This is a genomic window from Vreelandella rituensis, from assembly GCF_003336665.1.
GTDB lineage: Bacteria > Pseudomonadota > Gammaproteobacteria > Pseudomonadales > Halomonadaceae > Vreelandella > Vreelandella rituensis.
Genome location: NZ_QPIJ01000016.1, coordinates 1 through 57,072, shown reverse-complemented (window position 1 = coordinate 57,072; position 57,072 = coordinate 1). Strand labels below are relative to the sequence as shown.

55 protein-coding genes and 1 pseudogene (1 of these 56 only partly in view) are annotated in these 57,072 nt (G+C 57.6%); 36 read left to right on the top strand and 20 right to left on the bottom strand.

The features are described from left to right. From mutL to DU506_RS08920, 8 genes are all read left to right on the top strand, one after another. On the top strand, positions 1 to 1,910 hold the 3' portion of the coding sequence (gene mutL, locus DU506_RS08955) for a DNA mismatch repair endonuclease MutL (RefSeq protein WP_114486592.1). It extends 61 nt beyond the left edge of the window; 1,910 of the gene's 1,971 nt are visible here — the last part of the coding sequence; its start codon lies beyond the left edge, outside the window; it ends in the stop codon at positions 1,908 to 1,910. 121 nt (positions 1,911 to 2,031) lie between these two features. Further along, positions 2,032 to 2,970, top strand: a complete 939-nt coding sequence (gene miaA, locus DU506_RS08950) for a tRNA (adenosine(37)-N6)-dimethylallyltransferase MiaA (RefSeq protein ID WP_114486591.1) — start codon at positions 2,032 to 2,034, stop codon at positions 2,968 to 2,970. A 121-nt stretch (positions 2,971 to 3,091) separates the two neighbouring features. Beyond that, positions 3,092 to 3,343 (top strand): RNA chaperone Hfq, encoded by a 252-nt coding sequence (gene hfq, locus DU506_RS08945; protein ID WP_114486590.1) that lies wholly within the window; start codon positions 3,092 to 3,094, stop codon positions 3,341 to 3,343. A 40-nt stretch (positions 3,344 to 3,383) separates the two neighbouring features. After that, positions 3,384 to 4,694, top strand: a complete 1,311-nt coding sequence (gene hflX, locus DU506_RS08940) for a ribosome rescue GTPase HflX (protein WP_114486589.1) — start codon at positions 3,384 to 3,386, stop codon at positions 4,692 to 4,694. A gap of 103 nt (positions 4,695 to 4,797) precedes the next feature. Further along, complete coding sequence (gene hflK, locus DU506_RS08935; RefSeq protein ID WP_114486588.1) at positions 4,798 to 6,042, top strand: FtsH protease activity modulator HflK; 1,245 nt, start codon at positions 4,798 to 4,800, stop codon at positions 6,040 to 6,042. Continuing rightward, on the top strand, positions 6,043 to 6,939 hold the full coding sequence (hflC, locus tag DU506_RS08930; RefSeq protein WP_114486587.1) for a protease modulator HflC: 897 nt from the start codon (positions 6,043 to 6,045) through the stop codon (positions 6,937 to 6,939). Positions 6,940 to 7,077: 138 nt separating this feature from the next. Then, on the top strand, positions 7,078 to 8,271 hold the full coding sequence (locus tag DU506_RS08925) for an ATP phosphoribosyltransferase regulatory subunit (RefSeq protein ID WP_114486586.1): 1,194 nt from the start codon (positions 7,078 to 7,080) through the stop codon (positions 8,269 to 8,271). Then, the gene (locus DU506_RS08920; RefSeq protein WP_114486585.1) at positions 8,271 to 9,566 is read left to right on the top strand and encodes an adenylosuccinate synthase; all 1,296 of its coding nucleotides are present in this window, start codon (positions 8,271 to 8,273) and stop codon (positions 9,564 to 9,566) included. The genes DU506_RS08925 and DU506_RS08920 overlap by 1 nt, the downstream gene beginning before the upstream one ends. Before the next feature lie 77 nt (positions 9,567 to 9,643). On the opposite strand, the gene cobO is transcribed toward DU506_RS08920, so the two are convergent. After that, positions 9,644 to 10,243: a cob(I)yrinic acid a,c-diamide adenosyltransferase gene (gene cobO / locus DU506_RS08915; RefSeq protein WP_114486584.1), complete on the bottom strand. Its 600-nt coding sequence runs from the start codon at positions 10,241 to 10,243 to the stop codon at positions 9,644 to 9,646. A 229-nt stretch (positions 10,244 to 10,472) separates the two neighbouring features. Between cobO and DU506_RS08910 the strand changes: the two genes are divergently transcribed. The 4 genes from DU506_RS08910 to DU506_RS08895 all read left to right on the top strand — a co-directional run bounded on the left by DU506_RS08910 (position 10,473) and on the right by DU506_RS08895 (position 15,416). Beyond that, positions 10,473 to 10,958, top strand: coding sequence for a YajQ family cyclic di-GMP-binding protein (locus DU506_RS08910; protein ID WP_114486583.1), 486 nt, complete (start codon positions 10,473 to 10,475; stop codon positions 10,956 to 10,958). 69 nt (positions 10,959 to 11,027) lie between these two features. Continuing rightward, complete coding sequence (gene pepN, locus DU506_RS08905) at positions 11,028 to 13,661, top strand: aminopeptidase N (protein WP_114486582.1); 2,634 nt, start codon at positions 11,028 to 11,030, stop codon at positions 13,659 to 13,661. A gap of 19 nt (positions 13,662 to 13,680) precedes the next feature. After that, complete coding sequence (gene yegS / locus DU506_RS08900; protein WP_114486581.1) at positions 13,681 to 14,637, top strand: lipid kinase YegS; 957 nt, start codon at positions 13,681 to 13,683, stop codon at positions 14,635 to 14,637. A 71-nt stretch (positions 14,638 to 14,708) separates the two neighbouring features. Beyond that, complete coding sequence (locus DU506_RS08895; protein WP_181870723.1) at positions 14,709 to 15,416, top strand: prolipoprotein diacylglyceryl transferase; 708 nt, start codon at positions 14,709 to 14,711, stop codon at positions 15,414 to 15,416. A 92-nt stretch (positions 15,417 to 15,508) separates the two neighbouring features. Here DU506_RS08895 and DU506_RS08890 read toward each other — a convergent pair whose 3' ends face one another. Next, on the bottom strand, positions 15,509 to 15,712 hold the full coding sequence (locus DU506_RS08890) for a cold-shock protein (RefSeq protein WP_114486580.1): 204 nt from the start codon (positions 15,710 to 15,712) through the stop codon (positions 15,509 to 15,511). Between the two features lie 149 nt (positions 15,713 to 15,861). On the opposite strand from DU506_RS08890, the gene DU506_RS08885 reads away from it, so the two are divergent. Further along, the gene (locus DU506_RS08885) at positions 15,862 to 16,518 is read left to right on the top strand and encodes a LysE family translocator (protein WP_114486579.1); all 657 of its coding nucleotides are present in this window, start codon (positions 15,862 to 15,864) and stop codon (positions 16,516 to 16,518) included. 57 nt (positions 16,519 to 16,575) lie between these two features. Here the strand turns inward: DU506_RS08885 and DU506_RS08880 are convergent, their stop codons facing one another. Continuing rightward, entirely contained in the window at positions 16,576 to 18,525 is a 1,950-nt protein-coding gene (locus DU506_RS08880; protein WP_114486578.1) for a transglycosylase SLT domain-containing protein, read from the bottom strand. Between the two features lie 98 nt (positions 18,526 to 18,623). Between DU506_RS08880 and DU506_RS08875 the strand changes: the two genes are divergently transcribed. The 4 genes from DU506_RS08875 to sixA all read left to right on the top strand — a co-directional run bounded on the left by DU506_RS08875 (position 18,624) and on the right by sixA (position 22,711). Beyond that, a complete protein-coding gene (locus DU506_RS08875; RefSeq protein WP_114486577.1) occupies positions 18,624 to 18,962 on the top strand; it encodes a YkvA family protein in 339 nt (112 codons plus the stop codon). A 151-nt stretch (positions 18,963 to 19,113) separates the two neighbouring features. Beyond that, positions 19,114 to 21,018, top strand: coding sequence for a molecular chaperone HtpG (htpG, locus tag DU506_RS08870; protein WP_114486576.1), 1,905 nt, complete (start codon positions 19,114 to 19,116; stop codon positions 21,016 to 21,018). Positions 21,019 to 21,132: 114 nt separating this feature from the next. Further along, positions 21,133 to 22,203, top strand: a complete 1,071-nt coding sequence (locus DU506_RS08865; protein WP_114486575.1) for an NAD(P)H-dependent glycerol-3-phosphate dehydrogenase — start codon at positions 21,133 to 21,135, stop codon at positions 22,201 to 22,203. Further along, positions 22,196 to 22,711: a phosphohistidine phosphatase SixA gene (gene sixA, locus DU506_RS08860; RefSeq protein WP_235825487.1), complete on the top strand. Its 516-nt coding sequence runs from the start codon at positions 22,196 to 22,198 to the stop codon at positions 22,709 to 22,711. Before DU506_RS08865 ends, sixA begins: the two co-directional genes overlap by 8 nt. A gap of 103 nt (positions 22,712 to 22,814) precedes the next feature. Here sixA and gatB read toward each other — a convergent pair whose 3' ends face one another. From gatB to gatC, 3 genes are all read right to left on the bottom strand, one after another. Beyond that, positions 22,815 to 24,269, bottom strand: coding sequence for an Asp-tRNA(Asn)/Glu-tRNA(Gln) amidotransferase subunit GatB (gatB, locus tag DU506_RS08855; RefSeq protein ID WP_114486609.1), 1,455 nt, complete (start codon positions 24,267 to 24,269; stop codon positions 22,815 to 22,817). Beyond that, a complete protein-coding gene (gene gatA / locus DU506_RS08850) occupies positions 24,269 to 25,729 on the bottom strand; it encodes an Asp-tRNA(Asn)/Glu-tRNA(Gln) amidotransferase subunit GatA (protein ID WP_114486574.1) in 1,461 nt (486 codons plus the stop codon). Before gatA ends, gatB begins: the two co-directional genes overlap by 1 nt. A gap of 63 nt (positions 25,730 to 25,792) precedes the next feature. After that, positions 25,793 to 26,080, bottom strand: coding sequence for an Asp-tRNA(Asn)/Glu-tRNA(Gln) amidotransferase subunit GatC (gene gatC, locus DU506_RS08845; RefSeq protein WP_114486573.1), 288 nt, complete (start codon positions 26,078 to 26,080; stop codon positions 25,793 to 25,795). Positions 26,081 to 26,321: 241 nt separating this feature from the next. Here gatC and DU506_RS08840 point away from each other — a divergent pair, with 241 nt between their 5' ends. The 7 genes from DU506_RS08840 to tldD are packed head-to-tail and all read left to right on the top strand — an operon-like array spanning position 26,322 to position 36,351. Beyond that, entirely contained in the window at positions 26,322 to 27,359 is a 1,038-nt protein-coding gene (locus DU506_RS08840; RefSeq protein WP_114486572.1) for a rod shape-determining protein, read from the top strand. Between the two features lie 44 nt (positions 27,360 to 27,403). Then, complete coding sequence (mreC, locus tag DU506_RS08835) at positions 27,404 to 28,348, top strand: rod shape-determining protein MreC (protein ID WP_114486571.1); 945 nt, start codon at positions 27,404 to 27,406, stop codon at positions 28,346 to 28,348. Further along, the gene (gene mreD, locus DU506_RS08830) at positions 28,348 to 28,839 is read left to right on the top strand and encodes a rod shape-determining protein MreD (RefSeq protein ID WP_114486570.1); all 492 of its coding nucleotides are present in this window, start codon (positions 28,348 to 28,350) and stop codon (positions 28,837 to 28,839) included. The genes mreC and mreD overlap by 1 nt, the downstream gene beginning before the upstream one ends. A gap of 15 nt (positions 28,840 to 28,854) precedes the next feature. Further along, positions 28,855 to 29,472 carry a Maf family protein gene (locus tag DU506_RS08825; protein ID WP_114486569.1) on the top strand — a complete coding sequence of 206 codons (618 nt, stop codon included), beginning with the start codon at positions 28,855 to 28,857 and terminating at the stop codon, positions 29,470 to 29,472. Between the two features lie 58 nt (positions 29,473 to 29,530). Further along, positions 29,531 to 30,994 carry a ribonuclease G gene (gene rng / locus DU506_RS08820; RefSeq protein ID WP_114486568.1) on the top strand — a complete coding sequence of 488 codons (1,464 nt, stop codon included), beginning with the start codon at positions 29,531 to 29,533 and terminating at the stop codon, positions 30,992 to 30,994. Between the two features lie 3 nt (positions 30,995 to 30,997). Then, positions 30,998 to 34,903, top strand: a complete 3,906-nt coding sequence (locus tag DU506_RS08815; protein WP_114486567.1) for a YhdP family phospholipid transporter — start codon at positions 30,998 to 31,000, stop codon at positions 34,901 to 34,903. Beyond that, positions 34,900 to 36,351 carry a metalloprotease TldD gene (tldD, locus tag DU506_RS08810; protein ID WP_114486566.1) on the top strand — a complete coding sequence of 484 codons (1,452 nt, stop codon included), beginning with the start codon at positions 34,900 to 34,902 and terminating at the stop codon, positions 36,349 to 36,351. Before DU506_RS08815 ends, tldD begins: the two co-directional genes overlap by 4 nt. 10 nt (positions 36,352 to 36,361) lie before the next feature. Here the strand turns inward: tldD and yjgA are convergent, their stop codons facing one another. Further along, a complete protein-coding gene (gene yjgA / locus DU506_RS08805) occupies positions 36,362 to 36,880 on the bottom strand; it encodes a ribosome biogenesis factor YjgA (RefSeq protein ID WP_114486565.1) in 519 nt (172 codons plus the stop codon). A 98-nt stretch (positions 36,881 to 36,978) separates the two neighbouring features. On the opposite strand from yjgA, the gene pmbA reads away from it, so the two are divergent. Beyond that, positions 36,979 to 38,331: a metalloprotease PmbA gene (pmbA, locus tag DU506_RS08800; RefSeq protein ID WP_114486564.1), complete on the top strand. Its 1,353-nt coding sequence runs from the start codon at positions 36,979 to 36,981 to the stop codon at positions 38,329 to 38,331. Here pmbA and DU506_RS08795 read toward each other — a convergent pair. From DU506_RS08795 to DU506_RS08745, 11 genes are all read right to left on the bottom strand, one after another. Continuing rightward, positions 38,328 to 38,597, bottom strand: coding sequence for an HPr family phosphocarrier protein (locus DU506_RS08795; protein ID WP_114486563.1), 270 nt, complete (start codon positions 38,595 to 38,597; stop codon positions 38,328 to 38,330). The two genes, pmbA and DU506_RS08795, sit on opposite strands and share 4 nt — an antisense overlap. 63 nt (positions 38,598 to 38,660) lie before the next feature. After that, on the bottom strand, positions 38,661 to 39,566 hold the full coding sequence (gene rapZ, locus DU506_RS08790) for an RNase adapter RapZ (RefSeq protein ID WP_114486562.1): 906 nt from the start codon (positions 39,564 to 39,566) through the stop codon (positions 38,661 to 38,663). 117 nt (positions 39,567 to 39,683) lie between these two features. Beyond that, positions 39,684 to 40,154, bottom strand: a complete 471-nt coding sequence (ptsN, locus tag DU506_RS08785) for a PTS IIA-like nitrogen regulatory protein PtsN (RefSeq protein WP_114486561.1) — start codon at positions 40,152 to 40,154, stop codon at positions 39,684 to 39,686. A gap of 4 nt (positions 40,155 to 40,158) precedes the next feature. Beyond that, complete coding sequence (gene hpf / locus DU506_RS08780; protein WP_114486560.1) at positions 40,159 to 40,470, bottom strand: ribosome hibernation-promoting factor, HPF/YfiA family; 312 nt, start codon at positions 40,468 to 40,470, stop codon at positions 40,159 to 40,161. A 148-nt stretch (positions 40,471 to 40,618) separates the two neighbouring features. Beyond that, the gene (tnpA, locus tag DU506_RS08775) at positions 40,619 to 40,915 is read right to left on the bottom strand and encodes an IS200/IS605 family transposase (RefSeq protein ID WP_114486559.1); all 297 of its coding nucleotides are present in this window, start codon (positions 40,913 to 40,915) and stop codon (positions 40,619 to 40,621) included. Between the two features lie 436 nt (positions 40,916 to 41,351). Continuing rightward, positions 41,352 to 42,770, bottom strand: coding sequence for an RNA polymerase factor sigma-54 (locus DU506_RS08770; RefSeq protein ID WP_114486558.1), 1,419 nt, complete (start codon positions 42,768 to 42,770; stop codon positions 41,352 to 41,354). A gap of 118 nt (positions 42,771 to 42,888) precedes the next feature. After that, positions 42,889 to 43,614 carry an LPS export ABC transporter ATP-binding protein gene (gene lptB, locus DU506_RS08765; RefSeq protein ID WP_114486608.1) on the bottom strand — a complete coding sequence of 242 codons (726 nt, stop codon included), beginning with the start codon at positions 43,612 to 43,614 and terminating at the stop codon, positions 42,889 to 42,891. Between the two features lie 50 nt (positions 43,615 to 43,664). Further along, positions 43,665 to 44,162 (bottom strand): lipopolysaccharide transport periplasmic protein LptA, encoded by a 498-nt coding sequence (gene lptA, locus DU506_RS08760; protein ID WP_114486557.1) that lies wholly within the window; start codon positions 44,160 to 44,162, stop codon positions 43,665 to 43,667. Beyond that, on the bottom strand, positions 44,159 to 44,749 hold the full coding sequence (gene lptC, locus DU506_RS08755) for an LPS export ABC transporter periplasmic protein LptC (protein ID WP_181870722.1): 591 nt from the start codon (positions 44,747 to 44,749) through the stop codon (positions 44,159 to 44,161). The genes lptA and lptC overlap by 4 nt, the downstream gene beginning before the upstream one ends. 1 nt (position 44,750) lies before the next feature. Further along, positions 44,751 to 45,293 (bottom strand): KdsC family phosphatase, encoded by a 543-nt coding sequence (locus DU506_RS08750; RefSeq protein WP_114486556.1) that lies wholly within the window; start codon positions 45,291 to 45,293, stop codon positions 44,751 to 44,753. Positions 45,294 to 45,349: 56 nt separating this feature from the next. Beyond that, positions 45,350 to 46,336: a KpsF/GutQ family sugar-phosphate isomerase gene (locus DU506_RS08745; protein ID WP_114486555.1), complete on the bottom strand. Its 987-nt coding sequence runs from the start codon at positions 46,334 to 46,336 to the stop codon at positions 45,350 to 45,352. Between the two features lie 297 nt (positions 46,337 to 46,633). On the opposite strand from DU506_RS08745, the gene DU506_RS08740 reads away from it, so the two are divergent. The 10 genes from DU506_RS08740 to hisD all read left to right on the top strand — a co-directional run bounded on the left by DU506_RS08740 (position 46,634) and on the right by hisD (position 54,873). Next, entirely contained in the window at positions 46,634 to 47,458 is an 825-nt protein-coding gene (locus DU506_RS08740; RefSeq protein ID WP_114486554.1) for an ABC transporter ATP-binding protein, read from the top strand. Positions 47,459 to 47,469: 11 nt separating this feature from the next. After that, a complete protein-coding gene (mlaE, locus tag DU506_RS08735; protein WP_114486553.1) occupies positions 47,470 to 48,261 on the top strand; it encodes a lipid asymmetry maintenance ABC transporter permease subunit MlaE in 792 nt (263 codons plus the stop codon). Between the two features lie 19 nt (positions 48,262 to 48,280). Further along, positions 48,281 to 48,745, top strand: coding sequence for an outer membrane lipid asymmetry maintenance protein MlaD (gene mlaD / locus DU506_RS08730; protein WP_114486552.1), 465 nt, complete (start codon positions 48,281 to 48,283; stop codon positions 48,743 to 48,745). Positions 48,746 to 48,789: 44 nt separating this feature from the next. Further along, positions 48,790 to 49,434, top strand: a complete 645-nt coding sequence (locus DU506_RS08725; RefSeq protein WP_114486606.1) for an MlaC/ttg2D family ABC transporter substrate-binding protein — start codon at positions 48,790 to 48,792, stop codon at positions 49,432 to 49,434. Next, the gene (locus tag DU506_RS08720; RefSeq protein WP_114486551.1) at positions 49,431 to 49,763 is read left to right on the top strand and encodes an STAS domain-containing protein; all 333 of its coding nucleotides are present in this window, start codon (positions 49,431 to 49,433) and stop codon (positions 49,761 to 49,763) included. Before DU506_RS08725 ends, DU506_RS08720 begins: the two co-directional genes overlap by 4 nt. 195 nt (positions 49,764 to 49,958) lie before the next feature. After that, complete coding sequence (locus DU506_RS08715) at positions 49,959 to 51,071, top strand: RNA-guided endonuclease InsQ/TnpB family protein (RefSeq protein WP_114486550.1); 1,113 nt, start codon at positions 49,959 to 49,961, stop codon at positions 51,069 to 51,071. A 243-nt stretch (positions 51,072 to 51,314) separates the two neighbouring features. Beyond that, positions 51,315 to 51,566: a BolA family protein gene (locus tag DU506_RS08710; RefSeq protein WP_114486549.1), complete on the top strand. Its 252-nt coding sequence runs from the start codon at positions 51,315 to 51,317 to the stop codon at positions 51,564 to 51,566. Positions 51,567 to 51,577: 11 nt separating this feature from the next. Continuing rightward, entirely contained in the window at positions 51,578 to 52,840 is a 1,263-nt protein-coding gene (gene murA / locus DU506_RS08705; RefSeq protein WP_114486548.1) for a UDP-N-acetylglucosamine 1-carboxyvinyltransferase, read from the top strand. 25 nt (positions 52,841 to 52,865) lie between these two features. Next, complete coding sequence (gene hisG, locus DU506_RS08700) at positions 52,866 to 53,528, top strand: ATP phosphoribosyltransferase (RefSeq protein WP_114486605.1); 663 nt, start codon at positions 52,866 to 52,868, stop codon at positions 53,526 to 53,528. Positions 53,529 to 53,553: 25 nt separating this feature from the next. Beyond that, the gene (gene hisD, locus DU506_RS08695) at positions 53,554 to 54,873 is read left to right on the top strand and encodes a histidinol dehydrogenase (protein ID WP_114486547.1); all 1,320 of its coding nucleotides are present in this window, start codon (positions 53,554 to 53,556) and stop codon (positions 54,871 to 54,873) included. A 9-nt stretch (positions 54,874 to 54,882) separates the two neighbouring features. On the opposite strand, the gene DU506_RS08690 is transcribed toward hisD, so the two are convergent. Next, positions 54,883 to 56,133 (bottom strand): Do family serine endopeptidase, encoded by a 1,251-nt coding sequence (locus DU506_RS08690; RefSeq protein WP_114486546.1) that lies wholly within the window; start codon positions 56,131 to 56,133, stop codon positions 54,883 to 54,885. 187 nt (positions 56,134 to 56,320) lie between these two features. Next, positions 56,321 to 56,758, bottom strand: coding sequence for an IS200/IS605 family transposase (gene tnpA / locus DU506_RS08685; protein WP_114486545.1), 438 nt, complete (start codon positions 56,756 to 56,758; stop codon positions 56,321 to 56,323). Between the two features lie 22 nt (positions 56,759 to 56,780). On the opposite strand from tnpA (DU506_RS08685), the pseudogene DU506_RS08680 reads away from it, so the two are divergent. Continuing rightward, positions 56,781 to 57,072: pseudogene (locus DU506_RS08680) on the top strand (IS200/IS605 family accessory protein TnpB-related protein); the annotation flags it as partial.

Here is a 57,072-nt window from a genome sequence, read left to right as displayed (position 1 = left end):
ATGTGCTCGACCCTCGCCTGGCCAACCAGATCGCCGCGGGCGAAGTAGTCGAGCGCCCGGCATCGGTCACCAAGGAGTTGATCGAAAACGCCATCGATGCCGGTAGCCGCCGTATCGAAGTGGATATCGATACGGGCGGGGCGCGTTTGATTCGGGTTCGCGACGATGGCCGCGGGATTGCCGAAGACGACCTGCCCCTGGCCCTGGCTCGCCATGCCACCAGCAAGATAAGTAGCCTGGAAGACCTGGAAGGGGTGCACTCCCTGGGCTTTCGCGGTGAGGCACTGGCCTCGATCAGTTCGGTGTCGCGTCTCGAGCTGGTTTCCAATGCCCATGATGATCCCACTCAAGGGTGGCGTGTGGTTGCCGAAGGGCGAGCCATGGAGTCCCGGGTGTCGCCGGCGCCGCACCCGCGCGGAACCACCGTGAGCGTACGGGATCTGTTTTTCAATACGCCGGCCCGGCGCAAGTTCATGCGCACGGAGAAGACCGAATTCGGGCATGTCGAAGAGGCCTTTCGGCGCCAGGCTCTGTCGCGTTATGACATCGCATGGGTATTGCGACACAACCAGAAGGTGGTGCATCAATTACCTCCGGGCGACACGGCGGCGGCACGTGAACGTCGCATAGCGGCACTGCTGGGCAAGAATTTCATCGAGCACGCGCGCTATATCGAGCGTGAAGTTGGCGCATTGCGCTTGAGCGGCTGGGTGGGCTTGCCGACCCATTCCCGAGCACAGGCCGACCAGCAATATTTTTTCGTCAATGGCCGGGTGGTTCGGGACCGCCTGGTGGCGCATGCCGTGCGTCAGGCATATCGCGATGTGATGTTTCACGGGCGCCAACCGGTCTTCGTGCTCTATCTGGACCTTGATCCGGATGTGGTGGATGTCAACGTGCATCCTACCAAGCATGAAGTGCGTTTTCGCGATGGGCGCATGGTGCATGACTTTCTATTTTCGAGCCTGCATCACTCCCTTGCTCAGTCGCAGTCGCAGTCGCAGGAACAGCCCGGTTCGACCAGCACTGAAGAGCAAACCGGCGCCCCCGTGCTTGAAGCCGGGGGCGAGGCGGCGACTGCTAGTGCCGGTGGTGCGCCGGACTGGCGGCAGCAGGGCATGGCATTGCCTCAGGATGTTCAGCGAGAGGGACGTCATCCGGGCGCCGAGCGTGTCCGGCGCTTTATGCAAGGCTACAGCGCCTTGCACCCTGAGCACGAAGAGACGTTACTCACACCTCAGTCGGCTGCGCCGGTTGCAGCGGATCATCATCAGGTACGTGAAGCGCCGTCATCCCCGGGGATGGCAGAGACCGAGGCCGGCGGTTCGCCACCGCTGGGGTTTGCCCTGGGGCAGTTGCATGGCATTTATATCCTGGCCCAGAACGCCCAAGGCCTGGTGCTGGTGGATATGCATGCGGCACACGAGCGGATCGTTTACGAACGGATGAAAAATCAGGTTCAGATGCAGAACCTGGATGCCCAGCCGCTGCTGGTGCCGGTATCGATGGCGGCCAGTCGTACTCAGGTGGCGACGGCGGAAAACGAGCGTGAAGCAATCTCTCGTCTGGGTGTGGAGCTCGATGTGGCCGGGCCGGAAACCTTGTTGATACGTCAAATGCCGGCGCTGCTGGCGGGAGCCGACCCGGAGCCTCTGGTACGTGACATGCTCGTTGACCTTGAACGTTACGGGCGCTCCAATCAGGTGCAAACGCATATCAATGAACTCTTGTCGACCATGGCGTGCCATGGCAGCGTACGGGCTAATCGGCGCCTGACCCTGGATGAAATGAATGGGCTATTGCGTGATATGGAGCGTACCGAGCGTAGCGATCAATGCAATCACGGTCGCCCCACCTGGACACAAATGAACCTCAAGGCACTGGATCGCCTGTTTCTGCGTGGCCAATGAAGCTTTGGATGGACAGTCGTGTGTCTTTTACAAATGTCATCGGCCCGTGTTTTTATTTCCGAGCGCTTTATTTTCGGAAGTACATTTTTGAAAGTTTCATTTTTAAAAAAGAGGAGCCGGCATGGCCGATACCCGACCCTGGGCCGTTTTTTTGATGGGCCCAACCGCCGCTGGTAAAACCGATGCGGCCATTGCGCTTCACGAGCGCCTGGGGGCGGAGCTGATCAGCGTTGATTCGGCCATGGTTTATCGTGGCATGGATATCGGCAGCGCCAAGCCTTCCGCCGAGGAGTTGGCGCGAGCGCCGCATCGGTTGATTGATATTCGTGACCCCGCGGAGCCGTATTCCGCCGCCGATTTTCGCGAGGATGCATTGCACGAAATGCGTCAAATCAGCGCAGTGGGAAAGCTGCCGCTACTTGTCGGCGGCACCATGCTTTACTTCAAGCAGCTGGTCGAGGGCGTGGCGAACCTTCCGTCCGCCGACCCTGCCACACGGGCGCGTCTGGAAGCTCAGGTCGCCTCGCAGGGGTTGGCGGGTCTGCATGCCGAGCTGTCGCGGGTCGATCCGCTATCGGCGCGGCGTATTCATCCCAACGATCCTCAGCGGTTGATGCGCGCTCTGGAGGTCTATCATCTCAGCGGCACGCCGATGAGTGAGTTATGGGCGCAGCAACAGCCGGAAACCTTTCCTTGGCGTGTGTTGTCCATAGGACTCGCGCCCAGTGACCGCAGCGTGCTGCACCGGCGTATCGAGGCGCGTTTCACTAGCATGTTGGCCCAAGGCTTGATCGATGAAGTGGCTGGTTTGAGACAGCGTGCGGATCTGCACCTGGAGTTGCCAGCGATGAAAAGTGTCGGCTATCGTCAAGTGTGGGAGTATCTGGACGGTGGCTTGGATAAGACCGCCTTGGTCGAGCGTGGTGTCATTGCCACCCGGCAACTGGCCAAGCGCCAATTGACCTGGCTGCGTAGTTGGCCACAATTGCACTGGATTGATGCACAGCGCCCCGATGCACTGGATGATGTGCTGAAAATCGTGCGTGAATGCGGGGCTTAGCGTAAGATGGTGGATTCGAGCGGCCGACTACCAGGCCTTTCGGGTAACCAGATTCCGGCGTAGCACCAGCTGGGCACGCCACCCCCATAAACAACCCCAACGACAGTTTAGGGAGAGCAAAATGTCCAAAGGGCAGTCCCTCCAAGACCCGTACTTGAACATTCTGCGCAAGGAGCGCATTCCGGTGTCTATTTTCTTGGTCAACGGTATCAAGCTGCAGGGGCAGATCGAATCATTCGATCAGTTCGTCATCCTGTTGCGCAATACCGTCAGCCAGATGGTCTATAAACATGCAATTTCCACCGTGGTGCCCTCGCGCAATGTACGCTTGCCGGTACAAGATCCAGCCGCTCCAGCGGATGAAGAGGTGTAACACTGCCACCATGGATGTATCACAGCCCGTGAGGTATTGATTGTTTTTTGAACGCCCCGACGCCGGTGAAACGGCGGTACTTGTTCATGTGGACTTCCATGATGAGCAAGCACGTGAAGATCCTGGCGAATTTCTCGAGCTGGTCCGTTCAGCAGGAGCTGAACCCGCCACCTTGCTGACCGCCAGCCGTCAGCGTCCCGACTCACGCACTTTCGTGGGTTCGGGAAAACTGGAGGAATTGCGTGAAACGCTAGCCGCTCATCAAGCGGAGCTGGTGATTTTCAACCACAGCTTGAAGCCTTCTCAAGAACGTAACCTTGAGCGCGAGCTGAAGTGTCGTGTGTTGGATCGCACCGGCCTGATTCTGGATATTTTCGCCCAGCGGGCGAGAACCCATGAGGGCAAGCTGCAGGTCGAACTTGCTCAACTGGAATATCTTTCCACACGCCTGATCCGTGGCTGGACCCACCTGGAACGCCAAAAGGGCGGTATTGGCCTGCGCGGGCCGGGTGAAACTCAGTTGGAAACCGACCGACGCTTGCTGCGCGAACGCATCAAGGCGATTCACAAGCGGCTCAGCAAGGTACGCAGCCAACGTGACCAGAATCGTCGCGCCCGTTCGCGTGCCGAAGTGCCCAGTGTGTCACTGGTGGGCTACACCAACGCCGGAAAATCCACGCTATTCAATGCGTTGACACAATCCGACGTGTACGCTGCCGATCAGTTGTTCGCCACCCTCGATCCCACTCTGAGGCGTCTTGATATCGAAGATGTGGGTACCGTGGTTCTGGCGGATACGGTGGGTTTTATCCGCCATTTGCCGCACAAACTGGTGGAAGCCTTTCAGGCGACCTTGCAAGAGGCGACCGAAGCGACCTTGTTGGTCCACGTGATCGATGCGGCAGACCCTGATCGTGACCTCAACGTCGAACAGGTAAATCTGGTATTGAATGAAATCGGTGCACGGGATGTGCCGATGCTCAAGGTCATGAACAAGATTGATGCTCTCGGTAGCGCGCCGCGTATCGAGCGCGATGGCGAAGGCATGCCGGAAGTCGTCTGGCTCTCGGCGCGTGAAGGGCAGGGGCTCGAGCTATTGCACCAGGCGTTATCGGAACGTTTGGCCAATGACGTGCTTGAATTTCCTGTAGTGCTCGGCCCGGAGCAGGGCAAGCTGCGAGCTGGCTTGCATGAACTGGGCGCGGTCCGGGAAGAGTATTTTGACGAACAAGGCCAGTCGGTACTTGAGGTACGTTTGCCGCGGCGCGATTTCAACCAGCTGATGGCTCAGTTGGGGGAGCGTGCCGATACCTATTTACCCAAAGCGTTGCGCGAGCCGACTGAGTGGTAGTGTGGCAACACATGAGATTCAAACAGCGATAACGCTTGAACCGATCCCGACAGGCGTGATCTGCCGGCAAAGGTAGCAGCGAAAATTTTAGTGGAGACGACGTATGGCCTGGAACGAGCCTGGTGGTGGCAACCAGCACGACCCTTGGAGTGGTGGTGGCCGACGCGGTAGCGGTGGCAATAACAATGGCGGTGGCGGAAACGACGGCAACCGTGGTGGGGGCAACAATCAGGGTCCCCCGGATCTGGATGAAGCACTGAAAAAGTTCCAGAACAAGCTCAATAGCATGCTGGGTGGCAGTGGCAAGAAAGGTGGTGGCGGCAAGAAAGATAGCGGTGGTAATAAGCCGCGCAACATCTTTGCCTTGCCCGGCCTGCTGCTGATCATTGCATTGGCAATCTGGGCCGCCATGGGGTTTTACCTGGTGGATCAGTCCGAGCGCGGTGTCGTGCTGCGTTTCGGCGAGTTCCAGGAAGTGGTTACGCCGGGTCTGCAGTGGAATCCGCCGTTGATCGATGATGTGCGTATGGTCAATGTGACGCGGGTACGTTCCTTGACTCAGACTCAATCGATGCTGACCCAGGACGAAAATATCGTCTCCGTCGAGATTTCGGCACAGTATCAGGTGGCCGACCCGCGTGACTTCGTGCTCAATGTGCGTAATCCGCAGCTTTCCATCGAGAACGCTCTGGATTCGGCCTTGCGTCATGTGGTCGGGGGTACCGACATGATCGAGATCCTGACCTCCGGGCGTGAAATCCTGGGTAGTTCAGTGCGCAGCCGTTTACAGTCTTACCTGGACAGTTATGGGACGGGCATGTTGCTGCAAACGATCAACGTGGAATCGACCTCGCCTCCCACTGCGGTCCAGGATGCTTTCGATGACGTCATCCGCGCCCGTGAAGATCGTCAGCGTACCATCAACGAAGCCATGGCGTATGCCAATGCGGTGATTCCGGCCGCCCAAGGTCAAGCCCAGCGTCTGATCGAGCAGGGCCAAGGTTATCGTGAATCAGTAGTGGCTGAAGCTCAGGGTCAGTCGAATCGCTTCAATGCGCTCTTGACCCAGTATCAGGATTCGCCGGATATCATGCGCGAACGTCTCTATCTCGAGACCATGTCCACCATTTATGGCGACACGCCGAAAGTGTTGCTGGATGTGAGCGAAAATGCGCCATTGATGTATCTTCCGTTGGATCAGATGCGGGGTGCCGGCGCCGGTGTCACTCGTAGCAGCAATTCTGCAAGCGAGAATGAAGAGATTGACCCACGCGTGCTAGAGCGCATGCGCAGTGGTCAATCCTCTACTAACTCCAATAATAGCAGCACCCGCAGGGAGGGCCGGTAAATGATCAATAATCGTTCCCTGCTCGTCGTAGGCGGCTTGGCCGCCGTTGCCTGGATTGCCAGCAACACCTTGTATGTGGTCGATGAAACCGAACGTGCCGTCAAGCTGCGTTTCGGTGAGATCATCGAAGAAAATATTCAGCCGGGCTTGCACGCCAAGGTTCCGATCACCCAGACGATTCGCAAGTTCGATACGAGGGTGTTAACCCTGGATACCGATCCGAGCCGCTATCTGACGCTTGAACAGAAAGCCGTGATCGTGGATTCCTACGTGCAGTGGCAGGTGGTTGATCCCACCCGCTACTATGAGGCAACCGCAGGCGACGAGATGATGGCCATTCGCCTGATTCAGCCGCGGGTCGATGAAAGTCTGCGTAACGAGTTCGGTCGTTTGAATCTGCAGCAGATCATCTCAGAAAAGCGTGATGACCTGATGCGTGGCCCAACGCAAGAACTCGACCGCCTGCTGCGCGATGAGCTGGGTGTGACGGTAGTGGATATTCGCGTCAAACGTATCGACTTGCCCGAGGATGTATCTTCGGCGGTGTATTCACGCATGCGTTCAGAGCGTGAGCGTCAGGCGCGCGAATGGCGTGCTCAGGGCCAAGAAGAGTCCGAGCGTATCCGCGCCAATGCCGACCGCCGTCGCCAGGTATTGCTGGCCCAGGCGCAGGCACGTTCCGAAACACTGCGTGGTGAAGGTGATGCCGAGGCAGCGGGTATCTTCTCTGAGGCCTATGGCCAGGATCAGGAGTTCTTCAGCTTCTGGCGCAGCCTCGACGCCTATCGTCAGAGCTTCGAGGGTGAGGGCAACATGCTGGTGGTGGACCCCTCCAGTGCCTTCTTCCAGTATTTCAGAGGCCCGGTCGCTTCCGCAGCGGATGACGCTGAGGAGTGAGTCCAAGGCGGGCGTTATCGCCCGCCAGCCGGGGTTCATCCTCAGCATAAACATGGTAGACTTTACTGACCGGGCGTTGCCCGGTTTTTTTGTGGCCTTTTTTCTTGGCCTTTATCGTCGTCTTGCAGGATTGTTCACATGACCATCGCTGACCGCTGGCTGTTGCCCGACGGCATGGATGAGGTGCTGCCGCCTCAGGCAAGCCGCATGGAAGAGCTGCGCAGAGCGCTTCTCGACCTTTACCACTGCTGGGGTTATGACCACGTCATGCCACCCCCGGTGGAGTTTCTCGACTCCCTGCTCACTGGCACGGGCACTGACCTTGATCTGCAAACCTTCAAGCTGACCGATCAATTGACCGGGCGGATGATGGGGGCGAGCGCCGACGTGACCCCGCAGGTGGCGCGCATGGATGCGCATTCGCTAAAACGCCAAGGCCCGGTGCGTCTGTGTTATTGCACCACGGTGCTGCGTGCCAAGGCCGACCAGCATCAGGGTGGGCGTAGCCCGATGCAGGTAGGTGTGGAACTGTTCGGCCATGCCGGCCTGGAAGCAGACCTGGAAATCGTCTATCTGGCCCTGGCTAGCCTGGAGGCGGCCGGTGCCGGCGAAATACATCTGGCACTCGGCCATATCGGCATCTACCGCAGTCTGGTCGAGGCGGCGGCACTCAATGTCGAACAGGAAGCCGCACTGTTTGCCGCTCTTGCACTCAAATCTCCCGCCGAGCTGGCCGCCCAGGTGGCTGCCAGTGTTGCCGATCCGGCCTTGGCGGAGATGTTTCTTGCCTTGGGTGGCTTGCATGGCGGAGCGGAGGTGTTGAGCCGGGCGCGCGATGTATTTGCCGGGGCTCCGGCGTCGGTGCAGGCCGCATTGGATCAGCTCGATGCCTTGCGTCAGGCAGTACTGGCACGTTTCGATGTGGCGCTGTATTTTGACCTTGCAGAGCTGCGAGGTTATCAGTATCACACAGGGATGATGTTTGCCGCTTATGTGCCGGGGTACGGTCAGGCACTGGCCAAAGGGGGACGTTATGACGATACCGGGCGTGCCTTCGGACGTGCCCGACCGGCGACCGGTTTTTCCATGGACCTCAAGCTACTGGCAACCTTGGCGCCGGGTACGCCCGAAACAGGCGCTATCTGGGCGCCTGCCGAGAGTGACGAAGCCCTCAGGGCAATGATTGTCGCCTTGCGTGAGCAAGGAGAAAGGGTCATCCAAGCGCTGCCTGGGCAGCGTACCGGGCCGGCGGAGCATCACTGCAACCGCCGTCTTGAGTTTATCGACGGTCGTTGGCAGACAGCGACCCTGACACAAGAGACGAGAGCATAATGGGTAAGAACGTAGTGGTACTAGGTACCCAGTGGGGCGATGAAGGCAAGGGTAAGATCGTCGATCTGCTGACTGAATCTGCCTCCGCCGTCGTGCGCTTTCAAGGTGGACACAATGCCGGACACACCCTGGTTATCGACGGTGAAAAAACCGTCTTGCACCTGATTCCTTCCGGTATTCTGCGCCCCGACAAGACCTGCGTTATCGGCAACGGTGTCGTGCTGTCGCCGGAGGCGTTGATCAAGGAAATTCGTGAGCTGGAAGCCAAAGGCGTGCCGGTACGTAAACGCCTGCGCCTGTCGCCGGCCTGCCCGCTGATTCTGCCGTATCATGTGCGCCTGGATCAGGCGCGTGAAAAAGCCCGTGGTGTGGCCAAGATCGGCACCACCGGTCGCGGTATCGGCCCGGCTTATGAAGACAAGGTGGCGCGTCGCGGCCTGCGCTTGGGTGACATGCTGCACCGTGAGCGCTTCGCCTCCAAGCTTGGTGAAGTGCTCGACTACCATAACTTCGTCTTGACTCAGTACCATGGCGAACCGGCAGTGGACTTTCAGGAAGTGCTGGACACCGCCATGCAGATGGCGGAAGAGCTGCTGCCCATGGTGTGCGATACCGTCGGCCTAGTACACGGCCTGCGCAGAAATGGCGAAAACATTCTGTTTGAAGGCGCTCAAGGGTCGTTGCTGGATATCGACCACGGTACCTATCCGTTCGTTACCAGCTCCAATACCACGGCCGGGGGCACGGCGACTGGCTCCGGTGTGGGTCCGTTGTACCTGGATTATGTCTTGGGTATCACCAAGGCCTACACCACGCGAGTAGGTTCCGGACCCTTCCCCACCGAGCTGTTCGACGCCCATGGGCGGCATCTGGCCGAGAGGGGCCACGAGTTCGGCGCCACTACCGGGCGTCCGCGTCGCTGTGGCTGGTTCGATGCCGTGGCACTGCGCCATGCGGTGCAGATCAACTCGGTATCGGGTATTTGCCTGACCAAGCTGGATGTACTCGATGGTCTGGAAAATATTCGAGTGTGCGTCGGCTACCGCAGCAAGGATGGCGCAGTACTCGATACCCCGGTGGATTCCGAAGGCTACGAAGCCCTCGAGCCGTTGTATCAGGACTTGCCGGGTTGGGATGAATCGACGCTGGGTATCAAGAAAGTCGAGGACTTGCCCGCCAATGCGCGTGCCTATATCAGCTTCCTGGAGGAGAAGGTCGGTACTTCCATCGATATCATTTCCACCGGGCCGGACCGCAACGAAACCATCGTGCTGCGCAATCCTTTCGATAGTTGATGCGATAGCTGATAAGTCTGTCAGTTAAGCAGTAAAAGGCGCCCTCGGGCGCCTTTTTGCTGCTCGGGGCCCAGACGTCAGAAATCGATGCCGCGGCGTGCCTGAAGGCCGTCGTTGAAGGCATGACGCACCTCCTGCATTTCGGTGACTGTGTCGGCCAAGGCGACGATATCGCGGTGAGCATTACGCCCGGTGATGATCACTGTCTGTTCCGTCGGGCGGTTTTTCAGAGCCCGGAGAACCGTTTCGATATCCAGATAACCGAACTTGAGCATGTAGGTTATTTCATCGAGCACCACGAGGTAGGTATTGGGGTCGGCCAGCATGCGCTCGGCATCGTGCCAGACTGCATGGCAGGCGTGAGTGTCGGCCTCTCGGTTCTGGGTATCCCAGGTAAAACCGGTGGCCATGATCGACACTTCCAGATTGGTGTCCGCCTGCAGGCGCTCACGTTCACCGCACTCCCAAAGCCCCTTGATGAATTGCACCACGCCCACCTGATAACCATAACCCAGCGCTCGGGTTACCGTGCCCCAGGCGGCTGTCGTCTTGCCTTTGCCATTACCGGTATAGACCAGGAGGAGGCCGCGTTGCTCGGTGGCGCTGGCGACTTTTTCGTCCACATGGGCTTTGAGTTTTTGCATGGAAGCTTTGTGGCGTGTTTCTCGGTCAGTCATGGATTTTCCTCGGGTGTTGGCGGTGCCAATAGGATGTAGGCGGCGATCAGAAGCCTAGGGTAATCGATGCGCAAGGTAATAGGAAAGGGCGTGGTGTATAAGATGTGTATAGAAAGCTTGGATTTTATAGGCGCCGATGGCTCATAAAAGAAGGGAAACACGACAGAATTGGCCGGTAGGGGTGCGGCTGCTCTAGAATGGTGAGTCATGTTTTGCCAGGAAAGCCAAAATGCCCTCATTTGATATTGTATCCGAGTTCGATAGTCATGAAGCGGCAAACGCCGTGGACCAAGCCAACCGCGAAGTGCAGACGCGCTTTGACTTCAAGGGAGTGGATGCCAGCTTCAGCCTTGAAGGCGAGAAGGTAGCCCTTGAAGCCGAGGTCGATTTTCAGCTCAAGCAAATGCTGGATGTGTTGCGCAATCGATTGATTGCTCGGGGTATCGATGCGCGTTGCATGGATGTTCAGGACCCTGTGCTTTCCGGTGTGAAAGCTCGCCAGGAAGTCATTCTCAAGCAAGGGCTGGATCAGGCGGAAGCCAAGGATGTCGTCAAGCGAATCAAGGCCTCCAAACTCAAGGTTCAGGCTCAGATTCAAGGAGAAAAAGTGCGCGTGACAGGCAAGAAACGCGATGATCTGCAAAGTGTGATGACCCTTCTACGCAGCGAGGAAGGGCCGGAGTTACCGCTTCAATTCGATAATTTCCGCGACTAACCGGTAATCGTTGCCAGTTTTGCTTTAAGGTCCTTGTTTATTTTGCCGCTTTCAACAGGAGTCGACTTCATGTCCGAGCCGCAGCCGGTCTATCTGAGTGATTACCAACCCCCCGCCTACCGGGTGACCCATACCCAGCTGACTTTCGAGCTTGACCCCGCAGCCACCCGGGTCAAGGCGCGACTGCTTCTGGAGCGTCATCCTGAGCGCGAAACCGGCCTGCCGCTCGAACTCGACGGGGAACATCTGAGCCTCAAATCGATTGCCCTGGATGGAAGGCCGCTTGAAGCAGCCGACTATGAACTCACCGAGCAGGGATTGCGCATTCCCCAGGTGCCAGAACGTTTCGTGCTCGATACCGAAGTGGAAATTTCACCGCGAGACAATACCGCTCTGCAGGGTCTCTATCAGTCGAGCGGTATCTACTGCACCCAATGCGAGGCCGAAGGCTTCCGTCGAATCACCTTTTATCCCGACCGGCCGGATGTGATGGCCACCTTTTCCACCACGTTAATCGGTGATGCGACAGCTGAACCGGTATTACTTTCCAATGGTAATCCGGTCGAAAAGGGTACCTTGGACGATGGGCGTCATTTCGTGACCTGGGAGGATCCTCACCCCAAGCCCAGCTACCTGTTTGCGCTGGTGGCGGGAGACTTGAAGAAAGTGGCGGACCGCTTCACCACCATGCACGGTCGCGAGGTGAGCCTGGAAATCTGGGTGGAAGAGGAGAATCTCGACAAGACCGACCATGCCATGGCCTCGCTCAAACGTGCCATGAAGTGGGATGAGGAAACCTATGGCCGAGAGTATGATCTTGATCTATTCATGATCGTGGCGGTGAACGACTTCAACATGGGCGCGATGGAAAACAAAGGGTTGAATATCTTCAACTCCGCTGCCGTCTTGACCCACCCCAAGACCGCCACCGACGTCGCTTATCAAAGAGTCGAGGGTATCGTCGCGCATGAATATTTTCACAACTGGTCGGGTAATCGCGTCACTTGTCGCGACTGGTTCCAGTTATCCTTGAAGGAAGGGTTCACTGTCTTCCGCGATCAATGCTATTCGGCGGATACCAACTCGGCACCGGTCAAGCGTATTCAAGACGTGTCATTCTTCCGCACCGCTCAATTCGCCGAAGATGCCGGGCCTACGGCTCACCCCATCCGCCCGGACCATTATATCGAAATCACCAACTTCTATACCTTGACCATCTATGAGAAGGGCTCGGAAGTGGTGCGGATGTTGCGCAACCTGTTGGGCTGGGAAGCCTTCCGTCGCGGAAGCGATCTGTACTTTGACCGTTTCGATGGTCAGGCCGTGACGATCGAAGACTTCGTCGACTGCATGGCCGAAGCTTCCGGCGAAGATCTCACCCGGTTCATGCGGTGGTATTCCCAGGCAGGCACGCCGGAAATCGATGCTCATGGCGAATACGATTACGTCACCAGTGAGTACCGCCTGACCCTGCGTCAGCGCACACCTGCCACCCCCGGCCAGCAGGATAAGCAACCGCTGCATATCCCTGTGCGCCTGGGGCTTGTGGGTACCAAATCCGGCCGGGATCTCAACATGACCTTGGGCGGCGAAACCCTGGGCCGGGACGCGGTGATTCATCTGCGCGAGGATGAGCAGGAATTCCTGTTCACGGATGTTGCCGAATCGCCGATTCCCTCCTTGCTGCGCCATTTCTCGGCACCGGTCAAGCTGCACTTCCCCTATTCGCGTGAAGACCTGGCGTTCCTGTTGCAGCATGATTCCGACGGTTTCAATCGCTGGGATGCCGGTCAGCGTCTGGCGCTGCTGGCACTGGATGACCTTATCGCCGCCCATCGCAACGGGGTGGAAAAGGTCATGGACAGCCGAGTGACCGATGCCTTCCGGACCCTCTTGACCAGTCGGATCGATGACAAGGCGGTACTCGCGGAAATGCTGACGCTGCCTTCGGAAGCCTATATTGCCGAACAGCAACCGTTGGTGGATGTGGATGCGATCCATGCCGCGCGTGAATTCGTCCGTCAATCGCTGGCCCTGGCCTTGCGTGATGAGTTCCTGGCCGTCTTTGAGGCCAATCAATCAGATGCTCCCTATGCTCCCGAGCCTGAGCAGATTGCCCAGCGCAGCCTGAAAAATGTGGCGTTGTCCTACTTGATGGCGATCGAAGATGAACAGGGCCTGGCGTTTGCCCAAGCCCAGTTCGATGCCGACCACAATATGACGGACGTGCGTCATGCGTTGACTCTCCTGGTGCATAGCTCCCGTGATGATCTGGCCTCTCCGGCGCTTAAGGCCTTCGGTGAAACCTGGGCGCATGATCCTTTGGTCATGGACCAATGGTTCAGCCTCCAAGTGACCCGGCCCCAGGAAGATGCCGTGGAACGTGTCAAATTTCTGATGCAGCATCCCGCTTTCTCGCTCAAGAACCCCAACAAGGTGCGGGCGTTGATCGGTGCCTTCGCTAGCCAGAACCGTGTCAACTTCCACCGTCTGGACGGTGAAGGCTACAAGTTGTTAGCGGATGTGGTGATCGAGCTCAATCGCCTCAATCCGGAAATCGCCGCCCGCCTTATTACCCCCTTGACGCGGTGGCAGCGGTTCGATGAACAGCGCCAGGCATTGATGAAAGCCGAGCTTGAGCGGATCAAGGCTGAGCCTCTCTCGCCCAATGTGTATGAAGTGGTGGCCAAGGCATTGGCTTGAATAACGCAAGGAGCGCCAGGTGAACGCATCGCAGACACGTTACTTGCTGGTTGCCAATGGCAAGGCTGCCGGTAATCCTGAATTGCGTGAGGGAGTGAATGCCGCCAGGCAAGGCGGGATGTCGATCGATGTGCAAGTGACTTGGGAAGCCAGGGATGCGGTGCGCTTTGCCCGAGACGCTCAGGGCTTCACTCATGTGATAGCCGCAGGAGGAGATGGCACGGTCAATGAAGTAGTCAATGGGTTGATGCTGCTGCCCAAGGCTAAGCGCCCGATATTGGGTATCGTGCCTTTGGGCAGTGCCAATGATTTTGCCAACTCGATTGGGTTGCCTTTAGCGCCTGATGAAGCACTGCGTGCCGTTGCCTCTCTTTCCGTGCAATGGGTGGATGTGGTGCAGGTCAGTTTTGACCCCGCTACCGATAGTGCCAAAAGCTATTATCTTAATATGGCCACCGGTGGATTCGGTGCGGAAATTTCCTCGAGCACCCCGAAAGCGCTCAAACGTGTGCTGAGGGGGCATGCCTATTCGGTTATGGGGGCGCTCAAGGCATGGCGGCATTACCGGTATCGTGCCAACCTGCGCTGGGAAGGTGTACAACAACAGCACAGCTCCCTGCTGATGTTGGCATTGGGCAATGCCCGCCAGGCGGGTGGTGGTCAGGTGCTGGCTCCTCAGGCCAAGCTCGACGACGGCTTGCTGGATGTCTTGCTGGTGAAAGAGTTTCCTTCGGTTAAAGAACTGCCTCAGCTTGTCAGGGAGTTACGCAGCTTCCCGGCCGAGGGTCAGTTGGTCAACTATTTCACTACTCCCTGGTTTGAATTGAGTACCTATGGCGATGAGCCACCTTGGCCGTTGGCTCTGGATGGTGAGACACATGAAGCGTTTTATTTTCGTGTGGAAGTCGTGCCAAGAGCGATCCAGGTGGCCATGCCCTCAACATGTCCCATGCTGTCCTCTTTCAAGCCTGCCTAGGTTTCCTGGAGCGAGGAAATGACATGATTTTTTATTGATACAATCGATTCAAGCAAATCAGGAGACGTTGGATGGCGATGCGTATTTGGATACCCACGGTAGCGGCATTGGCACTGTTGTTGAGTGCATGTGGGGATAATGAAACAACCGAGCCGGCTCAGGAGCAAGACTCGGCCCCTTCGGCGGTGGAGCAAGCACCGGATAGCGAAGAAGCCCCAGCGGAACCTGAACCGAGCACCATGGATGAGCAGGCGGGCGCTGTGCAGCCCGATGAGAGCGCACCAGAGCAAGCATCGCCTGCTACCGCGGAGGACATCGATGCCGGCGATGAAACCTTGGAAGCGGACGCCGCGCCCGATGTATTGGGTGAAGAGAATGCGCTGCCCGGAGAAGCCACCCGTTCGGACGTGGATGATATGATCGCCGAAACCGAACGTCGCTTCGAAGAAGCCCAGCGGCAACTCGAGGAACAGTTCGAACAAGCCGAAAGCGAAGAACCCGTACTCGAGTCGATGGAATCTTCCGGTGACTTGACTCAGGAGTGGGAGACGGAGAGCCAGCTACCCGAAGATATCGGTATCACACAGGAGCCGGGCACTACGCAAGAACTGGAAAGTTTCGATGTCGATGAGATGATCGAAGATACCGAGCGTCGCTTTGAGGAAGCCCAGCGGCAACTCGAAGAGCAGTACGAGGAAATCGAACAAGGGCGCGAAATGGAGTCGCTCGAACCCATGGAACCCATGCAACAGGACGATACTGGCGAAACAGCCCAGTAGAATGCCCGGCATGGTGCCTGAGTAGAAAAAAAGGCCCGCACTGGCGGGCCTTTTATCATCTCATCACGCCTTTTTAGGCGCGTCGGATGGTATCAAGCAGGTTTGATATTGGAAGCCTGAAGGCCTTTCTTGCCTTGCGTGACGTCAAAACTGACTTTCTGACCATCTTGCAAGGTCTTGAAGCCTTCCGCTTGAATTTCGGAGAAGTGGGCGAACAGATCGTCACCGCCGTCATCAGGAGAGATGAAGCCGAAACCTTTAGTATCGTTGAACCACTTGACAGTACCAGTTGCCATTGTCGATTTCCTTAACGTGCTTAATGATTACGTGGGTGGCAATAGCGCCTGCCCACAATCTCACTGTAGATGGAAAACGTCAGGGCGTCCAGAGACACCACGGCAAGTTTGCATTAGTCCTCCTCTGCCACGTGAACGAGAAGTGAAAAATGACACAGCTGAGTTTGTTCGATGCGCAGTTTATTCCGTTCGTGATAGCGATCACGCTGCTGACACTGAGCCCGGGGGTCGATACCCTGCTGGTGATCAGAAACACCGCCCGGGGCGGGATTCGCGACGGCATTTTGACCAGCGTGGCCATTTGCTGTGGTTTGTTCGTGCATGCGGCGATCTCGGCCCTGGGAATCTCCTTGATTCTGCTGCAGTCGGCCTGGGCGTTCAGTTTACTCAAACTTCTCGGTGCCATTTACTTGATTTGGCTGGGCGTGGTCAGTCTTTTGGCGGCGCGCAGAGGGCAACCCCTGCCGGTAGCCGGCGTGATGCAAGACGCTGCTCCGGTCTCATTGTGGCGCCCGCTTAGGGAAGGGTTCGTCTCCAATGTGCTTAATCCCAAGACCGTGGTGTTCTACATGGCATTTCTTCCTCAGTTCATAGCGCCGAGCGATCCAGCACTGCTCAAGTCGTTGTGGCTGGCAGGGGTGCATTTCATCATCGCCAATATCTGGCAAATCAGTGTGGTGGTCATGGTGGGAAGCGCCGGGCGGTGGCTGGGAAGCGCTCGCTTTGCCCAAACACTCAATACAGTCACTGGCGGTGTGTTGATAGCACTGGGGATGCGCTTAGCATTCGAGCAGCGCCCGGTGTGAAACGGGCGCTGTGTATCGGTGCAGAAATGGCTAAAGAGTGAGAGGGGAGCGTAAGGGTTAGCGTTGCACCAGCAGTGAGCGGTCGTATCGCCCTTGCTGTTCGGCGGCGCTGAGCAATGACACACCCTGAGTATCACCTGCATTGGCCAGGCTCTCGAAGATGACGCGATAGCTCAGGATAGCCTGGACGTAGTCGCGTGTTTCCCGAAACGGAATACTTTCCACAAAAAGATCGAAGGCTTGTGGGCCATCGGTTAACCAGCGATCGACCCGGCTGGGTCCGGCATTGTAAGCGGCGGCGGCCGCCAGACGGTTGTTCTGGTAGCGTGCGAGCTTATCGCGCAGATAAGTGCTGCCCAGACGTATATTGATCTCCGGGTCGAGGATTCCGTATGGTCCCGGGTCGGATATTCCCACCTCGCGGCTCACCTGGCTTGCGGTGCCCGGCATCAGTTGCATCAACCCGCGAGCCCCGGCGGGAGAAAGCGCATCGGGATTGTAGGCGCTTTCGCGGCGGGTAATCGCCATCAACAGATAAGGGTCGACCCCGGTGGCATTACCCCAATGCAGAAACTTATTGCGATAAGCTTCGGGAAAGCGCCAGTCCAGCGCGTCCCATAAACCGGCAGCGATGGTGGTCTGTACCAGACGCGCATGCCAGCCCCGTTGAGCGGCATAGTCGGCGAGGGCGCGGGCCTGTTCAGGTGACGCATTGCGTACCGTGTATAACCATTCGCTGTTGGCTAGCCCCGGCTCATTGATGCGCAACAATGCTTCGGTACGCTTGATAGCAGGCAGCTTGGCAATCGCCTGTCGAGCGGACTCATCAACGTGGTTACGTTCCAGGTTGAGCTGAGGGGGCTGGCCGAGCCGCTCGGACGCGGCAAACCCGTAAAAGTTTCGCTCTCTCGCCGCCTGCTGATAGCGTGTCTGGGCTGCCTCGGGGTTGCCTAGCTGCTCATGGGCACGCGCCAGCCAATACTGCCAACGGCTATCTTGCTGTTCGTCTGGCACCATGACGGCAACCCAGCGTATTACTGCGGGCCAATCCTGGTCGGCCAATGCACGACGCACACGCAATTCCAGTACACGCTGGCTATCAAGGGTAGGCAAGACGTTATCGACCCAGGACTGCGCCAGGGGCACCTCACGAACCAGGGCGTAAAAGGCCAGTTCCTCTTCGATATTGCGCTGGACGCTAGCGCTTAGGGTCAAGTGTGGCGCAATGCGCTGCCAGGTGGATAAGGCGGCGGTGGTGTCGGCGCGAGTGAAGCCCTGCATGGCTGTCTGGTAAAACATCGCGGTGCCTGAGCATTGGGGACCGATACAACGTGGTGTCCGATCCAGTGCCGTGTAATCCTTCTTGACCGTCTCGACGCTTTCCAGGGCGGTCTGCCACTGGCTATCGAGCAAGCGCCCGAGGTAGGTCATCAAACCGGTTTCTCCCGTCTGCCAGGCGAGCATCTTACGTTCCCAGATATCGGGAGCGGCAATGTCACCGCTGGCTCTCAATCGATCAAAGAGCGCATTACAGGCATCCGGCTGGGATTTGCCGACGCGCCATAGCTTGCGCCCTCCTTCAATCGCTTGCTGAGGCTGTGTGCCGACCAGGGCCGTGTAGTAATGGCATTGGCGTGCGGCACCGGACGGAGGGCCATCCGCTATCGCCAGCAGGCTGCCGAAGCGTCCGGCATCCCCATACTGGCTGATGGCCTGGCCGCGCATCCATTCGCTCAGGGGGGAGTCCTGGTGACGCTGGATGAAATCCAGGATCTGGCCGGGTTCCGCTTGGGGTAACCGGCCGCGAAGGCGATGATATTCGACATAGCCGCTCAGCTCATGGTCGGCCAGGGCGGCGCTATTCACGTCTTGCCATTGCTGATTGCGTGCAGCTTCCAGAGCGTCGCGCATGGTTGAATCAGAGGCTGCCTGTGTGGTTGTCGAAGCGCCTAGCAGCAAGCCGGCGCAGAGCGCCCAGGCAATTTTTTTCAACGGTAGGACGGGCATGAGCGGTTCCTCTGGAGCGGAAAGACAACACCCCTCCACTGAACTTCGGAGGGCGAAAAAGTTCTGATATTCACACCTGACACGGAGAATTCAATACGATGACCCCATTATCCACGTGGTGGCTCTGGCGTCGCCTTAAATCCCGCAGTTGGGCACTTAAGCGCATTGCACGCGCCCTCAAGTTGTTTTTCCCCATGACTCGCGACGTGGTTCGCGGTGATTTCAGGCCGGTACCCTGGAAGGCTTTCGGCTACATGGCGGCCGGTTTAGCTTACCTTGCGATGCCGTTCGACCTGATTCCTGATTTTCTAGTGCTGATAGGCCTGGTGGATGATGTGTTCATTGTTGGTTGGTTACTCAATCAGGTGGATAAACATTTGGAAGAGTATCGTGTCTGGAAAACTGCCTCGGAGACACTCGATTCGACAGAATCATAGTGACGCAAGTATTCCTGATGGCTTGAATCGTTGCTTGAAAAGTCGTCACCCACCCCCATATCACGCTCAGGTTTTTACGCCGCAACATCATGACGATTGTTATCCGGTCATGATGTGCCGCTCCTCCCCAATGATAGACGAGGACTGATGCATGACGACTGCAACACATGAAGAAACGCTGGGTTTCCAGACCGAAGTCAAACAGCTTCTAAATTTGATGATTCACTCCCTGTATTCAAATCGGGAGATTTTCCTGCGTGAGCTGATTTCCAACGGTGCCGATGCCTGCGATAAATTACGCTATGCCGCTCTCGACAATGATGCGCTGTATGAAAATGATAGCAAACTGCGCATCGAGATCGAACACGATCGTGACGCCAATACCGTGACCGTACGTGATAACGGCATCGGCATGAACCGTGATGACGTGATCAGCAACCTCGGCACCATCGCACGCAGCGGTACCGCTGAATTTCTTCAGCAGCTCTCCGGCGAACAGCAGAAAGATGCCAATCTGATCGGTCAGTTCGGGGTCGGCTTCTATTCTTCCTTCATCGTCGCTGATGAAGTCACCGTTCGCACCCGCAAAGCGGGCAGCGACCACGCTGAAGGCATCGAATGGCGCTCCAAGGGTGAAGGTGAATTCACCGTTGCGCAAATCGAGCGCGAGGCCCACGGTACGGAAATCATCTTGCACCTGAAAGAGGATGCCCGGGAATTTGCCGACGATTATCGGTTACAGGGTCTAGTGCGCAAATATTCCGACCATATCGAAGTGCCGGTGCGCATGCCCAAGCTCGAGACGGCAAAGGACGATGAAGGCAACCCCATCGAAGGCAGCGAAGTCGTCACCTGGGAAACCGTCAATGAAGCGACCGCCTTGTGGGTGCGCCCCAAAAGCGACATCAGCGACGATGAATACAAGGCCTTCTACAAGCACGTCGCCCATGACTTCACCGACCCGCTGACCTGGAGCCATAACAAGGTGGAAGGCAAGCTTGAGTACACAAGCTTGCTGTACGTTCCCAGCCGGGCACCGTTCGATCTGTACGAGCGTGACGGCGCGCGTGGCGTGAAGCTGTATGTGCAGCGCGTGTTCATCATGGACGACGCCGAACAGTTCCTGCCGCTGTATCTGCGCTTCATCAAGGGTGTGCTGGATACCCGCGATCTGTCGTTGAACGTATCTCGAGAATTGCTCCAGCAAGACCCCAAGGTCGACAAGATCAAGGGCGCCCTGACCAAGCGTGGGCTGGATATGCTCAAGAAGCTTGCCAAGGACAAGGAGCAGTATCAGACCTTCTGGAATACCTTCGGCAGCGTGCTCAAGGAAGGCCCGGGCGAAGATGCCGCCAACCGCGAAAAGATCGCCGAGCTGCTGCGCTTTGCCACGACGCATACCGACACCGCGATCCAGAATCAATCGCTTGCTGATTACGTCGAGCGGATGAAGGAAGGCCAGCAGAAGATCTATTACATCGTGGCGGATAGCTTCAATGCGGCCAAGAGCAGCCCGCACCTGGAGATTTTCCGCAAGAAGGGCATTGAAGTATTGTTGCTCTCGGATCGTGTCGATGAATGGCTGATGAACCATCTTACCGACTTTGACGGCAAATCCTTTGCCGACGTGGCCAAAGGTGAGCTGGACCTCGGCGATGTAGAAGATGAGGAAGAAAAGAAGGCTCAGGAGGAAACCGCCAAATCCAAGGAAGAGCTGGTCAAGCAGGTCAAGGAGGCCTTGGGTGCTAGCGTGCAAGAGGTCAAGGTGACGAATCGTCTGACCGATTCTCCCGCCTGTGTGGTGTTGCCCGAGCATGAAATGGGCTTTCAGATGCGGCGTATCATGGAAGCGGCCGGCCAGACCCTGCCTGAAGTCAAGCCGATTCTGGAACTCAATCCCTCGCATCCTCTGGTGGCACGTCTGGAAAGTACCGAAGGAGAGCGGTTCACCGAGCTTGCGCACATCCTGCTCGACCAGGCGATCATCGCCGAAGGTGGCCATCTCGATGACCCCGCAACCTATGTCAAGCGCTTGAATAGCTTACTGACTGCCTGATGTATCACTAGCGCCTATTACGGCCCGCTTGGATCACCAAGCGGGCCGTTTGTTTTGATAAGGTAGATAATAAAGTAGACACTTCGTTAAGTGAGATAGCTTCAGGAAACCGTCATGTCTGAGCAACAGATCAAGGTCGCCGTGTTGGGCGGCGGAAGTTTCGGCACCGCGCTGGCGAGCATTGCTGCCGACAATGGCGCTCGGGTGCGCCAATGGATGCGGGATGCGGCGCTGGTTGAGCAGATCAACCGCGAGCATCGAAATGGGCGCTATCTACCCCATTACGCCATGAATCCCGCGGTCGAGGCATCGACCGAGATGGCTCAGGTACTCGAAGGTGCCGAGCTGGTACTTATTGCGATTCCCTCAAAAGCGTTTCGTAGCGTGGTCCAGGCTGCCAAGCCCTGGCTCAAACCGGAACATATTCTGGTAAGCACTACCAAGGGCATCGAGCAGGATAGCTTTTTGCTGATGAGCCAAGTTCTTGAGCAGGAAACCCACTTTACCCATATCGGGGTGATCGCTGGCCCCAACCTGGCCTCGGAAATTGCCGACAAGCAACTCACGGCTACCGTCATTGCCAGCTACGATGCCCTGACCCGCACCCGTGTCCAGCAGGCGCTTGGGTGTGGTTATTTTCGTGTCTACGCCAGCAACGACCGTCATGGAGTCGAGTTGGCGGGGGCGCTTAAGAACATCTACGCGATTGCAGCCGGCATGGCGGCCGCACTGGGCATGGGTGAAAATACCCGCAGCATGTTGATGACACGGGCCTTGGCAGAGATGAGTCGGTTTGCCGTGGTTCAGGGTGCCAATCCCATGACGTTTCTCGGTTTGGCGGGTGTAGGCGACTTGATCGTCACCTGTTCTTCCAATCTCTCGCGCAATTATCGTGTGGGCTACGCCCTGGGAAAGGGCGATTCGCTCGAGGAGGCAGTCGAGTCTCTGGGTCAGGTCGCTGAAGGGGTCAATACCGTGCAACTGGTATGCGCCAAGGCACGCGAAGCGGGCGTTTACATGCCTCTTGCCGAAGGCCTCTATAAAGTATTGTTTGAAGGCGTTCCCGCTCGTGACATGGCGGGTTACTTGATGCTCGGGGAGCAAAGCAGCGATGTGGAATTCATCCTGCCTCGAGAGGCTGTGCAGCAAGCCCATCGGGAATCAGGTGAGTGGCGCAATGAATAACCGCCGTATCATGATGGATGAAGACGATACCAATACGTTGTTGATCATGCGCCATGCGGAGGCTGCCGGGGGCGTGCCGGATGCAGAGCGTCGCTTGACGCCGCGCGGTGCGCAACAGGCCGAGCAGATGGCCGCCTGGCTTGCCGGGCGCGTTGAGCAGGGCGAATTGGCAGGATTGCGGCTTCTGGCAAGTCCTTATCGCCGTGCCCAGCAAACCGCTCAGGCGGTGGGCAGGGCCTTGAACGTGACGGTGGAAACGCTGGGGTTGATCACGCCCGAGGATGACCCGCGCGAGGTCAATGAATGGTTGCTGGCCCAGCCGGAACGTCGGACGTGGCTACTGGTGAGTCATATGCCATTGGTGGGTGAGCTGAGCGGCTTGATGCTGGAAGGGCGGCTGGGTTGCGGGCCGGGATTCTCACCCGCCGCCATCGCCGAACTCAAGGCCGATGTCTGGGCGTCGGGCTGTGCCACGCTGGCCGGTTTTTTCCAACCCGAGCTGCGCTGAACGCCAAAGCCCGCCGCAAGTCATGCTCGCCGCGGGCTTTGGGTCGTTTGCCGAAAAACTGTTTGTCGAAAAAAAACGGTTTGCCTGAAAGGCTTTCACTTGCTTACAGCAAGGCGTCGAGCTTCTCCTTGAGCAACCCATTGACCTGCTGAGGATTGGCCGTGCCGCGAGAGGCCTTCATTACCTGGCCGACGAAATAACCGATCATCTTGCCGCGCTTTTCCGGTTCGGCATCGCAGTACTGGGCGACCTGGGCGGGGCTGTCGGCGATCACCTGGTCGATCATCGCTTCGATGGCGCCGCTGTCGGTGACCTGCTTCAATCCTTGGGCCTCGATCACGTCATCCGCCGAATTTCCCTGGCCGTTCCATAGTGCCTGGAAGACTTGCTTGGCGGCCTTGCCGCTGATGGTGTCATCCATCACCCGGCCAACCAGTTGCCCGAGTTGGCGAGCGGAGACCGGGCTTTGGGTAATCAACAGATTCTCACGATTGAGTGCGCCGGAAAGTTCTCCTTGCACCCAGTTGGCCGCCTGCTTGGCATCGCCGCACTCGTTTTTCACTTCCTCGAAATATTCGGCCATATCGCGGCTGGCCGAAAGCACCCCGGCATCATAGGCGGAAAGCCCCAGCTCACGCTCGAAGCGTGCACGCTTGTCGGCGGGAAGTTCCGGCAATTGACCACGCAGATGCTCCACGTAGGCTTGATCAAGCACCACCGGCAAGAGATCAGGGCAAGGGAAGTAGCGGTAGTCGTTGGCTTCTTCCTTGGTGCGCATGCTACGGGTTTCGTCACGTTCAGGGTCGTACAGGCGAGTTTCCTGGACGACCCTGCCGCCATCTTCGATCAGCTCGATCTGACGCTCGACCTCAAAGGCGATGGCGCGCTCGACGAAGCGAAAGGAGTTGACGTTCTTGACTTCGGCACGGGTGCCCAGGCTGGCTTGACCCTGAGGACGTACCGAGACGTTGACGTCGCAACGCATCGAGCCTTCGGCCATGTTGCCGTCGGAGATGCCCAGATAGGTCACGATCGAGTAAATTGCCTTGAGGAAAGCCGCGGCCTCCTTGGCGTTGCGCATGTCGGGCTCGGAGACGATCTCGAGCAGCGGGGTACCGGCGCGGTTCAGATCGATCCCGGTCATGCCGTGAAAGTCTTCATGCAGTGACTTCCCGGCATCTTCTTCCAGGTGAGCATGGTGAATACGGATGGACTTGGTGCTGCCATCCTCAAGACTGACTTCCACTTCACCGGGACCGACGATGGGGTGATACATCTGGCTGGTCTGGTAGCCCTTGGGCAGGTCCGGGTAGAAGTAGTTCTTGCGGTCGAACACCGATACTTCGGGAATCTGTGCATGAACCGCCAGGCCGAATTGCACGGCCATGGAAACGGCTGCTTCATTGAGTACCGGCAGTACCCCGGGGAGCCCTAGGTCTACCGCACAGGCCTGAGTGTTGGGCTCTGCGCCGAACGCCGTGGAGGCGCCGGAAAATATCTTGGAACGAGTGGCAAGTTGAACGTGGACCTCAAGCCCGATCACGGTTTCCCATTGCATCATGCGTTCTCCTTGGCAAAGGCGGGGCGTTGGCGGTGCCAGTCGGTCGCCTGTTGGAACTTGTGCGCCACGTTAAGCAATTGCGCTTCGGCGAAGTGGGTGCCTAGAATCTGCAAGCCCACCGGACGGTTGCCGACGAACCCTGCCGGTACACTGATCCCTGGAATGCCCGCCAGGTTAACGGAAATGGTGTAGATATCCTGGAGGTACATCGATACCGGGTCTTTCTTGGCGCCGAGGTCGAAGGCCGGGCTGGGCGATGCAGGCCCCATCAGGACGTCGACGTCTTCGAAAGCGTCCAGAAAATCCTGACGAATCAAGCGGCGCACCTGCTGGGCTTTCTTGTAATAGGCATCGAAGAAGCCCTCGGAAAGCGTATGGGTGCCGATCAGGATGCGACGTTTCACCTCGTCGCCGAAGCCTTCCTCGCGGGAGCGCTTGTAAAGATCGGTCAAGTCCAGCGGGTTTTCGCAGCGATGGCCGAAGCGCACGCCGTCATAGCGCGAAAGGTTCGAGGAAGCTTCCGCCGGGGCGATGACGTAGTAGGCCGGAATCGCGTAATGCGTATGCGGCAGGCTGACCTCACGCACCGTGGCACCCAGGGATTCATATACCCTGACTGCTTCGCGTACGGCAGCGGCTACTTCGGGATCCAGGCCGTCGCCGAAATATTCCTTGGGCAGGCCGATCTTGAGCCCGGAAAGCGGCGCGTCGAGGGTGTCCAGGTAATCGGGTACCCCACGGGCCAGACTGGTGGAATCACGCAGGTCGTGTCCGGCGATATGGTTCAGCAGGTGAGCGCAGTCTTCCGCGGTGCGGGCCATGGGGCCTGCCTGGTCGAGGCTCGACGCATAGGCAATGATGCCGTAGCGCGATACCCGGCCGTAAGTAGGCTTCAGCCCGGTGATGCCGCAGAACGCCGCCGGCTGGCGAATCGAGCCGCCGGTATCGGTACCCATGGCGGCGGGCACCAAACCCGCCGCGACCGCTGCGGCACTGCCGCCGGAGCTGCCGCCGGGTACGGCGGAAAGATCCCAAGGGTTTTTCACTGGTCCATAGAAGCTCGACTCGTTCGAGGAGCCCATGGCGAACTCATCCATGTTGGTCTTGCCCAGTGACACCGTGCCGGCGGCATTGAGCTTTTCCACCACGGTGGCGTTATAGGGGGCAATGAAGGTATCCAGCATCTTCGAGCCGCAGCTGGTCTTGACGCCTTTGGTACAGAAGATGTCCTTGAGAGCTAGCGGGATACCCGTCAACAGGCCGGCGTTGCCCTTGGCACGGGCCTGGTCGGCGGCATCCGCCGCTTTCAGGGCCTGGTCGGCGGTCACGGTGATAAAACTGTTCAGCTTGCTGTCGAGACGCTCGATGCGTTGCAGATAATGCGAGGTCAGCTCGCGGCTGGTGAGCTCGCCGTCGGCCAGGGCCGCCGCGAGTTGGGTGACTGTCTTGTCATGCATGGCCCAGAGGCTCCATCAAGGTTGCCGAAGAAAAATAGAGGCGGCAAAGGCGTGTGCTCGGCGTTATTCCACCACACGAGGGACGAGGTACAGGCCGTTTTCCACGGCGGGGGCGGAGTGCTGGAACGTATCGCGCTGGCTCGACTCGGTGACTTCGTCGGCGCGTAAGCGTTGAGTGGCATCCAGGGGGTGAGCCAAGGGGGCAACGCCTTCGGTGTCCAGGCTCTGTAGCTGATCGACCATTTCCAGAATACGGTTCAGGTCGTCGACGAAGCCGCGAGCCTGGTCGTCACTAACCCCGAGCCGGGCCAGGTGCGCAGCCCGGCGCACATGAGAATCTTCAAGCGCCATGATCGAAATGTCCTCGCGAACGTGGGAGAAAACACATCTCCAGACGAGATGTCGAAAAAAACGTGGTCAAGCATCCTGTTCGTCAATTACATCGACTTTCACAGGAAAATAACCGCAAAAGGTATCACATATTGACCGCGACGGGCAGCGTGGTACGCGACTCATGCTTGCTGCGGGGGGGTTGCGGTGATACCGTTTGCGTCCGCACAGGGTTCCCGGTCTGCACTAGGTAATAACGTCCATGTTCAAACGCTTGAGGGGGCTGTTCTCCAGCGATCTATCGATCGATCTGGGTACGGCCAACACACTGATTTATGTACGCGGTCGGGGCATCGTGCTCGACGAACCATCCGTGGTGGCGATTCGCCAGTCCGGCAACATGCGTAGCGTGGCTGCTGTGGGTACGGATGCCAAGCGCATGCTGGGACGTACACCCGGCAATATTACCGCGATTCGTCCCATGAAAGATGGGGTCATTGCTGATTTCACCGTCACCGAGCAGATGCTTCAACACTTCATCCGCAAGGTACATCAAAGCACCTTCCTGACGCCGAGTCCGCGTGTGCTGGTATGCGTACCCTGCATGTCGACCCAGGTAGAGCGCCGCGCGATTCGTGAATCTGCTGAAGGCGCTGGCGCCCGTGAAGTGTTCCTGATCGAAGAGCCCATGGCGGCTGCGATCGGAGCGGGCCTGCCGGTGGATGAAGCTCAGGGCTCGATGGTCGTGGATATCGGTGGCGGTACCACCGAAATTGCGATCATCTCGCTCAATGGCGTGGTGTATTCCGAGTCGATTCGTGTCGGTGGCGATCGCTTCGACGAAGCCATCACCGCCTATGTCCGGCGCCATTTCGGCAGCTTGATCGGTGAGGCCACAGCCGAGCGGATCAAGGAAGAGATTGGATGTGCCTACCCAGGTGGCGAGCTGCGCGAGATCGACGTGCGCGGGCGCAACCTGGCTGAAGGCATTCCGCGCAGCTTTACGCTCAACTCCCACGAAATCCTGGAAGCTTTGCAGGAAACCTTGGGAGCGATCATCGCTGCGGTGAAAAGCGCTCTGGAACAATCTCCCCCCGAACTTGCCTCCGACATCGCCGAACGTGGTCTGGTATTGACCGGCGGTGGCGCGCTTCTGCGTGATCTTGACAAGCTGATCGCCGAAGAAACCGGCTTGCCGGTGATTGTGGCGGAAGATCCTTTGACTTGCGTGGCACGCGGTGGCGGCAAAGCCCTGGAAATGATCGATCAACATGCTTTCGAGCTGTTATCCAGCGACTGAGCGTTTAACCGTCTCGATCTAGATAGCGGTCAACCGCGGGGGAACTGCCTATCAAACCGCTGTTCTCGCATGGACCACTGCCTGGTTATCGGTTGTTCTTCTGTGCTCTGGCAGCTGGTGCGTTGATGTTTGCCGACCAGCGTTTTACGCGGATGGAGGATGTGCGTGCCCAGCTTTCCATGGTGGTTGCGCCTATCCAGTGGGTGGTCAGCGTGCCCAGTGACTTGCTCAATTGGGGGGCGCTTGCGCTCTCCGACCAGCGTGCCTTGGTAGAGGAAAATCGCTATTTACGTGAGCATATCCTGACACTTTCCCACCGCGCTCAGCGCATGGCCAACGTGACCGCCGAAAATGTGCGGTTGCGTGAGCTGTTGGGGGCCGCGCAGCGTAAGGATGTGCCGTATATGACGGCAGAATTGCTATCTCTGGATAATGACCCCTTCAGCCAGCAGATGGTCATTGACCGTGGGCACCGCAACGGCGCCTACGTGAGTCAACCGGTGATCGATGCCTCCGGTCTGGTGGGGCAGATTACCGCCGTATCCGCTTATTCCAGCCGAGTGTTGATGCTGGCGGATGCCAGTCATGCCTTGCCGGTACAGATCAACCGCAATGGTCTGCGCTTCATCGTCCAGGGCGCGGGGCGCTACGGTAGCTTGAATGTGCTGCACGTGCCCGATACCGCTGATATTCGTGAAGGCGATCTACTCACCACCTCGGGTCTGGCCGGACGTTTTCCGGCGGGATACCCGGTCGCGAAAGTCACCGAGGTCTATCACGATCCCGGCCAGCCATTCGCCCGCGTCACCGCCCAGCCGATGGCGCAGTTGCAGCGTTCGCGTCATTTCCTGTTACTGTTTCCGCCGAAGCAAGCCACTATAGAAGAAGCCGCCTGGGATGAATCTCTGGTTCTCTCGGGAAAGGCACTGCGTGCCGCTCTAAGAGTTGCTTCCCGACGTTCTGACGGTAATGCCGGGGAGGCGAGATAATGGCGCGTACTCCGGTGATTTCCTGGCTGGTGATCTGGTTGAGCCTATCGTTGGCGCTTTGCTTGCAGGTCATGCCATTGGCGGAGGGCTGGCAGGTATTTCATCCCGACTGGCTGGGGTTGACGTTAATCTATTGGTGCATGCGTACACCGGACAGAGTCGGGGTGTATCACGGCTTTGTATTGGGGCTGCTGCTGGACCTGATAGAAGGCACTGCCTTGGGGCAAAATGCCCTGGCTCTAGCGTTGCTGGCCTTTCTGTGTGCCTTGGTATACCCGCGTTTTCGCGCTTACTCGCTGCTCCAGCAAGCGGTGCTGGTGCTCGTGCTGCTGGGTATCGTGCAGTTGGCCGAGCAATGGCTGCGTACCTTGATCGGCGAGTTTTCCATTCACTTGGCCTTCTTGATCCCCTCCTTGATCAGTGCTGCGTTGTGGCCGTGGTTGGCAACCATGTTCAAGGCGCTGGAACAGCGTTTGGCAAGAAACCACTAGGAACCAGGAGCTGACATGCCGCATCCTCAACTCCCGGTGTTATGCTTGGCATCGGCATCACCGCGGCGCAAAGCGCTATTGGCCTCCATCGGAGTGATGGCGGACGTCATCGCCTGCGATGTCGATGAGACCCCGCTGCCAGGTGAAGGCGGCGTTGACTATGTGACCCGCTTGGCAAAGGCCAAGGCAGTGGCGGCCATCCCAAGCACTGACCTGCCGGTTCTGGGTTCGGATACTGCCGTGATACTTGAAGACCGTGTGTTGGGTAAACCGCAGAATGCCGACCATGCGGCTGCCATGCTGCGTTCACTTTCCGGGCGTAGCCATGAAGTAGTGACGGCCGTGGTGGTCCATGGCCCACTCGGAATGCTAACCGCCTGTGTCACGACTCAAGTGATGATGCGCTGTTTGAGTGAGGCTGAAATTGCAGCCTATTGGCGTACTGGCGAGCCACAAGATAAAGCCGGTGGTTATGCGATTCAGGGCAAGGCGGCGATTTTTGTCGAGCGTATCGCCGGCAGTCACTCCGCAGTGGTTGGTTTGCCGCTTTACGAAACCGCCGAGCTTTTAAGCCGCCAGGGTGTGCCGCTATGGGACGGCGTATGGGAGCATGATGCAGGTTTGCCATATTGACGCAGCCCTGTAAATTAACCGAACCCAGAAGTGAAATCGAACCTACAAGGAATTTTGCATGAGCGGCGAAGTCCTCATCAACCTGACGCCAATGGAAACCCGGGTCGCGGTCGTCGAAAATGGCGTATTGCAAGAAGCGTTGATCGAGCGTTCACGACGTCGCGGCATTGTCGGAAATATCTACAAGGGCAAGGTGGTGCGCGTGCTGCCGGGTATGCAAGCAGCGTTTATCGATATCGGTCTGGATCGTGCCGCTTTCATCCATGCCCATGAAGTCATGCCTTCGGGCACGCCTCCCGATGAACAGTTGACCATTGGTCAGCTGCTCCACGAAGGCCAGGCATTGGTGGTGCAGGTCACCAAGGACCCGATTGGCTCCAAGGGCGCTCGACTGACCACGCATCTCTCGATTCCTTCGCGTTACCTTGTTTACATGCCGGATTCGGCCAACCACGGCGTGTCGCAACGCATTGAGGATGAAACCGAGCGCGAACGACTTCGGGAATTGCTGATCGGCAGTGTCGCCGAGCAAACGCTGGAGGTCCACGGTGGCTTCATTGTGCGCACCGCTGCCGAAGGGGTAAGCCTGACGGAGCTGGCCAGCGACATGTATTTCCTGCTGCGGCTTTGGCGCAAGATAAGTGAGCGCAAGATTACCGCCACTCCCGCCGCAGTCATTTATGACGACCTTCCACTGTTCATGCGTACCCTGCGCGACGTCATGCGTGATGAAATCGAGAAGGTGCGTATCGATTCCCGGGAAAATTTTGCCAAGCTGGTGGAGTTCGCCGAGGAATTCATGCCCACCGCCGTGGAGCGCATCGAGTATTACCCCGGGGAACGACCGATTTTCGATCTCTACAGTGTGGAAGACGAAATACAGAAAGCCCTGGGACGTAAGGTACAGCTCAAGTCGGGCGGCTATCTGGTGATAGATCCTACCGAGGCCATGACCACCATAGACGTCAATACCGGCGGCTATGTCGGGCATCGCAATCTGGAAGAGACGATCTTCAAGACCAACCTGGAAGCGGCCAACTCCATTGCTCGCCAGTTGCGCTTGCGTAACCTGGGAGGGATCATCATCATCGATTTCATCGATATGGAGGATACCGAGCACCAGCGCCAAGTGCTGCGGGTGCTTGAGAAAGCATTGGAGCGCGACCACGCCAAGACCAAATGCACTGGGGTCACCGAGCTGGGCCTGGTGCAGCTGACGCGCAAGCGTACCCGCGAAAGCCTGGAGCAGACCTTGTGCGAGGCGTGCCCCACCTGTGCCGGTCGTGGCACCTTGAAAACGCCGGAAACCGTCTGTTATGAAATCTTCCGGGAAATCCTGCGTGAAGAACGCGCCTATAATGCGGATACCTACATGGTGCTGGCATCCCAGGCGGTGGTCGATCGGCTTCTGGACGAAGAGTCAGCGGCAGTGGCCGATCTTGAAGTCTTCATTGGCAAGACCATTCGATTTCAAGTGGAGCTGCATTATTCCCAGGAGCAGTACGACATCGTGCTGATGTAATCCATGATGAGGCGTTCGCTGGTGCGTTGGGGGTTGGGGCTGCTGGCCGTTGTATTGGGAGGGCTTGCGGTACTGCTAGTGGTTTTACGCCTGCTCATGAGCCAAGCGGATGCCTTGATACCCCACATCGAGGCCTTGCTGGAAGCCCGCATCGGCGCTTCTGTAGAGATTGAGCATCTTTCCTTGCAACTGGCCCGCAATGATCCGCTCATGCGGTTTTCCGGGGTGCATGTCACTACCTCGGAAGGTGAAACATTGCTGGCGCTGGAGCAGGCAAGACTGCAGCTGGATACGTTCGCCACACTGGGTGCCATGGCCCCGGTCTTCAGCGATGCCCGCATAAACGGTCTGGCAGTGCATCTTTATCAGCAAGACGCAGGTGCCCGCTGGTACTGGCCCGGCACTACCGAGCTGCCGCTCGAGTACGAGCTTGACCTGGAAGTACTCGACGCCTGGGCTGCACTGATCCTGCGCCAGCGTCTATGGGTGCAGGAAACCAGTATCGTGCTGCACGGCCGCCAACGAACGGTCACCTTGCTGGCCCCTGAGTTGCTGATGAGTGGGGATTCTCGCCGTACTCGCCTGGAAGGTAGCTTGGAAGTCGCTCGGCAGGATGCGCCGGGACAAGTCGTCGAAAATTGGCCTGCGGTACAGATGCAAGTGGAAGTACAGCCGGGCCAACACGGTTTCCGCGATTTCTCCGCAGCCCTGCAACTGGATATGCAACTGGATAACTTGCGCACCCTGGCGCAGTTGTTATTACCCGCACGAAGCCCGCAATTGCAGCACGCCAGCGGCGAGGCGCGCCTCTGGGGCCGCTGGCAAGCAGGTGCGCTTGCCGATGCCCGCATCGATCTCGACATTTCTCACCTGGCCTTGCGTCATCAGACCCAAGAGACCGTGCTGCGTGATATTCATGCTCAAGGCCAATGGCTGCGGCGAGGCGACGGCGGTGAAGCTTGGCTGGAAGGCGACGCCGACACGGTTGACAGGACGCAGCCGACAGCGTCGGGCGATGTCGGCCCAGCATTGCCGCATCATTGGTACCTGATCCATGACCCGGATGGCTGGGAAGTCCGTACCAGTGAGTTTGAACTGGCTTCTTTGGCGGCCTGGCGTGAGCACGTTCCGCTGCCTGAAGCCTTGTCACGGGTAGTGGCGACTCTGGCGCCGCGAGGCCAGGTGAGCGGGCTGAGTCTGGGGCATCGCCATGACCAGTGGGAAGCCACGGCGGCTATCAGCGGCCTTGAAGCATCCCCTTGGGGGCATGTGCCTGGCGGTGGCCCCCTCGACGCCTGGGTCGAAGCCCGGGATCTGCGCGGTAGAGTCTTATTCAATAGTGCCGGGGCCAGTACCCTGTATTTCCCCAGCATCTTTTCGGCGCCCATGGCATTGAATCATGCGCAGGGAGAAGTGCAGTGGGTCTACGATGGCCCCGATAGCCTGATCAGTGGCAGGAACCTGCTGGTTGATTGGGAAGGTGCCCATGTCGAGGGCGGATTCGGCCTGGTCACTGGAAAGCCGCGCGGTCACTTCGGCCTGGATATTGCCTTTCGCGACGTTGATGCGGTAAAGCGCCCCCTGGCTCAATGGCTACCCATGGGAGTTCTGGGAGAAGACTTGAGTGAATGGTTGCTCGGCGACATGGGCGGCGTGGTAAGAGAAGGAACGTTTTCTTTGAGCCAGCCTTTATTCGAAGGCGTTGAAATAGACGACAGGGAGCTGGAACTGGCGCTGGATATTGTCGATGGCTACTTACCCATCGCTCCCGACTGGCCGATGCTGGAAGGTATCGAGGGGCGTCTGCAATTGAGCAATCAGCGTCTGCAGGCCGCCATCGACAATGCCCACAGCCATGGCGTCAAGGCTACCTCCGGCGCGGTGCTTCTGGAAGATAACCAACTGAGGGTCGACGGCAAGGCTGAAGCTTCGGTTGAGCAAACCAGGGCTTTTCTACAAGCCACCCCTCTGGAAGGCATGCAGGCATTGGATGATTGGCGGGGAGAAGGGCGTATCAATGCCGACATCGCCTTGAATACCTCTCTTGAAGCACCCGAGGCCCTGCAGCTCGAGATCAATACCCATCCCCAATTGTCACGGCTGACTTATCAGCCCTTGTCATTGAATATCGATCAGGTCGACGGGATGCTCAGCTGGACTCAGCAAGGGCCGGACGGTGGGCTTGCCGGGCAAGTGGCGGGGCGTCTCTGGGAAGGCGATGTCTCGGCGACTGTCGACACCCATGAAGATCATCTGAGCTTGGTAGGTGAGTCCGAAGCGGGAGCTCTGCTACGCTGGGCAGGGGTGCCCTCTGAGAAAACCCAGGCCTTGGCGCAGGGGCGGACCGCTTGGCAGGGGCGACTTGAGCTGGAACCCAGCCTGCAGTTACAGCTGAATAGCACCCTGCAAGGCCTGGAATTGACGTTTCCCGCTCCGTTGCAAAAGCCCGCTGAAGCCGCCTGGCCATGGTCGATGAGGATTGATATCGAGAATGGAGCCATACAAAGTGAGTTGGCCAATGTCGTGGATTTTCGTGGCCAGTTTCTTGACGAGGGATTGGCTGGGGCACTTTGGTTGGGTGATGCAACACCACTGTCCTCCGATTGGCCCATTCGACCCGGCTGGACGGTGAAAGCCGATGTGCCCCGCCTGGAGCCGCTTGACTGGCTTAGCCTGGCCGAACTCTTTACAGAGGATGTGTCGGTAGAAAACGAACGCGAAAATACTCAACGCAGCGACTGGCAAGTAGCAGTACAGACGCCTTGTCTGACGTACCAGGATCAATGTCTCGGGTCGATGGAAGCTGATGGCCGGATGAGCCCGGCGGGGATGGAACTCAACCTGAGTGGCAGCTTGGTGGCGGGTAGTGTGCACTATCGCCCTCAGGCAGAGATCCCCCTGGATATCAGCGTAGGCCGCCTGATGTTGGATGACTTGATGGTCTTGTCCGATCAGTTCACCGGCCGGACGGGCTCGGGCGAACCCGTTTCGGCTACATCCACTGGCGACGAGCAAGCACAGCCCCGCGCCTGGATGAACGAAATCGAAACCGAAACCCCTGCATCCGCTGAACTTAGCGGGATTCCCCCCTGGCTTGAGGCGCTCCCCGATGGGCGATTAAGGGTGGCGGAAGTCTTGTATGAGCAAAAGCGCTTCGGGCCATTGACCGCCTACTGGAAAACGCGTGGCAATCAGTTCACTCTGGCTCCGGTAGGCCTAACGTTGGGTCAGATATCGGCACGTGGCGAGTTACGCTGGGAAGGCGATGCCACCCGGAGTCGTACCCACATGGACCTCACCCTGCAAGGCGGGGATATCGGTACCGCCTTGGCGCGGCTGGCGCAACCCAATGTCATGCACAGCCAGCGGACCGACCTGGCAACCCGGCTGAGCTGGCCGGGCGCCCCATGGGAATTGGAACTCAGCCGATCTGAAGGCGAATTGTCCATCGAGCTGCATGACGGGCGGTTTCTCAATATCGAATCGACGCCTGTTGAACTTATCGGCTTGTTGAATTTCGATAATCTGGTGCGTCGTTTACGCCTGGACTTCTCCGATGTCATCGGTCAGGGAACCGTTTTCAACCGTGTGCACGGCAGCGTCGATATTGCCGATGGCGAATTGACCACTCGGGAGATGCTGGAAATCGATACGCCGGCCACCACCTACAGCGTAACGGGTACCGTCGATCTTGTACGCCGGGAACTCGACCAACGCCTGGGCGTCAGACTGCCCATCAGTCAAAGCATGCCGCTTGCAGCGCTTATCGCTGGCGGGCCGCTGGCGGGAGGCGCTTTCTTTATCGCTCACCAGTTATTTGGTGACGCTATCAACCGGGCGACAACTATCTATTACCGCGTGCGTGGCCCTTGGGCAGCGCCGCAAATCACTTTGGAAGGTACTCAATGACCCCAGACAAAGCCATGTTGGACACAGCCGTCACCACCTTGTTAACCCCGGGGGGCTTGGATCTCGACGCACTGGAGACGGGTCTCTCGCATGCATTGGGGGCAGGGGTGGATTATGCCGATCTATACTTTCAGCGCACCTGGCAGGAAGGCTGGGTACTCGAAGACGGTGAGGTAAAAGAAGCCAGTTACAGCATCGATGGCGGGGTGGGCGTGCGTGCTCTGGCCGGTGAAAAAACCGGTTTTGCCTACTCGAATCAAATTACCGCCGATGCCTTGGCGGACACCGGGCGTACCGCGGCGGGTATCGTGCGTAGCGGGCAGCGGCTACCTGGCCAGGCTGTGGTCACCTCAACAGCCACGTCACGCTATACCGGCCTTGATCCTCTCGCCGGCCTGACCGCCGAAGACAAAGTGGCCATGCTCAAGCTGGCGGATCGCGTTGCGCGCAGCGCCGACCCCAGCATCAGCCAGGTCAGCGCTTCGCTTTCGGGAACCTATGAAGTCGTTCTGGTGCGTGCCAGCGACGGCACCCTGGGCGCGGACATTCGTCCCTTGGTGCGTTTCAACGTCAGTGTGATCGCGGTCAAGGATGGCCGCCGTGAGCGGGGCAGTGCCGGAGGCGGCGGCCGTTTTTCGATGGCCCGTTTGCGCGACGACAACGTGGCTGAAACCTATGCCCGGGAAGCGGTGCGTCAGGCGCTGGTCAACCTTGAGGCCGTGGCCGCCCCGGCGGGACAGATGCCGGTAGTGCTGGGTCCCGGCTGGCCGGGTATTCTGCTGCATGAAGCCGTCGGCCATGGCCTGGAAGGGGATTTCAATCGCAAGGGTAGTTCTGCATTTTCCGGGCGCATGGGCCAACGCGTGGCTGCCAAGGGCGTGACCGTGGTGGATGATGCCACACTCGACGGTCGCCGTGGATCGCTGAGCATGGATGACGAAGGCACGCCCGGCCAGTACACCCCCTTGATCGAAGACGGCATTCTCACCGGGTATATGCAGGACAAGGTGAACGCGCGGCTCATGGGCATGGCGCCGACGGGAAATGCCCGGCGTGAGTCCTTTGCCGATCTGCCGATGCCGCGCATGACCAACACCTACATGCTGGCCGGTCAGGACGAGCCACAGGACATTATCCGGAGTGTCAAACGCGGCATTTATGCGGTCAGCTTCGGTGGCGGCCAAGTGGATATCACTTCTGGCAAGTTCGTGTTTTCCGCAAGCGAAGCCTACCTGATCGAAGATGGCAGGATTACCGCTCCGGTCAAGGGAGCGACCTTGATCGGTAATGGCCCGGAAGCCATGGGCCGAGTCTCGATGATCGGCCACGACATGGCGCTGGATACCGGCATTGGCGTATGCGGGAAGGAAGGGCAGGGCGTACCGGTGGGTGTCGGTCAGCCCACCTTGAAACTCGATGAGCTGACCGTAGGCGGCACCCAGTCTTAACGCTTTGTGGTTACATTGCAGCGCTTTCGCGAAGGAATTTGAACAGCTTGCGGGCGCTGGTCGGTGGTTTGGCCTGGTCACGTTCGCGCCGTGAATTGCGTATCAACTGACGAAGCGTTTGACGATCCGTGTCGGGATAATCCGCTATAAAGGCATCGATTGCCGAGTCGTCTTCTTCGATCAGGCGGTCGCGCCATTTTTCCAGGCGATGAAAGGAATGATCACGCTGCTGTTGTTCCTGATCGACACTGTCGAACACCGCCTGGATCGCGACCAGGTCTTCCTTGCGGATCAGTTTGCCGACGTATTGCATGTGCCGCCGGCGCCCTTCATGGGAGCGAATGCGTGACGTTTCCTCGATGGCACGCAGCATGTCATCGGAAAGCGGAAACCGTGCCAGCTCAGCGGGTTTCATGGCAATCAGGGTTTCCCCCAATTCCTGCAGGGCGTGCATTTCGCGCTTGAGCTGCGATTTGCTGGGGCGTTCTTGTTCATCGTTTTCGATGAAGTCAGGGCGTTTTTTGGACATGATGTGGCTCGTTAACGAATTCAGGTTGCGGCAGTATATCAGGCCGCAAGCGACAGCATTCACCTGCCGGGGATTCTCGGCTGAGGAAGGAGAAAAATATGACACAAGCGTTTGATGCGCCGGCCCAGCAACAGTTGCTGGAATCGCGTGCCGAAGAGGCGTTGGCACTGGCTAAACAGCTGGGTGCGGATGCCTGCGAAGTTGGGGCAAGTGTCGATCAAGGCGTGGGTGTCAGTGTGCGTCTGGGCGAAGTCGAAACCGTCGAGCTGTCCCGAGATCAAGGTATCGCAGTCACGGTATATGTCGGTATGCACAAAGGTAGTGCTTCATCTACCGATGCCGGGCAGGCGTCGATTCGTGCGGCGGTGGAAAAAGCCATGGCGATTGCGCGTTACACTGGCGAAGACCCGGCGGCAGGTTTGGCAGATGCTGCATTGATGGCCACGGACTTCCCCGATTTAAACGCCCACCACCCTTGGGAGCTGAGTACCGAACAAGCCATTGAAATAGCACTTGCCTGTGAAAGCGCCGGTCGTGGTGTCGAAGGCATCACCCATTCGGAGGGTGCGTCACTTTCCACAGGGGAGGGTGTGCGCGTCTATGCCAATAGCCATGGATTCCTGGGGAGTCAGAAAGGCAGCCGTCACTCACTCTCCTGCATGTTGATTGCCCAGGACGGCAGTGGTATGCAGCGTGACTATGATTACACCTCGGCCCGCGACTCACGACAGTTACAGGATCCCGAAGCGGTTGGGCGGCAGGCAGCTGAGCGAACGCTGCGCCGTCTGGGTGGAAGGCGTCCCACCACTGGCCGCTTTCCGGTACTGTTCGATCCAAGCCTGGCGGGTGGTCTGGTAGGGAACCTGATGGGAGCCCTGGCCGGTGGTGCCCTGTATCGCCAAGCGTCGTTCTTGTGTGACCGCCTGGGAGATCCCTTGTTTCCCGACTGGTTCTCATTAAGCGAACGACCTATGGAGGTCGGCGCCATGGCCAGCTCGCCGTTCGATAGCGAAGGTGTACAGACGCGCAATAACCGTTTTATCGATCAGGGGCGCCTGGAAAGTTATATGCTCTCGAGCTATAGCGCTCGGCGCTTGGGGATGCAGACCACGGGCAATGCCGGAGGAGCTCGGAATCTACGCATATCGGCACCCTTGAGCGCACCGCAAGACTTGCTTCGACAGATGGGGCGCGGGGTATGGGTGACGGAGCTGATGGGCCAAGGGGTCAATGGCGTCACCGGGGACTACTCTCGCGGCGCTACCGGCTTCTGGGTGGAAGATGGCAAGGTCCAGTATCCTATTGAAGAGTTCACCATCGCCGGTAATCTCGAACAGATGTTCAGTGGCTTGGTAGGTATCGGTAACGACACCGATACGCGAGGCAGTATTCACACCGGTAGCTGGTTGATCGATGAAATGACCGTGGCCGGCGATCAGGACAGTGACTAGGCATCTTCATCGAAGCGTGCGTCAAAGAGTTCCTGGATCGCTTCGAGTGCCTGTTCGGCATCGTCGCCTTCCGCGTTTATTGTAAGCTCGGTGCCACAAGGAGCGGCCAGCATCAAGAGAGCCATGATGTTGGCCGCATCCGCTTCCTGACTGGCTTTTTGAACGCGTACACGTGCGTTGAAGTCTTGGCAGCACTGTACCAGTTTGGTGGCAGCACGAGCATGCAGACCGCGTCGGTTGATAAGCGTCAGCTTGCGTTGAGGCACCGTATTTCCTTTATCTTGCGTGGGCGCTGGGCGGTATTAATAGGTTGAGTTCTCAAGGAGACTCTAGTCACCGGCGAATTCTACTTGGCCTTTCTCGGCACCGAGGGTGTATTGCAGCCCTAGTTCACGATGGCGCAGGCTGATATTGCCATAATTTTTCACGATTTGTCTGGCTAGGCGTTCGGCCATATAAACCGACCGATGCTGACCACCGGTACAACCGATGGCCACCGTCACATAACTGCGTTGGCTACTTTGATAAGCGGGCAGCCAACGCTCCAGCCAGTCATGGATATCATTGTACATGCTGTGGACGATGGGAAAGTCATCAAGAAATTCGATGATAGTGGCATCGCGCCCATTCGATTGACGCAGCCGAGGGTCCCAGTAGGGGTTGGGTAGGCAGCGCACGTCAAATACCAGATCGGCGTCCAGGGGAACCCCGCGCTTATAACCAAACGACTCGAAGGTGAGCGCGAGTTGGTCACGTTGGTGATGAGCCACCTGTTCGACGAGACGGCGACGCAGGTCATGCACGGATAGCCGCGAGGTGTCGATCATCAGGTCGGAAAGATTACGGATCTCGCTGAGAGCCTTTTCCTCCTCGGTGATGGCTTCTTCCAGCGTCATGTCACTGTTGCGAGTCAATGGATGACGGCGACGTGTCGCTGAATAACGCTCCAGCAGAATACGGGCATCAGTGGTCAGGTAAATGACCTGGCAATCGATACCCCGTTCGCGCAATTCCATCAGTAGGCTAGGAAAACGCTCCAATGCGTAGGGCAGGTTGCGTGCATCGATACTCACCGCTAAATGGGTTCTTTCACTTTCCTGAGCCAGTTCATCTACCAGCGGACCCAGCAACATGGCGGGTAAGTTATCGATGGCGTAATAATCCAGGTCTTCCAGAGCTTGCAGAGCGATGGATTTTCCCGAGCCGGAGCGCCCGCTGATAATCACGAGTTGCATATGAATCTCCTGCTCCTGGCCAAGCACCACTCTGCAGCCTCTAGTGAGGGGCTACAAGGAGACACGAAAGTATAGCTGAATAAGGTGTTCGTAGACCGATACAGAAAACAATGAAGCTCAGGAAGCGTCCTGGTCTCGAATCGTTGTCATCAGTATATCAAGCAGTTCGCGTTGGCTGGCACTCTTGCGTAACTGAGCACGTGTGTCAGCATCGTTCATGATGGTGGCTACCTGGCCGAGAAGCGCAAGGTGGGTATCGTCGGCTTCTTCAGGTACCAGCAGTACAAACAGCAAGTCAACCGGGTCGCCGTCGATGGCGTCGAAATCCACAGGTTCTGCAAGCTTGAGAAAGCTGGCAATAGGGGCATCGCAGTGTGGGCTGCGCGCATGAGGGATGGCAACTCCATTGCCGATTCCCGTGCTGCCCAGGCGTTCTCTGCCAATGAGACGGCTGAAGACTTCCTGACTATCCAAGCTAGGGGTATTCTGAGCAATGAAGGTACTGAAAAACTCCAGTACACGCTTCTTACTCCCCCCGGGCACGTCGTAAAGCACGCGCTCAGGGGGCAGGATGGCTTTCAGTGACATCAGTTTAACGCGCCCCAGCGCCTTGGGCGCGGGCTTGTGCTTTTTCCTTGTGCTTGACGAGCTGGCGATCAATCTTGTCCGCCAAGGCGTCAATGGCAGCATACATATCCACATCCGTCGCTTCGGCATGCAATTCATCGATACCGCCGGCATGCAGGGTGCAGGTGGCTTGTTTACGCTCTTTTTCGACAGACAGGACCACTTGTACCGTGGTGATATTGTCGTAATGTCGCTCCACGCGCGCGAGTTTTTCGTTGACATAGTCACGCAAGGCGTCAGTCAGTTCCACATGATGACCGGTGATATTGACTTGCATTGACGTACTCCTTCTCTGTCGGGCTGTGATTTGATTGTAACCCTTTTTTCTTTCAAGCAAAGCCCTTGGGGAAAGATTCTTGAACCAACCCCGGCGCAATCTCGGTTGCTTTAGCTTCGAGTCAAGCCGGCTCGGCCAGGGAAGGCCGCTATCGGCGGCGTAGCCGCCGCGATTGTTGTTCACCTTGCTCGGAGGTGGGGCGTTGCTGGTCGGTGATGTACTGCGTCACGATATCCAGCGGTGCGCCCCCGCAACTGACGACGCAGTAGGACGGTGACCAGAACTGGCTGCCCCAGAGTTTGTCGGCGATGTCTTGTGCAAACTCCTTGCGTATCACGTAAGCACTCTTGCCTTTGAGCTTGCCGATAAAGTGAGACAGGGCTTTCTGCGGCGGGCAGATGACCAGCAGGTGGAGATGGTCGGCCTCGCCGTTAAACTCGATCAATTCGCCCTGGCGGCATAGGTTAGTTTAATGGCAAAGGACGTCCGCTGTATGACCTGGGTCTTGCCCACCCTGACCATTCATCGGGCCTTCGCCGGATGGGTGGGCATCAGCCAATCGCCTTGCTGACTTTTGACATAGACCCTCATGCATGACCCTCTGTCGGTCGATTGGTAAGAACGCACTGTGACACCACAGGGGTAAGGTTCGCTTCGGCCAGGTTAATCGGGCTTGTCATGCCAGGTTGACGGCCCCTTTCCCTCAGGACTGGTTACAACAAGGCGACAGAGCAAGGGACTAGCGAAACATCCCAGGGTGTCATGACCCGACTAACGTAGTGTGCCCAGAAGGCACCCTTGGCCTAGTCAACCAGGACTTGCACATCGTCTTGCAAGCCACGCATCATCAGCGCCGCTGATGATGCGTGGGTAATTGACGGCTATCTCAATCGACGGCGTTCACTGGAAGGGGGGATGCCCATGGCTTCGCGGTATTTGGCGACCGTGCGACGTGCCACCTTGATGCCGTTTTCCTGCAGCAGGGTTACGATTCGGCTATCGGAAAGCGGCTTGCCCGCAGGCTCTTCCTGAACCAGTTTCTTGAGCCGTGCGCGGATGGCCGTACTTGAATGGCTATCGCCCTGGCTTTCGCCGCCGCCGACCTGGCTGGAAAAAAAGTACTTGAGCTCGAAGACGCCACGCGGGGTATGGATATATTTTTGCGTCGTGACTCGCGAGATCGTGGATTCATGCATCTCAACGGCGTCGGCGATATCCGCCAGAATGAGGGGTTTCATGGCTTCTTCGCCATGCTCCAGAAAACCGATCTGACGAATAATGATTTCGCGTCCTACGCGCAGCAGGGTGTCATTGCGGCTGGATAGGCTCTTGATCAGCCAGCGTGCTTCCTGGAGGTGCTCTTTGAGAAACTGGTTATCATGGCTCTTGTCGGCGCGCTTGATCAGGCTTGCGTAATCCGGTTGAATCCTTAACCGAGGAAGCGCCTCAGGGTTGAGCTCCAGGTGCCAGCCTTGCGCATCATGGCGTACCACCAAGTCGGGAATCACATAACTATCGGTCGTTTCGGAAAAGGCGCTGCCCGGCCGTGGGTCGAGACTTCGAATCAGATGAATGACCTCATTCAACTGCTGGTCATCGAGACCCAGTCGGCGTTTGAGCATGCGTAAGTCGTCCTTGCCCAAGGCTTCCAGAAACTGACGCACCAGACGCCGTGCTTGGGGCAGCAACGGCGTCTCATCAGGTAATGTTGCCAGTTGAAGCATCAGGCATTCACGCAGATCTCGGGCGAAGACGCCGGTAGGCTCGAATTGTTGCAAGCGCAGCAGTATTCCTTCCATTTCTCGCAAGGTGATGCGCTCGACCTGTCCACGTAATCCTTCGCGGATTTCGTTGAGCGTCTGGGTCAGGTAACCGTTGGTATCGAGAGCATCGATAAGACTTTCCGCTACCAGCTGTTCGCGGTCGTCGAAATCAGTCATCGCAAGTTGCCAGAGCAAGCGACTTTGAAGGCTTTGCTCGGCGGCCTGGCGTTCAAAATCCGGTCCTTCCGAGGCGCCACCAACCGTAGGGCTCATGTCCTGGTAGGTATCCGACCAGTCGCTATCGACGGCAAGCTCCGTGGGGATATCCTCCGACCATTCCGGCTCGGGTGTTTCATTGACGGCTTGCTCGCCGAACTCATCTTCCTGTTCCAGCATCGGGTTGGTGTCGAGTGCCTGCTGAACTTCCTGTCGCAGATCAAGCGTGGATAACTGGAGCAATGCAATGGCCTGTTGCAATTGCGGCGTCATGGTCAGGTGAGTACCCATGCGCAATTGAAGTGAGGCTTTCATGACCATAGGGAAGTCCCGCTTGCTTGATCGAAAGTTTTTACCCTAGTGCGAGCCACGACCTGACGCAACCTAGCTTTTCGTAATGAGTAGCAATAAATATGCCACTAGGCTGGGGAGATGTTGCCTATAAGCGGAAATCGGCACCCAGATAAACGTCGCGCACCTGCTGGTTGTCTAAAATGCTTTTGGGGGGACCATTGGCGATGATCTGGCCGTCGCCGACGATATAAGCCGTATCGCAGATGTCCAAGGTTTCACGCACGTTGTGGTCGGTGATCAAGACGCCTATATGGCGTGCCTTGAGCGCGCGGATAATGGTCTTGATCTCACCCACGGAAATAGGGTCGACGCCGGCAAAAGGTTCGTCGAGCAGTATGAACGCTGGTTCGGTAGCGAGCGCGCGGGCGATTTCCACGCGCCTGCGCTCACCACCGGAAAGGCTCATGCCCAGGTTGTCGCGTATATGGGTGACATGAAAGTCTTCGAGTAACGCTTCCCGGCGCTTTTCGCGAGCGCTTCGATCAAGATCCTTGCGGGTTTCCAGAATTGCCATGATGTTGTCGGCCACCGACAGTTTGCGAAATATCGAGGCTTCCTGGGGCAGATAGCCGATGCCGGCCATGGCGCGTTCGTGCATGGGGGCGCCGCTGAGGTCATGCTCATCGATACTTACTTCGCCGGCATCGGCGCGTACCAGGCCGACGATCATGTAAAAAGAGGTTGTCTTGCCGGCCCCATTAGGACCCAACAGGCCGACCACGCTGCCTTGAGCGATCTCGAGACTGATGTCCTTGACCACGCGCCGGCGCTTGTAGCTCTTGGCCAGGTGGCGGGCATAAAGCGTTTTTATGCCCGGAGTAGACGTAGACGCTTCACGGTCGCCTGAGTGCACGGTTTGCCTCATTGTTGTTCGGGCTGGAGAGTCATGCGGATGCGTTGGGACTCCTGTCCTTCCACATCTGCGCGAGCCTGGATGACCTCTCGGTCGATGAAGTATTCCAGACGTCCCCCGGTAAAGCGGTCCCCGCCCTGAATCAGCTCGGCTTTATCGATCAGTTCCACTCGGCGTTCGGCAACGTGAAAAATGACCGTGCGGGCATAGCCTTCCAGAGGTTGATCCTGGTCTTGTGGATGATGACGAAGATAAGCACGATCCCCTGTGGCGATGGCACGTGACAGTTCGCCTGCTGAGTTACGCTGAATTTCGACACGGTCGCCTCTCAGGCGCATTTCGCCCTGACGAACTTCAACGTTACCGGCATATACCGCGGTACCGGTACGTTGATCCAGATCAAGACGGTCTGCCTCCACCTCGACCGGGGGAGGCGCCTGCTGGGCGAGTGCCACTGCCGGCAGCAGGGCCAGGCTCAGCAGCGTGGCTTGCAGAAACGTTTTCATGGGGTTTCCTCTTGCTCGTGCGTTGCCGCTGGGTGGTAGCCTTGCACATCGCCGGTCAGGCGAACCTGGCTATCGTTCAACCACGTATCCATGCGCAAGGCACGCATGTGCTGGGGGGGCTGTTGCAGCAGTACCGGGGCGTCGCTCCAAGCGTGGGCCTGACGGCTGTCATAGTGCAACACTTCGCTATCCAGTTGCCAGCCGCTCTCGGGGGCGATCAGCCGAGCCGAGCCGCTGAGTGACAAGCGATGGGTGGCGATGTCGACAGTGCCATTGTCGGCACTGGCTAGCCATTCTCGGCGTTGTTCGTCGTACAGCCTGGCTCTCGGCATCTCGACCTGTGTCAGTGAGTCCTGGGGAATATGCACCAGATGGGGAGTGCGGATGGACTGCTGGATAAGCCCATCGGCACCGAACAAGGTCATATCGGCACCTTCCAGGACATGATTGGGTTCCTCGGCCTGGGCAGCGGGGTCCACCGCTACTTCCTGGGGCGCCCGAGGGTCCAGGTAAACCAGCAACCCGCCGAGCAGGGCCACCATCCCGGCTATCCATAGCCAGCGCGGCAACAATGCTTGACGGCTCATCTCAGCGACGGCCGTGCAGGTAGGTGTCGATGACCGCACCCCAGTGTCCCTGCGCCTCGAGCAGGGTGTCGCAGATCTCGCGCACTGCCCCATGCCCCCCGTGGCGTTCGGTTACCCAGTCGGCATGTGACTGAATATAGACCGGTGCATGGGGGACGGTAATCCCGACGCCGGAACGTTTGATTGCCGCCAGGTCAGGCAGGTCATCGCCGCAATAAGCAACCTGGTCGAGCTCGATTCCGAGGCGCTGGCAGAGGTGGCGCAATGTGCCGAGTTTATCCTCGCAGCCCTGGGATACATGAGAAATTCCCAGAGCGGCTGCACGCTGGCTGACCATTGGCGAATCACGTCCGGTAATCAGGGCGACATGAATGCCGGCGCGCTTGAGCAGTTTGAGGCCATGCCCATCCTGGGTATGAAAGGCTTTGATTTCGATACCATCGGCCTGAAAGTAGAGCCGGCCATCGGTCAGAACGCCATCCACATCCAGGGCGAGCAAGCGCACGCGTCGCAGATGGTCGAGTAAAGCAGGCGATAGGGCCATGGAACCTCCAGTTGAAACGCTTCCAGGTTGAAGCGCTTTTGATTGAAAAGCCTTGTTTAAATCACGCCGCTGGCTAGAAGGTCGTGCATATGCAGCGCGCCGACAGGATGTTCATGCTGGTCGACGACGGCTAACGCCGTGATGCGATTGTCTTCCATGATGCGTACGGCTTCGGCGGCCAGCAGGTCGGGCGAAATGCGTTTGCCCGGTCGGGTCATGACATCCTCCACGTTCAAGTTGCGCAGATCATGGTGTTGATCCAGAGTGCGACGTAAATCACCATCGGTATAGACTCCGGCCAACCGACCTTCCTGGTCGACAACGCAGGTGAACCCGAGTCCTTGTCGGGTGATTTCCAGCAGAGCGTCGCGCAGGGGACTGCCCAGTGGCACCTGGGGCAAACGCGAGCCAGCATGCATCAAGTCCTTGACCCTGAGCAGGAGTCGCTTGCCCAAGCTTCCGCCTGGGTGGGAAAGGGCGAAATCCTCGGCGGTGAAGCCGCGCGCTTCGAGTAACGCCACGGCAAGGGCATCGCCCAGGGCCAATGCCGCCGTGGTGGAACTGGTGGGCGCGAGGTCCAGCGGACAGGCTTCTCGTTCCACGCCGCTGTCCAGATGGGCGTCGGCATGCTGTGCCAGTGTGGAACCGGGGCGCCCGGTCATGCTGACCAAGGGCGCACCCATGCGCTTGAGTAACGGCAGTAATGCGGTTACTTCGCTGGTTTCACCGGAATTGGACAGGGCCAGCACCACATCACCGCGGGTGATCATGCCTAAATCCCCATGGCTGGCTTCGCCGGGATGAACGAAAAAAGCCGGGGTGCCGGTGCTGGCGAGGGTGGCGGCAATCTTGCCGGCGATATGCCCGGATTTGCCCATGCCGGTTACCACCACGCGTCCAGTACACGCCAGAATCAACTGACAAGCCTGATCGAATCCGGCATCCAGTTTTCCGATCAAGGCGCCGATAGCCGCCTGCTCCACCATCAGGGTGCGCACAGCGCTCTCGCGTAGCAAGGAAGTGAGGGGGACGGGCTGACTCATGGCGGATGGCTCAAGAAAGTGAATGAACGTTTATGCACAGGATAACATCCTCGAAGGAGATGCCCGAGACGTAATAGCCGGATGTTTATCGCTTGACGCTAGCTATAAGGGTTAGGATACGATGTTCGATAATGTTTTTGAAACCGTGTTTTTGAAACTATCTTTTTGAAGCCATGTTTTTAACATCGTGTTTTAAAATGGTTATTGAGCGGTTTTCTCATTCGCAACTATTCTATCGTCGACCTCAGCAATGGCCTGCTGTCGACCTTATGCGCCATTTTTTGATAGTGAGTCATCATGACTGACGTTCCATTTGTTGAAATTGAAGATCTGCACTTCACGTTCGGTGGGCGTGAAATATTTCGTGGCATCAATATGGCGATTCCTCACGGACGTATTACCGCCATCATGGGGCCGAGCGGGACTGGAAAAACCACCTTGCTCAAATTGATCGGAGGGCAGCTGACGCCGGACAGTGGGCGGGTGCTGATCGATGGCCAGGATGTACACCGCTTGTCACGCAAGGCGCTGTTCGAGCTGCGCAAGCGCATGGGTATGTTGTTTCAGAGCGGGGCGCTGTTTTCCGATCTGGACGTGTTCGAAAATGTGGCGTTCCCGCTACGGGTACATACGGACTTGCCGGAACCGATGATCCGCGACCTAGTACTGCTGAAACTTCAGTCGGTAGGCTTGCGTGGTGCCCGTGCCCTGACCCCCGCTGAACTGTCCGGCGGCATGGCGCGTCGGGTTGCCTTGGCGCGGGCCGTAGCGCTGGACCCGGAATTAATTCTCTATGATGAGCCTTTTGTCGGTCAGGATCCCATTTCCATGGGGGTATTGGTGGAGTTGATCCGTCGGCTTAGTCAAGCGCTTGAGCTGACGTCCATTGTGGTGTCTCACGACATCAAGGAAACCCTGTCGATCGCTGATTACGTTTACCTGATTTCCGATGGCAAGGTGGTGGCTGAAGGAACACCCAAGTCGCTGGATACCCACGCCGACCCTCGAGTGAGTCAGTTCGTGCATGGTGAGCCCGATGGGCCGGTGCCGTTTCATTATCCGGCACCGGATTTCTATAGCGATATTCTTGACGATGCGACGGCATCTGGAGGTCATCCTTGAGTGAAAGTGGAATGACGAAAGGTATTGAAAGCCTTGCTCGCTGGGGTCGTAAAGGGTGCGATTCCTTCGAGTCGCTGGGCCGCGCGGGGATTTTTCTCGCCCAGTCGGCAGTGGCGGTGCCTTCGCGTGAGGGGCTGCGCCTATGGCTGCATCAAATATATTTCGTCGGTGTATTGTCGCTGGCGATTGTGCTGGTGTCGGGGTTATTCATTGGCATGGTGTTGGCCTTGCAGGGTTACACCATCCTGGTGGATTTCGGTGCCGAACAGGCGTTGGGGCAAATGGTGGCGCTGTCCTTGCTGAGGGAGTTGGCACCTGTGGTTGCGGCGTTGCTGTTTGCCGGGCGAGCAGGGTCGGCCCTGACGGCAGAAATTGGCTTGATGAAAGCCACCGAACAGCTCACCAGCATGGAGATGATCGGTGTCGACCCACTACGGCGTATCGTGGCTCCCCGATTGTGGGCCGGGTTCGTATCGCTGCCCGTACTTACCATTGGCTTCAGTGTGGTCGGCATTTGGGGCGGGTATTTGGTCGGGGTGGAATGGCTAGGCGTATTTGAAGGCTCTTATTGGAGCAACATGCAGGCCAGCGTTTCATTTCTCGATGATGTCGGCAACGGCATCATCAAAAGCCTGGTGTTTGCCTTGGTGGTGACCTGGATCGCAGTATTTCAGGGCTACGATCTTGTGCCTACCTCTGAGGGTATTTCACGTGCGACGACACGTACCGTGGTGTATTCCTCACTGGCGGTACTGGGCCTCGACTTTGTGTTGACCGTGGTGATGTTCGGTGGTCTTTCTTGATTTTTTGGAGCATTTTTCAATGAAGCGCAGTAAGACAATGGAGTTAGGCGTGGGACTTTTCATGCTGGCCGGTATCCTTGGGTTAGTGTTTCTGGGGTTGCGTGTCAGTGGCGTGACGCTCTCCGCTCCTGCCGAGTCCTTTCAATTGGAAGCCAACTTCGCCAATGTCGGCGGGTTGCGCCCGCGCGCACGGGTCACCATGGCGGGAGTGACCGTGGGTAGGGTTGAAGCTATCGAACTGGATACCGAATGGTTCGATGCGCGAGTGACATTGCGCCTGGATGGCGAACTCGAGGGGCAGTTATCCCGCGATACCACTGCCGCCATACTCACTGCCGGCTTGTTGGGGGAGCAGTACGTGGGGTTGAGTGTGGGTGGCGACCCAGAGGCACTGGAGGCCGGCGATACTATTACCGATACTCAGTCTGCGCTGGTGCTTGAAGAACTAATTCAGCAATTCATATCCAATATGGTCAGTGGTTGAAACTACCTTGTTTGATTGGCTTGTGCCCAGGAGGGCTTATGAGTATGAAACGTCACTGTGTAACCTTGCTCGCAATATTGCTGCTGGTAGTGCCATTGCACCTGCAAGCGCAAGCGCCGAGCCAGAGTCCGGAAGCATTGATTCGTGAAAATATTACCGATTTCATGGACGAATTAGAGAATCGAGAAGATTATTACGCTGACAATATTGATGAACTCGAGGCGCTGGTTGAGTCGAGTCTCGAAGAAGTGGCGGATTTTCGCTATATCGGGGCCAGCGTGATGGGCAGGTACTATCAGAACGCCACGCCGGAACAGCGCAGTCGCTTTGCCGACATCTTTCGTCAGACATTGATCGACACCTACACCAAGGGGCTGGTGACGTTCGATTATGACGAACTGCGAGTACTGGATGTCCAGCAGCCACAGCGTCAGGAAGATCAGGCCAGTGTGGCAATGGAAATCGTGGCCACCGATAGTTCGGTATATCCAGTGAGCTACAGCCTGCGGCTTTCGAATGGCGAATGGCGTGTGGTGAATGTGATCGTCAATGGCATCAATCTGGGGTTGACGTTCCGTAATCAGTTTGACCAAGCCATGCGTGACCATAATCGTGACTATGATGCGGTTATCAACAACTGGTCGCCTGAGCTTGCCGTGGAAGAGCTTGAAGAAGGAGGAGGTGCGTGAGCTTGCTTCTTGAAGAGCCCGCATTTCGCTTGAGCGCGCAAGACAGTACCTTGTGCGTTCAAGGTGAGGTTGATGTTTCGGTGGCGGCACGATTGGCGACTGCTGGAAGTGAATGGTTGATGCAGCAAGCTCCCGGTACTGAAGTTCGCTTCGATTTCACGCAAGTCGAAAAGGCCAGCAGCGCCGCCTTGAGCGTATTGTTGCAATGGTTACGTGTCAGCCGTGACCAGAAGTTGCTTTTCCAGGAGGCTGCCTTGTCGCAACCTCTGCGCCGTCTGTCCGCCTTGGCTGAACTCGATAGCCTGATTGGCGTAGCCGAATCGTCCTGATAATCCTGCCTAATGTGGGTGTAGACGGCTGACGTCGCCAAGCTATCCACATCGTCAAGCAGGGCGCTTTTCTTTATCGAAAAGCGCGTAATACCCAACCCAAGCTATGCATTGGGTGGGGTATTATAGCGTCGTGGCTCCCATGAGGGTGCCTGGCACTTGCAAACTTACAAGACACGGCTTACTCTGTAACCTATGCAAACCGAACGCGCCTACAAATACCGATTCTACCCGACGCCCGAGCAGGAAATCCTGTTGGCGCGAACGTTTGGGTGCGTGCGGTTTGTCTGGAACGCGGTGCTGCGCTATCGCACCGATGCGTTTTACGAGCACAAAGAGAAAATCGGTTACAACGACGCCAGCATTTTCCTGACGCAGTTGAAAAAACAGCCTGACACCGCGTTCCTGGCCGAGGTCAGTTCGGTGCCCTTGCAGCAATGCCTGCGCCATCAACAAACGGCGTTCAAGCATTTCTTTGCCAAGCGAGCCAACTATCCCCGCTTCAAGTCAAAGAAACATCGCCAATCGGCCACCTTTGCCAGTTCGGCGTTTTCGTATCGCAACGGCGAGATCGCACTGGCCAAGTGCAAGGAACCGCTTAACATCCGCTGGAGCCGCGAGCTTCCGTCAGCCCCCAGCACCGTCACGGTGTCCCAAGACCGCGCCGGTCGCTACTTTATCAGCTGCCTGTGCAAAGTGGACGCCGAATCACTGACCATCACGCCGAAGATGGTGGGCATTGATCTCGGCTTGAAAGACCTGTTCGTGACCAGTGACGGTAGGCGGGTCAACAACCCCCGCCATACGGTGCGTCACGCACGCAAATTGGCGCGGGCGCAACGGCAACTGAGCCGTAAGCAAAAAGGCTCGAACAATCGGGCGAAAGCAAAGCAGAAAGTGGCCAGGCGCCACGCGAAAATCGCCGATACCCGGCTTGACCACCTTCATAAACTCACCCGGCAGATCGTCAACGAGAACCAAGTGATCTGTGCTGAAAGCCTCACGGTGAAAAATATGATCAAGAACCGGTCTCTGGCGAAAGCCATCAGCGATGTTGGTTGGGGGGAGCTGGTGCGCCAGCTCGACTACAAGGCCGCATGGGCGGGGCGCCAGTTCGTCCAGATCGACCGTTGGTACCCCAGCAGCAAGCGCTGCCATGGCTGCGGGTTTGTCGTCGAATCCTTGCCGCTCAATGTTCGCACATGGGACTGCCCGGACTGCGGCACCCAAGGCATCGACCGCGACATCAATGCCGCTCGCAACATTCTACAAGCCGGCACCGCGCTGTTAGCCGGTGCTGAGAGTTGAAACAATACCGAGGGGCACTCGGGAATATACGCCTGTGGAGTTTGTGTAAGGCCGGCAATGCCAAGGCTTTGAGGCGACGGACAACGAAGCAGGAATCAGGAAGGTGACGACCTGGGAGTCCGCCACTAAAATCTATGATTTAGTGGTCGGAGGATGTCAACATGTTCCATATTGATCTACGGGTTCGGGCCGAGCTCGCAGCGTATCGTATTTCTTATTCCTATCGAAGGAGCGTTCAATTCCATGCAACCCAATGAAGTCAAGTCACTGCTCGAGTCACGTCTGGATGGATGTGACGTCCACGTGCAAGGAGAGGGCTGCAACTTTCAGGTTGTAGCAGTGGGTGATGCGTTCGAAGGGCTGTCTCCGGTCAAGCGTCAGCAACTGGTTTATGCAGCGCTGAGTGATGAAATTGCTTCGGGCGCCTTACACGCCGTCAGCATCAAGACATATACGCCGGCGCAATGGCAAACTGCGCCGGAAAACGCTCAATAAGGGCGGCTGCCATGGATAAATTAATCATTACGGGTAGCGGTCGCGTCGACGGTGAGGTTTGGATAAGTGGCGCCAAGAATGCCGCCTTGCCAATCTTGTGTGCCAGCTTGCTGGCTGATGGGCCGGTGGTCATAGGTAACTTGCCGCATCTTCAAGACATCACTACCACGCTTGAATTGCTCGGACGAATGGGCGTCGAGCCGGTGATGGGCGATAAAATGACCATCCAACTCGATGGTTCTCAGGTCAAGGATTGCCACGCGCCTTATGAGCTGGTCAAAAAGATGCGTGCCTCCATTCTGGTGTTGGGACCTTTGCTGGCGCATTTCGGCAAGGCGGATGTGTCGCTGCCAGGCGGTTGTGCAATTGGTTCGCGCCCGGTAGACCTGCATATTCGGGGTCTCGAGGCCATGGGCGCCGACATTCGTGTGGAAAACGGTTATATCCGCGCTCGGGTTGACGGTCGTCTTAAAGGTGCCACTATTTTCTTCGATACCGTAACGGTTACCGGTACCGAAAACCTGCTGATGGCGGCGACTCTGGCGGAAGGAACGACGGTGTTGGAAAATGCCGCTCGTGAACCTGAAATCGTCGACCTGGCGGAATGTCTGATTGCCATGGGCGCTGATATTCACGGCCATGGTAGCGATACCATTACCATCAACGGTGTCGAGAAACTGCATGGTTGCGAACATCAGGTCATGCCTGACCGTATCGAAACCGGCACATTTCTGGTGGCGGCGGCCATGACCGGTGGGCGCGTCAAGGTCAAGCGCACGCGAGCCGATATTCTCGATGCAGTTCTCGCCAAGCTGGAAGAGGCGGGTGCCGAGATTACCACCGGGGACGATTGGATAGCGCTGGATATGCATGGTAAGCGGCCTCGTGCGGTCAATATACGTACCGCACCTTACCCGGCCTTTCCTACCGATATGCAGGCACAATTCGTCGCGATGAATGCGGTGGCCGTGGGTACCTCTCGAGTGGTCGAGACGATCTTCGAAAATCGTTTCATGCACGTTCAAGAACTTAACCGCATGGGTGCCAATATCGCTCTGGAGGGTAATACCGCGATGATTACCGGCGTCGAGCGGTTATCCGGTGCCCCGGTGATGGCGACCGACCTACGCGCCTCGGCATCGCTTGTGATTGCCGCCATGATGGCGGAAGGCGAAACCCTGGTGGATCGCATCTATCACATTGACCGGGGCTATGAGTGCATCGAGGAAAAACTCCAACTGCTGGGTGCGCGTATTCGCCGTATTCCGGGCTGATCCGCTTTCAACCATTGGCGACGACATGAGCAAGCAACTGATTCTGGCCCTTTCCAAAGGGCGTATTCTCGATGAAACCTTGCCACTGCTGGCGGATGCCGGTATCACACCGATTGAAGACTTGGGCAAGAGTCGCAAACTGTTATTCGACACCAACCTGCCCGACGTCAAGCTGGTGGTGATCCGTGCAACTGACGTGCCGACCTATGTGCAGCTGGGAGCTGCGGATATGGGCGTGGCGGGAAAAGATGTGCTGCTGGAACATGGCGCTGAAGGGTTGTATGAACCCTTGGATTTGAATATTGCCCAGTGCAAGCTGATGACCGCCGGGATGGTGGGAGCGGCACCGGCGGCCCATGCCCGTCGCAGGGTGGCGACCAAGTTCGTCAATGTGGCGCGGCGTTATTATGCCGAGCAGGGTATCCAGGCCGAAGTGATAAAGCTCTATGGCGCTATGGAGCTTGCGCCACTGATGAACCTTGCCGATGAGATCGTGGACATTGTCGATACCGGCAATACATTGCGAGCCAATGGCATGGAACCGCGCGAGTTGATCGATATGATCAGTACGCGTCTGGTGGTCAACAAGGCGGCGATGACCATGAAGCACGACAGGATCAAGCCCCTGATAGAGCGTTTGAGCGAGGCGGTAGCCAAGCGCCGGGCGTCAGCCACTCCCGTTAACTGAATGATGCAAGAAGGAGCACCTTCGCATGAGCGAGCAATTTCCCCCGGTAGCAATGACCCGTTTAGCCACCCAGGAAGCGGATTTCAATCAGCATCTAGATAGGTTGTTGGCGTGGGAAGGGGTCTCCGATAGTACGGTTCAGCAGCGCGTTCACGAAATCCTGACGGCAGTAAAGGAGCATGGCGATAGTGCCGTGATCGAAGCCACCAATCGTTTTGACCGTCTTGCTGTAACGAGCATGGAAGAACTGACGCTGTCGGCGGAACGCTTGCAGCAGGCCTACGAGGGGTTACCCGCTGTCCAGCGGGAGGCATTGACCCAGGCGGCGGAGCGCATCCGTGCTTATCATGAACGGCAAAAACCCACGTCCTGGCAATATGAAGAGGCTGACGGCACGGTGCTGGGGCAAAAGGTGACCCCGCTGGACCGTGCCGGTATTTACGTGCCAGGGGGCAAGGCCGCTTATCCGTCGTCGGTGCTGATGAATGCCATTCCCGCCCATGTTGCCGGAGTACGTGAGATCGTCATGGTGGTGCCCACCCCGGACGGTATTCTCAATGAGCTGGTGCTGGCCGCGGCTCACCTGGCAGGGGTTGACCATGTTTTCACTATTGGTGGGGCGCAGGCGGTAGCCGCCCTTGCCTATGGTACCCAGACGGTACCGCGTGTGGACAAGGTGGTCGGCCCCGGCAATATCTACGTGGCCACGGCCAAGCGTGCCGTCTTCGGGCAGGTAGGCATCGACATGATCGCCGGACCCTCGGAAATTCTCGTCGTGTCGGACGGAAAGACTGATAGCGACTGGTTGGCGATGGACCTGTTTTCCCAAGCCGAACACGATGAAGATGCACAAGCTATCCTGGTCAGCTGGGATGCCGCACATCTGGATGCTGTGGCTGAATCGATCGAACGGTTACTCCCCACCATGGAGCGAGAGGCAATCATACGGGAGTCCCTGGCTCGGCGTGGCGCTCTGATTCACTGCAATGATAGGGACGAGGCGCTTGTACTGATCAACCGGATTGCGCCGGAGCATCTGGAGCTTTCCGTGGAAGCGCCAGAATCCTGGTTAAGCGAAGTCCGTCATGCGGGCGCAATCTTCATGGGGCGCTATACCGCCGAGGCATTGGGCGATTACTGTGCCGGCCCCAACCATGTGTTGCCGACCTCGGGAACCACGCGTTTTTCCTCGCCGTTGGGGGTGTACGATTTCCAGAAGCGCTCCTCGATTATTCATTGTTCTGCCGCTGGCGCCTCGGAACTTGGCAAGTTGGCCTCCACCTTGGCGCGTGGCGAATCGCTTACCGCCCACGCGCGCTCGGCCGAGTACCGTATTCGAAAGTAACGTAACGGCTCAGGGGGTGGACCCGTCTTGCTCCGCCCTGCGCTGTGCTTTCAGGGTGGGGACTGGACGCTCGCCTACTTCAAGCGTTATCTGCAGGCGTTCGCCGCTACGTACCACGGTCAGTGGGAGCGTGGTGCCGGGGGGGATGGAGGCGATCTCGCTCATGGTCGTGGGGGCGTCCATGATGGGGCGACCATCCACTTCGAGCAGCACGTCCCCGGGTTGTAGGCCGGCTTCTGCGGCTGGACCGTCTTCAACTACACTGGATACGATCACCCCCTGGGGGGCGCGTAATCCGAAAGATGCAGCCAGTTCGCGGGATAATGCCTGGGCTTCAATGCCCAGCCAGCCACGAATCACTCGTCCTTGAGTGACGAGTTCATCAAGAATGCTGTGGGCCAGGTTGGCCGGAATGGCGAAGCCGATACCTTGCGAGCCACCCGAGCGGGAGAAGATGGCAGTATTAATTCCGACCAGGGCTCCCTCAGCATTGACCAGAGCACCGCCGGAGTTGCCGGGGTTGATGGCCGCATCGGTCTGAATAAAGTCTTCGTAAGCGTTAAGCCCCAGATGGTTGCGCCCTGTTGCGCTGATGATTCCCATGGTCACAGTCTGACCGACCCCAAAAGGGTTGCCGATAGCCAAGGCAACGTCACCCACAGCCACTGCCGTGGAATCGGCCAATGTAATACTTGGTAAACTCTCAAGGGGAATGCGCAACACTGCCAGGTCGCTTTCGGGGTCAGTGCCTATCACTTCGGCCAAGGTTTCTCTACCGTCACGCAGGGCTACCTGTATTTCATCGGCGCCGCTGATCACGTGATGATTGGTCAATACATAACCATCCTGGCTGACGATGACCCCAGACCCCAGGCTTGACAGCATGCGTTGCTGATTAGTGATGTCGTCACCGCCGAAAAACTGCTGGAAAAAGGGGTCGGACATCAACGGATGTTGATCGCGTTCAACGATGCGCGAGGAATAGATGTTGACCACCGCAGGCGCTGCTTGATTGACTGCCTCGGCGTAACTGACGGGTCCTTGCATGCTGGAAAGCGGTGCCGCTTGGCGTATTTCAGGGGCCGAGCGGACAGGCGCCTGTTCCGTTGTAGGCACCAAGGGCAACGAGGGGGATGGTGTTTCAGGTGCGGTAGGGCTTAATGGCGAAGACAGCTGCTCGGGAAAGACGACAAGTAACAGGCCGGCGAGCAGAACTCCGGCAATGACGGGCCAGATATAAGGCAGCATTAAGCGTGGCATGCAACGTTTCCCTTGGTCCAGGCAGTGGCTCACAGCGACCCTGCCGATATTTTACAATGGCGTTATCCTAACACTTTCAGTTCGACCTGCTCATTGCCGAGTGCGCTGGTTTCGAAGAATCCGTTTGCAGAGAGTGTTTGAGCAATTTAAGCCGCGCCTCCTACGCATCGACGCGCAGCGTGATGCGCTAGTCGAGCGGCTGCCCGAGCTTGCGAGGGTCATCTTGGTTTTCGATATAGCGTAGAAGCGTCTCTATGTTGGCGCGACCGCCCACGCTGATCAGCGCGTAAGCGCGGTTCCAGAAGTACGGCTTCCAGTAATAAGGAGCGAGTTCATTCGCATACTCCTTGCGCATTCGGCGTGCGGTGACCGACTTCAGGTTTTTTACCAGGTCAGACGGTTTGACCGTCGGTGGCGTCTCGAACAGCAAGTGAACATGATCGGCCTCACCGCCAAACTCTATCAACTCGCAACCCCACTGATGCAGCAGGTCCCGGAGGATCATTTCAATACGATCTAGCATTGGCGCGGTCAAGCATTTATGTCGATACTTCATCGACAACACTAGATGGTAATACAGTCTGTAAGCACTATGATTACGGGTTCTAAGGTTTGATGCTTCCATTATCATCACCTACGATTAGAGTATGCCAGCTAAGATGATACGCACGGACAAGTGGCCGTTACAAACCACGTTGCAACAACGACAGTTGATGCAGGATACGCGGGATGAATACCGTGCCTTTTGTCGTGCGCTATCGGTGGTGGTGCTCAATAATTGGGCAACGTTACAGCAGGCGCCCAGCTTTTCGGTAGCAGTCGAGCGGTTAATCCACCCAACGAAAAAGAACCCGTCACCTCGCCATCACTATTTTGCTCAGCGGTTCTACAAGTTCCCGTCTTACCTACGCCGTGCCGCTATCGAGTTCGTCAAAGGCC

Coding starts and splice junctions, on each gene's coding strand:
- htpG (WP_114486576.1), top strand. CDS start 19,114: ATGACGACTGCAACACATGAAGAAACGCTGGGTTTCCAGACCGAAGTC.
- DU506_RS08745 (WP_114486555.1), bottom strand. CDS start 46,336: ATGAGTCAGCCCGTCCCCCTCACTTCCTTGCTACGCGAGAGCGCTGTG.
- rapZ (WP_114486562.1), bottom strand. CDS start 39,566: ATGCAACTCGTGATTATCAGCGGGCGCTCCGGCTCGGGAAAATCCATC.
- hisD (WP_114486547.1), top strand. CDS start 53,554: ATGAGCGAGCAATTTCCCCCGGTAGCAATGACCCGTTTAGCCACCCAG.
- DU506_RS08920 (WP_114486585.1), top strand. CDS start 8,271: ATGGGTAAGAACGTAGTGGTACTAGGTACCCAGTGGGGCGATGAAGGC.
- DU506_RS08875 (WP_114486577.1), top strand. CDS start 18,624: ATGACCCCATTATCCACGTGGTGGCTCTGGCGTCGCCTTAAATCCCGC.
- DU506_RS08770 (WP_114486558.1), bottom strand. CDS start 42,770: ATGGTCATGAAAGCCTCACTTCAATTGCGCATGGGTACTCACCTGACC.
- DU506_RS08895 (WP_181870723.1), top strand. CDS start 14,709: ATGGCGATGCGTATTTGGATACCCACGGTAGCGGCATTGGCACTGTTG.
- yjgA (WP_114486565.1), bottom strand. CDS start 36,880: ATGTCCAAAAAACGCCCTGACTTCATCGAAAACGATGAACAAGAACGC.
- hpf (WP_114486560.1), bottom strand. CDS start 40,470: ATGCAAGTCAATATCACCGGTCATCATGTGGAACTGACTGACGCCTTG.
- pmbA (WP_114486564.1), top strand. CDS start 36,979: ATGACACAAGCGTTTGATGCGCCGGCCCAGCAACAGTTGCTGGAATCG.
- hfq (WP_114486590.1), top strand. CDS start 3,092: ATGTCCAAAGGGCAGTCCCTCCAAGACCCGTACTTGAACATTCTGCGC.
- DU506_RS08740 (WP_114486554.1), top strand. CDS start 46,634: ATGACTGACGTTCCATTTGTTGAAATTGAAGATCTGCACTTCACGTTC.
- lptA (WP_114486557.1), bottom strand. CDS start 44,162: ATGAAAACGTTTCTGCAAGCCACGCTGCTGAGCCTGGCCCTGCTGCCG.
- DU506_RS08925 (WP_114486586.1), top strand. CDS start 7,078: ATGACCATCGCTGACCGCTGGCTGTTGCCCGACGGCATGGATGAGGTG.
- ptsN (WP_114486561.1), bottom strand. CDS start 40,154: ATGTCACTGAAAGCCATCCTGCCCCCTGAGCGCGTGCTTTACGACGTG.
- DU506_RS08750 (WP_114486556.1), bottom strand. CDS start 45,293: ATGGCCCTATCGCCTGCTTTACTCGACCATCTGCGACGCGTGCGCTTG.
- DU506_RS08825 (WP_114486569.1), top strand. CDS start 28,855: ATGCCGCATCCTCAACTCCCGGTGTTATGCTTGGCATCGGCATCACCG.
- DU506_RS08910 (WP_114486583.1), top strand. CDS start 10,473: ATGCCCTCATTTGATATTGTATCCGAGTTCGATAGTCATGAAGCGGCA.
- DU506_RS08690 (WP_114486546.1), bottom strand. CDS start 56,133: ATGCCACGCTTAATGCTGCCTTATATCTGGCCCGTCATTGCCGGAGTT.
- DU506_RS08710 (WP_114486549.1), top strand. CDS start 51,315: ATGCAACCCAATGAAGTCAAGTCACTGCTCGAGTCACGTCTGGATGGA.
- gatB (WP_114486609.1), bottom strand. CDS start 24,269: ATGCAATGGGAAACCGTGATCGGGCTTGAGGTCCACGTTCAACTTGCC.
- hisG (WP_114486605.1), top strand. CDS start 52,866: ATGAGCAAGCAACTGATTCTGGCCCTTTCCAAAGGGCGTATTCTCGAT.
- sixA (WP_235825487.1), top strand. CDS start 22,196: ATGAATAACCGCCGTATCATGATGGATGAAGACGATACCAATACGTTG.
- lptC (WP_181870722.1), bottom strand. CDS start 44,749: ATGAGCCGTCAAGCATTGTTGCCGCGCTGGCTATGGATAGCCGGGATG.
- DU506_RS08725 (WP_114486606.1), top strand. CDS start 48,790: ATGAAACGTCACTGTGTAACCTTGCTCGCAATATTGCTGCTGGTAGTG.
- DU506_RS08880 (WP_114486578.1), bottom strand. CDS start 18,525: ATGCCCGTCCTACCGTTGAAAAAAATTGCCTGGGCGCTCTGCGCCGGC.
- DU506_RS08885 (WP_114486579.1), top strand. CDS start 15,862: ATGACACAGCTGAGTTTGTTCGATGCGCAGTTTATTCCGTTCGTGATA.
- cobO (WP_114486584.1), bottom strand. CDS start 10,243: ATGACTGACCGAGAAACACGCCACAAAGCTTCCATGCAAAAACTCAAA.
- mreD (WP_114486570.1), top strand. CDS start 28,348: ATGGCGCGTACTCCGGTGATTTCCTGGCTGGTGATCTGGTTGAGCCTA.
- DU506_RS08890 (WP_114486580.1), bottom strand. CDS start 15,712: ATGGCAACTGGTACTGTCAAGTGGTTCAACGATACTAAAGGTTTCGGC.
- DU506_RS08865 (WP_114486575.1), top strand. CDS start 21,133: ATGTCTGAGCAACAGATCAAGGTCGCCGTGTTGGGCGGCGGAAGTTTC.
- DU506_RS08715 (WP_114486550.1), top strand. CDS start 49,959: ATGCAAACCGAACGCGCCTACAAATACCGATTCTACCCGACGCCCGAG.
- DU506_RS08840 (WP_114486572.1), top strand. CDS start 26,322: ATGTTCAAACGCTTGAGGGGGCTGTTCTCCAGCGATCTATCGATCGAT.
- rng (WP_114486568.1), top strand. CDS start 29,531: ATGAGCGGCGAAGTCCTCATCAACCTGACGCCAATGGAAACCCGGGTC.
- hflK (WP_114486588.1), top strand. CDS start 4,798: ATGGCCTGGAACGAGCCTGGTGGTGGCAACCAGCACGACCCTTGGAGT.
- tldD (WP_114486566.1), top strand. CDS start 34,900: ATGACCCCAGACAAAGCCATGTTGGACACAGCCGTCACCACCTTGTTA.
- gatC (WP_114486573.1), bottom strand. CDS start 26,080: ATGGCGCTTGAAGATTCTCATGTGCGCCGGGCTGCGCACCTGGCCCGG.
- DU506_RS08815 (WP_114486567.1), top strand. CDS start 30,998: ATGATGAGGCGTTCGCTGGTGCGTTGGGGGTTGGGGCTGCTGGCCGTT.
- tnpA (WP_114486545.1), bottom strand. CDS start 56,758: ATGGAAGCATCAAACCTTAGAACCCGTAATCATAGTGCTTACAGACTG.
- pepN (WP_114486582.1), top strand. CDS start 11,028: ATGTCCGAGCCGCAGCCGGTCTATCTGAGTGATTACCAACCCCCCGCC.
- mlaE (WP_114486553.1), top strand. CDS start 47,470: ATGACGAAAGGTATTGAAAGCCTTGCTCGCTGGGGTCGTAAAGGGTGC.
- gatA (WP_114486574.1), bottom strand. CDS start 25,729: ATGCATGACAAGACAGTCACCCAACTCGCGGCGGCCCTGGCCGACGGC.
- murA (WP_114486548.1), top strand. CDS start 51,578: ATGGATAAATTAATCATTACGGGTAGCGGTCGCGTCGACGGTGAGGTT.
- miaA (WP_114486591.1), top strand. CDS start 2,032: ATGGCCGATACCCGACCCTGGGCCGTTTTTTTGATGGGCCCAACCGCC.
- hflC (WP_114486587.1), top strand. CDS start 6,043: ATGATCAATAATCGTTCCCTGCTCGTCGTAGGCGGCTTGGCCGCCGTT.
- mlaD (WP_114486552.1), top strand. CDS start 48,281: ATGAAGCGCAGTAAGACAATGGAGTTAGGCGTGGGACTTTTCATGCTG.